The organism is Aeromonas sp. FL131 (genome assembly GCF_049860615.1).
In the GTDB taxonomy this organism is placed as follows: Bacteria; Pseudomonadota; Gammaproteobacteria; order Enterobacterales; family Aeromonadaceae; genus Aeromonas; species Aeromonas hydrophila.
This window is the reverse complement of the sequence record NZ_CP187595.1, coordinates 4,743,726-4,800,893: the sequence shown is the minus strand read 5'-3', so window position 1 is coordinate 4,800,893 and position 57,168 is coordinate 4,743,726. Positions and strand designations below refer to the sequence as shown.

General features: G+C 62.8%; 48 protein-coding genes and 1 tRNA gene (1 of these 49 cut by a window edge). 30 read left to right on the top strand and 19 right to left on the bottom strand.

Annotation, left to right across the window (positions count from 1 at the left end; genetic code table 11):
• Positions 1 to 1,425: the 5' portion of a Re/Si-specific NAD(P)(+) transhydrogenase subunit alpha gene (gene pntA / locus ACPW75_RS22340; RefSeq protein WP_011707743.1), read on the bottom strand. 102 nt of this gene lie to the left of the window's left edge; only the first 1,425 of its 1,527 coding nucleotides appear in the window; the start codon lies at positions 1,423 to 1,425; its stop codon lies off the left edge, out of view.
• Positions 1,426 to 1,932: 507 nt separating this feature from the next.
• Positions 1,933 to 3,096, bottom strand: a complete 1,164-nt coding sequence (yqhD, locus tag ACPW75_RS22335) for an alcohol dehydrogenase (protein ID WP_179101345.1) — start codon at positions 3,094 to 3,096, stop codon at positions 1,933 to 1,935.
• A gap of 146 nt (positions 3,097 to 3,242) precedes the next feature.
• Here yqhD and ACPW75_RS22330 point away from each other — a divergent pair, with 146 nt between their 5' ends.
• Together ACPW75_RS22330 and ACPW75_RS22325 are read left to right on the top strand one after the other, a co-directional pair.
• The gene (locus ACPW75_RS22330; protein WP_010635812.1) at positions 3,243 to 4,145 is read left to right on the top strand and encodes an AraC family transcriptional regulator; all 903 of its coding nucleotides are present in this window, start codon (positions 3,243 to 3,245) and stop codon (positions 4,143 to 4,145) included.
• A 17-nt stretch (positions 4,146 to 4,162) separates the two neighbouring features.
• Positions 4,163 to 4,675, top strand: a complete 513-nt coding sequence (locus tag ACPW75_RS22325; protein ID WP_077095699.1) for a lipocalin family protein — start codon at positions 4,163 to 4,165, stop codon at positions 4,673 to 4,675.
• Positions 4,676 to 4,740: 65 nt separating this feature from the next.
• Here ACPW75_RS22325 and ACPW75_RS22320 read toward each other — a convergent pair whose 3' ends face one another.
• From ACPW75_RS22320 to ACPW75_RS22310, 3 genes are all read right to left on the bottom strand, one after another.
• A complete protein-coding gene (locus ACPW75_RS22320) occupies positions 4,741 to 6,633 on the bottom strand; it encodes a methyl-accepting chemotaxis protein (protein WP_017409775.1) in 1,893 nt (630 codons plus the stop codon).
• 250 nt (positions 6,634 to 6,883) lie between these two features.
• Positions 6,884 to 8,254, bottom strand: coding sequence for a phosphatidylserine decarboxylase family protein (locus tag ACPW75_RS22315; protein ID WP_077095700.1), 1,371 nt, complete (start codon positions 8,252 to 8,254; stop codon positions 6,884 to 6,886).
• Positions 8,255 to 8,546: 292 nt separating this feature from the next.
• A tRNA-Trp gene (locus ACPW75_RS22310) sits at positions 8,547 to 8,623 on the bottom strand.
• A 208-nt stretch (positions 8,624 to 8,831) separates the two neighbouring features.
• On the opposite strand from ACPW75_RS22310, the gene ACPW75_RS22305 reads away from it, so the two are divergent.
• The 5 genes from ACPW75_RS22305 (at position 8,832) to ACPW75_RS22285 (ending at position 11,759) form a co-directional block, all read left to right on the top strand.
• Entirely contained in the window at positions 8,832 to 9,374 is a 543-nt protein-coding gene (locus tag ACPW75_RS22305) for a hypothetical protein (RefSeq protein ID WP_077095701.1), read from the top strand.
• 99 nt (positions 9,375 to 9,473) lie between these two features.
• The gene (locus tag ACPW75_RS22300; RefSeq protein WP_143238959.1) at positions 9,474 to 9,668 is read left to right on the top strand and encodes a hypothetical protein; all 195 of its coding nucleotides are present in this window, start codon (positions 9,474 to 9,476) and stop codon (positions 9,666 to 9,668) included.
• Positions 9,649 to 10,569 (top strand): aspartate carbamoyltransferase, encoded by a 921-nt coding sequence (pyrB, locus tag ACPW75_RS22295; RefSeq protein ID WP_016352301.1) that lies wholly within the window; start codon positions 9,649 to 9,651, stop codon positions 10,567 to 10,569. The genes ACPW75_RS22300 and pyrB overlap by 20 nt, the downstream gene beginning before the upstream one ends.
• A 16-nt stretch (positions 10,570 to 10,585) precedes the next feature.
• Complete coding sequence (pyrI, locus tag ACPW75_RS22290) at positions 10,586 to 11,050, top strand: aspartate carbamoyltransferase regulatory subunit (RefSeq protein WP_077095702.1); 465 nt, start codon at positions 10,586 to 10,588, stop codon at positions 11,048 to 11,050.
• A gap of 217 nt (positions 11,051 to 11,267) precedes the next feature.
• Positions 11,268 to 11,759 (top strand): arginine repressor, encoded by a 492-nt coding sequence (locus tag ACPW75_RS22285; RefSeq protein ID WP_016352302.1) that lies wholly within the window; start codon positions 11,268 to 11,270, stop codon positions 11,757 to 11,759.
• Positions 11,760 to 11,934: 175 nt separating this feature from the next.
• On the opposite strand, the gene ACPW75_RS22280 is transcribed toward ACPW75_RS22285, so the two are convergent.
• The 4 genes from ACPW75_RS22280 to arcA form a co-directional block, all read right to left on the bottom strand.
• A complete protein-coding gene (locus ACPW75_RS22280) occupies positions 11,935 to 13,338 on the bottom strand; it encodes a YfcC family protein (protein ID WP_011707752.1) in 1,404 nt (467 codons plus the stop codon).
• A gap of 123 nt (positions 13,339 to 13,461) precedes the next feature.
• Positions 13,462 to 14,466 carry an ornithine carbamoyltransferase gene (gene argF, locus ACPW75_RS22275; protein WP_017409770.1) on the bottom strand — a complete coding sequence of 335 codons (1,005 nt, stop codon included), beginning with the start codon at positions 14,464 to 14,466 and terminating at the stop codon, positions 13,462 to 13,464.
• Between the two features lie 101 nt (positions 14,467 to 14,567).
• The gene (arcC, locus tag ACPW75_RS22270) at positions 14,568 to 15,494 is read right to left on the bottom strand and encodes a carbamate kinase (RefSeq protein WP_073352119.1); all 927 of its coding nucleotides are present in this window, start codon (positions 15,492 to 15,494) and stop codon (positions 14,568 to 14,570) included.
• A 63-nt stretch (positions 15,495 to 15,557) separates the two neighbouring features.
• Positions 15,558 to 16,778, bottom strand: coding sequence for an arginine deiminase (gene arcA / locus ACPW75_RS22265; protein ID WP_011707755.1), 1,221 nt, complete (start codon positions 16,776 to 16,778; stop codon positions 15,558 to 15,560).
• Between the two features lie 745 nt (positions 16,779 to 17,523).
• Here arcA and ACPW75_RS22260 point away from each other — a divergent pair.
• From ACPW75_RS22260 to ACPW75_RS22250, 3 genes are all read left to right on the top strand, one after another.
• Positions 17,524 to 17,700: a hypothetical protein gene (locus ACPW75_RS22260; protein WP_175610347.1), complete on the top strand. Its 177-nt coding sequence runs from the start codon at positions 17,524 to 17,526 to the stop codon at positions 17,698 to 17,700.
• Positions 17,701 to 17,800: 100 nt separating this feature from the next.
• Entirely contained in the window at positions 17,801 to 18,448 is a 648-nt protein-coding gene (locus ACPW75_RS22255; protein WP_011707757.1) for an AAA family ATPase, read from the top strand.
• Between the two features lies 1 nt (position 18,449).
• Entirely contained in the window at positions 18,450 to 18,818 is a 369-nt protein-coding gene (locus ACPW75_RS22250; protein WP_011707758.1) for a CopG family transcriptional regulator, read from the top strand.
• A 601-nt stretch (positions 18,819 to 19,419) separates the two neighbouring features.
• On the opposite strand, the gene ACPW75_RS22245 is transcribed toward ACPW75_RS22250, so the two are convergent.
• The 6 genes from ACPW75_RS22245 to ACPW75_RS22220 form a co-directional block, all read right to left on the bottom strand.
• Positions 19,420 to 21,153 (bottom strand): methyl-accepting chemotaxis protein, encoded by a 1,734-nt coding sequence (locus ACPW75_RS22245; RefSeq protein ID WP_077095706.1) that lies wholly within the window; start codon positions 21,151 to 21,153, stop codon positions 19,420 to 19,422.
• Between the two features lie 51 nt (positions 21,154 to 21,204).
• The gene (gene mglC, locus ACPW75_RS22240) at positions 21,205 to 22,215 is read right to left on the bottom strand and encodes a galactose/methyl galactoside ABC transporter permease MglC (RefSeq protein ID WP_011707760.1); all 1,011 of its coding nucleotides are present in this window, start codon (positions 22,213 to 22,215) and stop codon (positions 21,205 to 21,207) included.
• Between the two features lie 16 nt (positions 22,216 to 22,231).
• The gene (gene mglA / locus ACPW75_RS22235; RefSeq protein WP_011707761.1) at positions 22,232 to 23,752 is read right to left on the bottom strand and encodes a galactose/methyl galactoside ABC transporter ATP-binding protein MglA; all 1,521 of its coding nucleotides are present in this window, start codon (positions 23,750 to 23,752) and stop codon (positions 22,232 to 22,234) included.
• A gap of 54 nt (positions 23,753 to 23,806) precedes the next feature.
• On the bottom strand, positions 23,807 to 24,793 hold the full coding sequence (mglB, locus tag ACPW75_RS22230) for a galactose/glucose ABC transporter substrate-binding protein MglB (RefSeq protein WP_011707762.1): 987 nt from the start codon (positions 24,791 to 24,793) through the stop codon (positions 23,807 to 23,809).
• A gap of 234 nt (positions 24,794 to 25,027) precedes the next feature.
• Positions 25,028 to 28,105, bottom strand: coding sequence for a beta-galactosidase (locus ACPW75_RS22225; RefSeq protein WP_077095707.1), 3,078 nt, complete (start codon positions 28,103 to 28,105; stop codon positions 25,028 to 25,030).
• 218 nt (positions 28,106 to 28,323) lie between these two features.
• Positions 28,324 to 29,328 carry a substrate-binding domain-containing protein gene (locus ACPW75_RS22220; protein WP_011707764.1) on the bottom strand — a complete coding sequence of 335 codons (1,005 nt, stop codon included), beginning with the start codon at positions 29,326 to 29,328 and terminating at the stop codon, positions 28,324 to 28,326.
• A gap of 204 nt (positions 29,329 to 29,532) precedes the next feature.
• Between ACPW75_RS22220 and galE the strand changes: the two genes are divergently transcribed.
• From galE to bacA, 6 genes are all read left to right on the top strand, one after another.
• The gene (gene galE, locus ACPW75_RS22215) at positions 29,533 to 30,546 is read left to right on the top strand and encodes a UDP-glucose 4-epimerase GalE (protein ID WP_077095708.1); all 1,014 of its coding nucleotides are present in this window, start codon (positions 29,533 to 29,535) and stop codon (positions 30,544 to 30,546) included.
• Between the two features lie 106 nt (positions 30,547 to 30,652).
• On the top strand, positions 30,653 to 31,711 hold the full coding sequence (locus ACPW75_RS22210; RefSeq protein WP_077095743.1) for a UDP-glucose--hexose-1-phosphate uridylyltransferase: 1,059 nt from the start codon (positions 30,653 to 30,655) through the stop codon (positions 31,709 to 31,711).
• Positions 31,708 to 32,856, top strand: coding sequence for a galactokinase (galK, locus tag ACPW75_RS22205; protein WP_011707767.1), 1,149 nt, complete (start codon positions 31,708 to 31,710; stop codon positions 32,854 to 32,856). Before ACPW75_RS22210 ends, galK begins: the two co-directional genes overlap by 4 nt.
• Before the next feature lie 64 nt (positions 32,857 to 32,920).
• The gene (galM, locus tag ACPW75_RS22200; RefSeq protein WP_179101346.1) at positions 32,921 to 33,913 is read left to right on the top strand and encodes a galactose-1-epimerase; all 993 of its coding nucleotides are present in this window, start codon (positions 32,921 to 32,923) and stop codon (positions 33,911 to 33,913) included.
• A gap of 185 nt (positions 33,914 to 34,098) precedes the next feature.
• The gene (locus ACPW75_RS22195; protein WP_077095710.1) at positions 34,099 to 35,109 is read left to right on the top strand and encodes an aldo/keto reductase; all 1,011 of its coding nucleotides are present in this window, start codon (positions 34,099 to 34,101) and stop codon (positions 35,107 to 35,109) included.
• A 192-nt stretch (positions 35,110 to 35,301) separates the two neighbouring features.
• Positions 35,302 to 36,117 (top strand): undecaprenyl-diphosphate phosphatase, encoded by an 816-nt coding sequence (gene bacA / locus ACPW75_RS22190; RefSeq protein ID WP_016352313.1) that lies wholly within the window; start codon positions 35,302 to 35,304, stop codon positions 36,115 to 36,117.
• A 62-nt stretch (positions 36,118 to 36,179) separates the two neighbouring features.
• Here the strand turns inward: bacA and ACPW75_RS22185 are convergent, their stop codons facing one another.
• From ACPW75_RS22185 to ACPW75_RS22175, 3 genes are all read right to left on the bottom strand, one after another.
• Positions 36,180 to 36,845: a ChrR family anti-sigma-E factor gene (locus ACPW75_RS22185; protein ID WP_077095711.1), complete on the bottom strand. Its 666-nt coding sequence runs from the start codon at positions 36,843 to 36,845 to the stop codon at positions 36,180 to 36,182.
• Positions 36,838 to 37,407 carry a sigma-70 family RNA polymerase sigma factor gene (locus tag ACPW75_RS22180; protein WP_179101347.1) on the bottom strand — a complete coding sequence of 190 codons (570 nt, stop codon included), beginning with the start codon at positions 37,405 to 37,407 and terminating at the stop codon, positions 36,838 to 36,840. The genes ACPW75_RS22185 and ACPW75_RS22180 overlap by 8 nt, the downstream gene beginning before the upstream one ends.
• 132 nt (positions 37,408 to 37,539) lie before the next feature.
• Complete coding sequence (locus ACPW75_RS22175) at positions 37,540 to 38,106, bottom strand: LON peptidase substrate-binding domain-containing protein (protein ID WP_179101348.1); 567 nt, start codon at positions 38,104 to 38,106, stop codon at positions 37,540 to 37,542.
• A 313-nt stretch (positions 38,107 to 38,419) separates the two neighbouring features.
• On the opposite strand from ACPW75_RS22175, the gene argS reads away from it, so the two are divergent.
• From argS to hslU, 4 genes are all read left to right on the top strand, one after another.
• Positions 38,420 to 40,165 (top strand): arginine--tRNA ligase, encoded by a 1,746-nt coding sequence (argS, locus tag ACPW75_RS22170; protein ID WP_029302311.1) that lies wholly within the window; start codon positions 38,420 to 38,422, stop codon positions 40,163 to 40,165.
• A gap of 3 nt (positions 40,166 to 40,168) precedes the next feature.
• Complete coding sequence (locus ACPW75_RS22165; RefSeq protein ID WP_077095714.1) at positions 40,169 to 41,008, top strand: SPOR domain-containing protein; 840 nt, start codon at positions 40,169 to 40,171, stop codon at positions 41,006 to 41,008.
• A 187-nt stretch (positions 41,009 to 41,195) separates the two neighbouring features.
• Positions 41,196 to 41,729 (top strand): ATP-dependent protease subunit HslV, encoded by a 534-nt coding sequence (gene hslV, locus ACPW75_RS22160; RefSeq protein ID WP_005306539.1) that lies wholly within the window; start codon positions 41,196 to 41,198, stop codon positions 41,727 to 41,729.
• Positions 41,730 to 41,821: 92 nt separating this feature from the next.
• A complete protein-coding gene (gene hslU / locus ACPW75_RS22155; RefSeq protein ID WP_425904369.1) occupies positions 41,822 to 43,150 on the top strand; it encodes an HslU--HslV peptidase ATPase subunit in 1,329 nt (442 codons plus the stop codon).
• Between the two features lie 92 nt (positions 43,151 to 43,242).
• Here hslU and ACPW75_RS22150 read toward each other — a convergent pair whose 3' ends face one another.
• Positions 43,243 to 44,667: an MFS transporter gene (locus ACPW75_RS22150; protein WP_425904368.1), complete on the bottom strand. Its 1,425-nt coding sequence runs from the start codon at positions 44,665 to 44,667 to the stop codon at positions 43,243 to 43,245.
• 168 nt (positions 44,668 to 44,835) lie between these two features.
• Between ACPW75_RS22150 and ACPW75_RS22145 the strand changes: the two genes are divergently transcribed.
• The 10 genes from ACPW75_RS22145 to cysG all read left to right on the top strand — a co-directional run bounded on the left by ACPW75_RS22145 (position 44,836) and on the right by cysG (position 57,057).
• Positions 44,836 to 45,759 carry a LysR family transcriptional regulator gene (locus ACPW75_RS22145; protein WP_425904367.1) on the top strand — a complete coding sequence of 308 codons (924 nt, stop codon included), beginning with the start codon at positions 44,836 to 44,838 and terminating at the stop codon, positions 45,757 to 45,759.
• Positions 45,760 to 46,031: 272 nt separating this feature from the next.
• Positions 46,032 to 46,673 carry a TetR/AcrR family transcriptional regulator gene (locus tag ACPW75_RS22140; protein WP_134997213.1) on the top strand — a complete coding sequence of 214 codons (642 nt, stop codon included), beginning with the start codon at positions 46,032 to 46,034 and terminating at the stop codon, positions 46,671 to 46,673.
• Positions 46,670 to 47,638: a secretion protein HlyD gene (hlyD, locus tag ACPW75_RS22135; RefSeq protein WP_182976241.1), complete on the top strand. Its 969-nt coding sequence runs from the start codon at positions 46,670 to 46,672 to the stop codon at positions 47,636 to 47,638. The genes ACPW75_RS22140 and hlyD overlap by 4 nt, the downstream gene beginning before the upstream one ends.
• Complete coding sequence (locus ACPW75_RS22130; RefSeq protein WP_182976240.1) at positions 47,635 to 49,404, top strand: ATP-binding cassette domain-containing protein; 1,770 nt, start codon at positions 47,635 to 47,637, stop codon at positions 49,402 to 49,404. Before hlyD ends, ACPW75_RS22130 begins: the two co-directional genes overlap by 4 nt.
• Positions 49,401 to 50,510 carry an ABC transporter permease gene (locus tag ACPW75_RS22125; protein ID WP_223924349.1) on the top strand — a complete coding sequence of 370 codons (1,110 nt, stop codon included), beginning with the start codon at positions 49,401 to 49,403 and terminating at the stop codon, positions 50,508 to 50,510. The genes ACPW75_RS22130 and ACPW75_RS22125 overlap by 4 nt, the downstream gene beginning before the upstream one ends.
• 3 nt (positions 50,511 to 50,513) lie before the next feature.
• On the top strand, positions 50,514 to 51,614 hold the full coding sequence (locus tag ACPW75_RS22120; protein WP_324031081.1) for an ABC transporter permease: 1,101 nt from the start codon (positions 50,514 to 50,516) through the stop codon (positions 51,612 to 51,614).
• Positions 51,615 to 51,910: 296 nt separating this feature from the next.
• Positions 51,911 to 54,457, top strand: a complete 2,547-nt coding sequence (nirB, locus tag ACPW75_RS22115; RefSeq protein WP_425904366.1) for a nitrite reductase large subunit NirB — start codon at positions 51,911 to 51,913, stop codon at positions 54,455 to 54,457.
• Positions 54,457 to 54,774: a nitrite reductase small subunit NirD gene (nirD, locus tag ACPW75_RS22110; protein WP_324012797.1), complete on the top strand. Its 318-nt coding sequence runs from the start codon at positions 54,457 to 54,459 to the stop codon at positions 54,772 to 54,774. The genes nirB and nirD overlap by 1 nt, the downstream gene beginning before the upstream one ends.
• Before the next feature lie 51 nt (positions 54,775 to 54,825).
• Entirely contained in the window at positions 54,826 to 55,638 is an 813-nt protein-coding gene (gene nirC / locus ACPW75_RS22105) for a nitrite transporter NirC (protein ID WP_425904365.1), read from the top strand.
• 12 nt (positions 55,639 to 55,650) lie between these two features.
• Complete coding sequence (cysG, locus tag ACPW75_RS22100) at positions 55,651 to 57,057, top strand: siroheme synthase CysG (RefSeq protein ID WP_323965817.1); 1,407 nt, start codon at positions 55,651 to 55,653, stop codon at positions 57,055 to 57,057.
• The last annotated feature ends 111 nt before the right edge of the window (positions 57,058 to 57,168 follow it).

Sequence of the window (57,168 nt, the reverse complement as noted above, 5' to 3'; positions counted from 1 at the left end):
CAGGGTCGACCCTTGCCCAATCTGCAGCAGGGCACCGACCACGATAATGCCGGAGATGGCATTGGTGACCGACATCAGCGGCGTGTGCAGGGCGTGAGAGACGTTCCACACCACGTAGTAACCGACCACGCAGGCCAGGATGAATACGGTGAAGTGGGAGAGGAACGCCGCAGGCGCCACGGCAGCAACCCAACCGAAGGCGGCGATGCCGAGGGCACCGAACACGAACTTCTTGTTGGAGGGCTTGGCCGCTTCCTTCTTGGCGGCCGGTTTGGCGGCAGCCGGTTTTTGCGGGGCGGCAGAGACCGAGATGGCGGGCGGCGGGAAGGTCACTTCACCGGCCTGGATCACCGTCATGTTGCGCTGCACCACGTCTTCGAAGTTGATGGCGACGTTGCCGTCCTTCTCCTTGCACATCAGCTTCATCAGGTTGACCAGGTTGGTACCGTAAAGCTGGGAGGATTGGGCAGGCAGGCGGCCCGGCAGATCGGTGTAACCGATCACCTTGACGCCGTTGCCGGTGACATGCAGTTCACCCGGCACAGTGTATTCACAGTTGCCGCCAGCCTGGGCAGCCATGTCCACGATCACCGAGCCTGGCTTCATGCTGTCCACCATCTCTTTGGTGATCAGCTTGGGTGCCGGCTTGCCCGGGATCAGGGCGGTAGTGATGATGATGTCCACTTCCTTGGCTTGCTGGGCAAACAGCGCCATCTCGGCCGCGATGAACTCTTCGCTCATCACCTTGGCGTAACCGTCGGAGGAGGAGCCATCCTCGCCACCGAAGTCCAGCTTGAGGAACTCGCCACCCATGGACTCGATCTGCTCGGCCACTTCCAGACGGGTATCGAACGCACGCACGATGGCACCAAGGGAACCGGCAGTACCGATGGCGGCCAGACCGGCTACGCCGGCACCGATCACCAGTACCTTGGCGGGCGGCACCTTGCCTGCTGCGGTGATTTGGCCGGTGAAGAAGCGACCGAACTGGTGCGCGGCTTCGACCACGGCGCGATAGCCACCGATGTTGGCCATGGAGGAGAGGGCATCGAGGGACTGGGCACGGGAAATCCGCGGCACCATGTCCATCGCCATCACATTGATGTTGCGCGCGGACAGCTTCTTGACCAGCTCAGGGTTCTGGGCAGGCCAGATGAAGCTCACCAGGGTGGCACCATCTTTAATTTGTGCGATCTCGGCATCGGTCGGCGCATTGACCTTGAAGATGAGGTCGGCTTGCCAGACGCTCGGCACCACGCTGGCACCGGCAGCCTCGAAGGCGGCATCATCGAAGCTGGCCAGCAGGCCGGCACCGGCCTCGATGGCGACCTCGAAGCCGAGCTTTTTCAGCTGCTCAACGGTGGCCGGGGTCGCTGCGACCCGGGTCTCACCGGCGAGACTCTCTCTCGGTATTCCAATCTGCATGACTATTCCCTGATGGTTAATAAACAATCGCTGCCCAGTGTCGCATTTCTGGCGAAACAAGACATGACCAAAGTGCAGGTCACGGGCCCTTTGTTATGAAAATCAGTAGGCTTTACCTCAACCTCCTGTCATGGCCAGGCCCCCGCTTTTCAGGCGCGAAGGTGATTAGTATCAAATTTTGGAGTTTTATTACAACCGCAGTCCCGGCGGGGCGCGTACAGAATTCAGCCCATCCCGGACTATGATTTAAAAAAACAAACCAAATTAGCGACTTATACCAGTAAAAAGCGCTGGAAAAAGTGATCCAACCAGTCAAAAAAAATGTTTTACCGGCCCTCTATCTTAGCGCTTTTTGTTCTTACGAAATCCGCACGGATCACAGATATCGGGCCGAAAACGAAAAAAGTAACTGTTTTGTAACAGACAAGGGGCCGGCTACCCGCCAAATGAGCGGATCCGGCCCCTGCTATTTAATCGTTTCGATGGTGACGGACCAGTGCGCCCCGCTTACCAGGCCGCCTCATAAATATGCCGGCTCTGCACCAGGTCGATATCGCCGTGCTCGCCGATGGCGGTCATGCCATGTTCCGCCAGCTTGCCGAGCAGGGTATCAATTCCTGCGTCCGCCACGCCGTAATCCCGCAGCCGGGTCTTGATCCCCATCCGCTCGAAGAAGTCGCGGGTAGCGGCGATGGCGCCATCGATGCGCTCCGCTTCACTGCCGCTGCGCAGATCCCACACCCGCTCGGCGTATTGCAGCAGCTTGGCGTGTTTCTGCTGGCGCTTGGCCTGCAGCAGGGCCGGCAGCACCACTGCCAGGGTCTGGGCGTGGTCGAGGCCGTGCAGGGCGGTGATCTCGTGGCCCAGCATGTGGGTCGCCCAGTCCTGCGGTACGCCAGCCCCGATCAGGCCGTTCAGCGCCAGGGTGGCGCTCCACATGATGTTGGCGCGCACCTCGTAGTTTTCCGGTTCCACCAGCGCCTTGGGGCCCTCTTCCAGCAGGGTCAACAGCAGACCTTCGGCGAAGCGATCCTGCACCTTGGCGTTGACCGGATAGGTGAGGTACTGCTCCAGGATGTGGATGAAGGCATCCACCACCCCGTTGGCCACCTGACGGGCCGGCAGGGTGTAGGTCAGCACAGGATCGAGCACGGCGAAGCGTGGCATCACGAACGGCGAGAAGAAGTGCACCTTGTCGCCGCTGCTGCGACGGGTCACCACGGCGCCCATGTTCATCTCGGAACCGGTGGCAGGCAGGGTCAGCACGGCGCCGAGCGGGATGGCGGAGCGCACTTCGTTGCCCACGGTCTCGAGGATGTGCCAGGGATCCCGGGCCGGATCATAGTGGGCGGCCGCGGCGATGAACTTGGTGCCGTCGAGCACGGAGCCGCCGCCGACTGCCAGCAGGAAGTCGACCCGCTCGGCGCGGGCCAGCTCGACCGCCCCCATCAGGGTTTCATAGGTGGGGTTGGGCTCGATGCCACCGAATTCAAACAGGGTCATGCCAGCCAGCTCGCTGCGGATCTGGGCCAGCAGGCCGCTGCGCACCACGCTGCCGCCACCGTAGGTGATGAGGATGCGGGCATCGCGCGGCAGCTGTTCACGCAGCTGGGCGACCTGGCCCTTGCCGAACAGGATCTTGGTCGGGGTATGCAGGGTAAAGTTGTTCATCGACATTGCCTTTGTGAGTATCTGGCGGCCAGGCCGCAAAAATGTGATTGCATTTTTCTCCAGACAACCAATACCATCAAGGCAACATCCTGCTTTATTTTTGCCTATTCCTACAAAGCAGCCAAAACAGAACCCAAGAGCATCCCATGCAGACCCGCTACACCGATCTCGCCGCCAAGCTGGCCCGCCACGTCACCGCCCCCGGCATCACCCCCTCGCCGGTGGATCAGGTGAGCCTCATCTACACCACCGAATACCACGGCCGCACCCCTGTGCTCTATCAGCCACGGATGATAGTGATCCTGCAGGGGCACAAGGTGGGCTATCTGGCGGACCAGGTGTTTCGCTACGACCCCAACCACTACCTGCTGATGACCCTGCCGCTACCCTGCGAGTGCGAGTGCTTCGCCTCCCCCGAGCAGCCTCTCATCGGCTTCTCCCTCGAGATCAACCTGGTGACCCTGCAGGAGTTGCTGCTGGAGCTGGGGGATGCCCTGCCCGCCCCTGCCCCGCAAAAGAGCGGCGTGCACTCGGTGCCGCTGTCGGAGGCCATGTTCTGCGCTGCCGAGCGGCTGATCGATCTGATGGACAAACCCCATCACGCCCGGGTGCTGGGGCCGCAGACGGTGCGGGAGATGCTGTTCTACGCCCTGCACGAGGGGGGCGGCCCGGCGCTGCAGGCACTCGCCAATCGCCACAACCATGTGGGCCAGATTGCCCGTGTGCTGCGTATGATAGAGTCACGTTACGCCGACAACCTGACCATGGAGGAGCTGGCGCGGGAGGTGAACATGAGCGTCTCCGCCTTCCACCACCACTTCAAGGCGGTCACTGCCACCTCGCCGCTGCAGTACATCAAGTCGTTTCGCCTCCACAAGGCGCGGATGATGATGCTGCACGACGGCATCAAGGCGGGCACCGCGGCGACCAGGGTCGGCTACGAGAGCAACTCTCAGTTCAGCCGGGAGTACAAGCGCTTCTTCGGCAGCACGCCGACGGATCAGGCCTCCCGCTTTCGGGAAGGCCAGCTGCGCATCATAGAGGGATAACCAGAGAGGAATTGTTCATGCGTGCACTGCTTTGCCTGCTCACCGCCTGTCTGCTGACGGCCTGTACCGGCCTCGCCGACGGCATCCGCCCCGTTACCGGCTTCCAGCTCGACCGCTACCTCGGCACCTGGTACGAGATTGCCCGCCTCGACCACGGTTTCGAGCGCGGACTGGAGCAGGTGAGCGCCACCTACAGCCTGCGCGACGACGGCGGGGTCAAGGTGCTCAACCGCGGCAAGCAGAGTGACGGCAGCTGGCGCGAAGCCGAGGGCAAGGCCTACTTCGTCGACAAACCGGACGAAGCACGGCTCAAGGTGAGCTTCTTCGGCCCCTTCTACGGCGGCTACAACGTCATCGAGCTGGATCCCGATTATCAGCTCTCGCTGGTGACCAGCTACAACCACGACTACCTCTGGATCCTCGCCCGCTCACCCAATCCGCCCAAGGAGAAGGTGGACGCGCTGATCGCCAAGGCGAAGTCGCTGGGTTTTGCCACCGATCAGCTGATCTGGGTCAAGCAGACCCATTGAGCCTGTCGCAAAACAAGAAAGGGCAGCCCGCGGGCTGCCCTTTTTCATGGACGTTCGCCTGATGTTCAGAGCCGGAAGCGGCCGATCTCCTGCTCCAGCCGCTCGGTCAGCCCCTTCAGCTCGGCCGCCTGCGCCGCCTCCTGATTGGCCTGCTCGGCCAGCTCCTGGGAGACGTGGCGGATGTTCTCGGTGTTGCGGCTGATCTCGCTGGTGACCGAGGTCTGCTCTTCGGCCGCCGCCGCAATCTGGGTCGCCATGTCGCTGATGGCACCGATCGCTTCGTTGATCTGCCCCAGGCTCAGGTTGGCGGACTCCGCATCCTCCACGCTGGTGCCCGCCAGCTGGCGGCTGGTCTCCATGCCGCTCACCGCCCGGCGGGTGGTCTGCTGCAGGGTCTCGATCATCTGCTGGATCTCGTCGGTGGAGTCGTGGGTGCGGCGCGACAGCACCCGCACCTCGTCCGCCACCACCGCAAAGCCGCGCCCCTGCTCACCGGCCCGGGCCGCCTCGATGGCGGCGTTGAGCGCCAGCAGGTTGGTCTGCTCGGCAATACCGCTGATGGTGGCCAGAATGCCGCTGATCTTCTGGGCGTGGGCATCCAGCTCCACAATGATCTGGCTGGCGTCGGCCACTTCGTCCGCCAGCCCCGTGATGCTGCGCTGGCTCTGGCCGACCTGCGACTGACCGGCGACCGCCAGCTTGACCGCATCGCCCGAGGTGGTGGCGGCAAACTCGGCATTGCCGGCGATCTCCTGAGTGGCGGAGGCCATCTCGGTCACCGCAGTCGCCACCATCACGATCTCGTCCTGCTGCTGGCGCACCCGCTGGCTGCGGGACTGGGCCCCGGCTGCCTGGGCGCGGGACTGGGCCGCCAGCTCGACGGTGACGTCGCGCAGCCGGCTGACGATGCCATGCAGCCGCGCCACGAACTGATTGAAGCTCTCCGCCAGCTGACCCACCTCATCCTTGCTGCGAGTGTTGATATGCACCGTGAGGTCCCCCTCGCCGTGAGCGATGTCGTGCAGCGCACCAGCGACCCGGCCCAGATCGGCAAACAGATACTTGAACATGGCGGTGAGCAGGGCGCTGAATACCAGCATCAGCACCAGGGTCAGCCCCACCAGCTGCCACAGCAGGGTAGCAAGCGGCGCCTCCAGCACGTCGCGATACATCACCATGGCCAGCAGCCAGTCGGTGCCCGCCACCGGCTGCACCGCCAGCAGCACGTCGCGCCCGTCCAGGGTGGCGGCGTGCAGCTCGTTGTTCTCGCGGCCCCACTGCTGGAAGGTGGCCGCCGACAGGTCGGGGGAGAGCTCCGCTATCTGCTTGAGCGCCAGCTCCTTGTTGGGGTGGCCGACGATGAGACCGCTGCTGTCGAGCAGCATGGCATACCCCTCGCCCTGCACCTGCATCGCCAGCACCTCGTCGATCAGCTTGTCGAGCGCCAGGTTGGCCCCCACGGCGCCGACCAGCTCACCCTGATGCAGCACCGGCTCGGAGAGAGTGACCACCAGCTTCTGCATGGTGACGCTGACATAGGGCGCGGTGACGATAAGCTGTCCCGCCTTCACCGCATCCTGATACCAGGGCCGCTCGCGCGGGTCATAGTTGCCGGTGTTGAGGGAGGGGTCCTGGCGGGTCATCACCCCCTGGGTCGAGCCAAAGTAGGTGAGCCCGAAGCCGCCCGAGGTATAGGCCTGCTTCAGGTGGGGCACCAACTCGGCCTGCGGGTTGTCGGCGATCAGGTTCACCAGCGCGTGCACCGTGTTCTTTCGATCCGCCATCCAGTCGCCGATGGCGACCGAGTAGGCGTGGCCATAGTTGACCGCCTCGCTCTGGATGGCACTCATGGTGCGGGATTTGAGGGTGTGAAAGGCAACGATGCCGAGCAGTGAGGCCATCAGCAGCACCACCCCCAGACTGGTGGCCAGCAGCTTGCCGCGCAACGAAAGTGTCATGACTACGGATCCTTGTTGTTGTGACGGGCCAGGGAGAGACCCTTATTTAATCAAGGCTATCGGCCACATGCTGAACAGACTTTAGTGAATCCCAGTATTTTTACATCTATCAACAACAGAACCCGCTACTCGTCATTGCTGGATCGCTATTCCATGCTGCTGACAATCTGCATGAAGGGGCCAAAAAGCAGCTCCCCATGACAACAACAAGGCCGCCCGCAGGCGGCCTCCCATACTCTGCCCGGCAGGGCTACTTGACCCGGGCGATGGCGGTATTGAGCCGCATATTGGTCGCATCCAGCCCCGGGGTCTGGCCATGGAAGTCGAACTCCAGCCTGACACCGGGGCGGAACAACAGGCAGTGGGTGGAGCCGCCGAAGTGGAACATGCCGAGCGGATCCCCCTTCTGCACCCGATCCCCCGCCTGCACCGTGATCTCGCAGCTCGACACCTCGGCCATCCCCACCGGCACCACGCACATCAGGCCGATTTTGGGGTTGTCGGCCTCGATGAAGATGAGTGCCCGGGTCGCCACCGAGGTGAGGAACGGCTGGGAATTGTTGGGGGCGCTGGGATCCGCCCCCTGCGGGTCGGCAAAGCCTTCGAACTGGTTTTCCAGATAGTAGGTGCCGTTGACGATGCGCACCTTGCGGATGGTGCCGCTCACCGGGCTGTGCCAGCGATGGTAGCTGAGCGCGCTGAGGAAGGCCTGGTAGACGGTGCCGCCTTCGAAACGGGGCGCCAGATCGTCAAAATCGAGCATGTTGTCCAGCGAATAGGGCTGCCCCTTGAGCCAGAACTGATCGCTGCGGCTCACCTCCTTGCGCACCTGCAGCGGCGCCGACTCGCAGGCGTTGACGATGACACTGTCATCCGTCGGCGCAGATACCGGCCGCACCCCGGCCCGAAAACGTCGGGTGAAGAAGTCGTCCCAGCAGCTGAACCCGTGGTATTCGGCCGCCGGCTCGCACTCGAAGATCTGCTCGAAGCTGCCCGGTGTGGGGTTGGGCCCCTCCCCGACCGCCTCGTTCGCCACCTTGACCATCTCGGCCTTGGCCACCTTGCCGAGCCAGGGCACCACCAGGGTCTCCTGATCCAGCCGGCTGACCGGTTCATTCAACACATAGCGGGAAGCCGGGCTTTGCAGGAACTGGGCCCAGTAGTCGAGGATCTTCTTGAACTGCTGGTTGATCAGGGCGTTGGCAAAGAAGTGATAGCCGGACTGGGTGGCCATGGGCCAGTCGAGCAGGGCATTGATGGGAAAGCCGATGAGACCGGATGGCTCGTGGCTGGGGATGTCCTGATACGCCTCGGGCGCCGTGGTCATGATGCCGTTGAGCAGCCCCAGGAACTCCTCGAACGAGCGTACCTCTGGCTGACCGAGCGGGGTCAGGTGCTTGTGGCGCCAGGCTTCCTTGAACATGGCGTCGGCCTGGGCATGCAGCGCAGGGTCGGCATGGACCAGACCCCGCAGCTCGGCGATGGGGGGCACCAGCGCCCGCGGCTGCTGGGTCACGTAGTGCTTGATCCGCCGGATCCAGCGCTCGATATGGGCGCCATCGCGGGGGATCCAGCCACCGGGACGGGACTTGTTCAATCGGGTTTCAACTGCCTTGTTCATGGTTCGCTCTCCTCAGCTGATGTTCACGCCCACAATCCACGGCTTGAGCATTGAGTGCCGGCCTGCCAACGGCATGCCAAGGCACCGACCCTGTTATGTAGCACAGGGAGCGCGGCGGGACGATTGCCAGAAACGACAGGGCAAACCGGCGCAACAACGACTAGCGGTCGGGATGAACGAGTACAACGGGAGAAAGCGCCCTGCAACGACAGGCGGGACAAGGGACGGCGGGAAAAAACGGAAGGCCCGGAAAAGCGAAAAGCCAGCTCAATGAGCTGGCTTCTCTGAAGAATGGCAGGGGCGGCAGGACTCGAACCCGCAACCATCGGTTTTGGAGACCGCTGTTCTACCAATTGGAACTACGCCCCTGCAACAAACGAGGCGAATTATACAAAGCCGGGATCAAAGGTAAAGGCTTTTTTCTCACTTTCGGTGCGATTGCACAAAGGACGAGCAGATCTGGTCACTTTTTACAGCCAAAGGGGGTAACTCGCTGTATTTACAGCCTTGTTTGGGTAGGAAAGCAGCGGCAATGGGGGTAGGGTGAAGAGGTGGCCAGGCAATGAGGAGGCTGCTCATGCTCAATTATCGGTTACTTCAACAACTTGCACCGCTCAACTTCCGGGATGAGAGCAAAACCGAGGCCCTGCCGGACTATCTGGCACGGGTCGCCCCGCTGGTGCCCTTCATTCCCGACAATGTGCTCTCCCAGTGGATTTACCGCCATTGGCGCGGTTTTGAATCCAACTGGAGCTTTATCGATCTCGCCCGCCACCAGTTCGAGTGTGAAAGCTGGCCCACCGCCAGGATCATCGAGCAGACCGGCTCCCGCCATATGGAGGTGGTCGAACGCTGGGGCGAGATGCTGAGGCACAACCGTTACGTCCGTCGATCCTGGCTCGGGGAGTACATGCTGAGCCAGGGTACCTGGTCCGAACCCATCATAGTGCTGGCATCGGCGGCGGGCAGCAGCTACCCGGACGGTCACCCGCTGCCACAACCCTATTGCCTGCTGGAGGGGCACCACAGACTCGCCTATCTGCGCAGCATGGCCGCAGATGCGCAGCCCTTGCAGGCCGAACACCAGGTGTGGGTTTGCCGGCCAGTTCACGAAAGTTAAACGTTTTTCCGAGCAAATCTTGCCTTTGAAATAAATTTTTGACAATTCAAAATGCGACTCTATAATCTGTCCGGTTTGAAAAAAGGTCAGGACAGGACGATGCAGTTTTTGCTGAAAAAGACAGCCTTGCACACGGGTGGAGCGCACCAGAGCGGCCCCGTTGTTTCCGGTTCCCGACCCACAGATCCCCAATTGTTTTTAAAAAAAGCCCCTGTTTCAGGGGCTTTTTTTTGTGCCCGAAAAACCTTCATTGATGTCAAAGGGAATGCAGACGATGACCAATCCACTCTATAAGAAACATGTCATCTCCATTTCGGACCTGACCCGGCCCGACATGGAACTGGTGGTCGCAACCGCACAGCGGTTGAAGGCCGAGCCCGACACCCGCTTGCTGAAAGACAAGCTGGTTGCCAGCTGCTTCTTCGAAGCCTCCACCCGTACCCGCCTGTCGTTCGAGACCGCGGTCCAGCGCCTGGGTGGCAACATCATCGGCTTCGCCGACGGTGGCAACACCAGCGCCAAGAAGGGCGAGACCCTGGCCGACTCCATCAAGATCATCGGCTCCTACACCGATGCGGTGGTGATGCGTCACCCGAAAGAGGGGGCTGCCCGCCTCGCCTCCGAGTTCTCCCGCGTGCCGGTCATCAACGGCGGCGACGGCTCCAACCAGCATCCGACCCAGACCCTGCTCGACCTCTTCTCCATCCACGAGACGCAAGGCAAGCTGGACGGCCTCAACGTCGCCTTTGTCGGTGACCTCAAGTACGGCCGCACCGTGCACTCGCTGGCCCAGGCCCTCAGCCTGTTCAACTGCCGCTTCTTCTTCATCTCGCCGGAAGCGCTGGCGATGCCGGACTACATCTGCGAGGAGCTGGAAGAGAAAGGCATCCAGTTCAGCGTGCACGAGACCATGGAAGAGGTAATGCCGGAGCTGGACATCCTCTACATGACCCGGGTCCAGAAAGAGCGCTTCGACGAGACCGAATACAAGCACATGGCCGCCAAGTTCGTGCTGGAAGTGGCCACCCTGGAAGGCGCCAAGCCTACCATGAAGATCCTGCACCCCCTGCCCCGCGTCGACGAGATCGACGTCGCGGTCGACAAGACTCCCCACGCCTACTACTTCCAGCAGGCGGAGAACGGGGTTTATGCACGCCAGGCGCTGCTGGCTCTGGTACTGAACGAAACCGTCTAAGGGAAAGGGGTATATCATGTCCGAGAAGAACCAACTGCAAGTCGAAGCCATCCGTCACGGCTCCGTCATCGACCACGTCCCCGCCGGCCAGGGCATCAAGATCCTCAAGCTGTTCCAGCTGATCGAGACCCAGGAGCGCATCACCGTCGGTTTCAACCTGAAATCCGGCGCGCTGGGCAAGAAGGATCTCATCAAGATCGAGAACACTCGCCTGACCGAGCAGCAGGCCAACCAGCTGGCACTGTTCGCCCCCAAGGCGACCGTCAACATCATCGAAGACTTCGCCGTGGTGAAGAAACACCAGCTGGAGCTGCCGGAGTTCATCGCCGGGGTGTTCCACTGCCCCAACTCCAACTGCATCTCCCACAACGAGCCGGCGGACAGTTACTTCCGGGTGCGCGAGGTGAAAGGCGTGGTGCGGATGAAGTGCAAATACTGCGAGAAGTCCTTCACCCAGGACATCGTCAGCGAACGCTACTGATAGCTAGACTCAAAAGATATCCAGGTGGGCCCCAAGGGGCCCATTTTTGACCCCTGTCACATCACCAAATAACCAGTTGGTTATAATTTGCCATCCAAACAGAGCTATTCCCGCTCATTTCCTGCCAGTGCATTGATTGCCAGTATTTTTTGCTGATATTCAGCGAATGTGGCAGATATCGAGCGTTTACCGTCGGTCATCATCAAAGGAACTCGCCGTGGTCAAAACCCTCAGTCGTCCCGTGGAACAAGAGCCCGATCTGGCCCAGCTGGATGCCTGTCGCCAGATCATCGGCCAGCACTGCTACAGCACCCAGGAGGAGATCCGGCGCGAGCTGTCGGAGCGCGGTTTCGCCGACATCAGCCAGTCCACCATCTCCCGTCTGCTGCGCCGCCTCGGCGTGGCCAAGGCCCAGAATGCCAACGGCAAGAAGGTCTACACCCTGGTGGACGAGCAGCTGGAGCCCGCCGGCAGTACCCGCTCCATCCACGACATGGTGCGCGAAGTGGTGCACAACCAGCAGATGGTGTTGATCCACACCACCCCTGGCGCCGCCACCGTGGTGGCCCGCCTGCTGGATCGCAACGCCAATCCCGAGATCATGGGCGCCGTCGCCGGCAACGACGTGGTGCTGGTCGCCCCGCGCCACATCAGCCGCACCCGTCAGGCCCACGCTGCCGTGGTGCGCACCCTGGCCCAAGCCCGCTAACCCCTCCCACAAATAGCTCGAGGCGACCAGAAGGTCGCCTTTTTGTTGCCGCTGATCTTCGCCAAAACGGTTCATCCTCATCCGTTCTCCCCTCCCCACGACTTGAGTCGTCATGAGTCAGCCATAAAAAACGGGAGCCAGTGGCTCCCGTTTTCAGCTTTCTCTTCGTGGTGGATCAGAGCACTGCACCCAGGCTCAGGCAGACCACGATCAGCACGGTCAGCAGGCCGAGCAGCGGCGCCACCCATTTCAGCCAACGTACGTAGGGCACCTTGGCAATCGCCAGGCCACCCATGACCACGGCGGAGGTCGGGGTCACCAGGTTCACCAGGCCGGAGGCGGACTGATAGGCGGTGACCACCAGCTCGCGACCCACGTTGGCGAAGTCGGCCAGCGGCGCCATGATCGGCATGGTCAGCACGGCCAGACCGGAGGAGGACGGCACCAGGAAGGAGAGCACCACTTCCAGCACGAACATCACGTTGATGAACACCACGGTGGAGAGGCCGGTCACGATCCCTTCTGCGCTGTGCAGTATGGTGTGGGTGATCATGCCGTTGTCCATCACCACCACGATACCGCGGGCGATACCTATGATGAGGGCAACGCCGAGCAGGTCACGGGCACCGTCGATGAAGTTGGAGGTCAGCTCCTCTTCACTCATGCGAGAGATGACACCGACGATGATGGCGGCGGCCAGGAACACGCCGGAGATCTGCGCCATCCACCAGCCCAGCACGGCCACCCCGTAGATCATCACGGCGAAGGCGGCGACGAAGATACCCAGCACGATTTTACGGGTCAGGGTGAACTCCAGCATCTGGTCGCTCTTGTTGCCGAGGAAGTGGGCACGGTTCTCTTCCCACTTGTCAGCCACCAGGGATTTGCTCGGATCGTTGCGCACCATCTTGGCGTAACGCATCACATAGGCCACGCACAGCAGCCAGCCGGCGACCAGCATGGCGACGCGCAACCAGATGCCATCGGTGAAGGAGATACCGGCCGCATTGGCGGCAATCACGGTGGCGAACGGGTTGATGGTGGAACCCAGGGTACCGATACCAGCCCCCAGCAATACGGTTGCGGCAGCCACGACCGGGTCGAAACGGGCGGCCATCATCACCGGTACCAGCAGGGTGTAGAACGGCAGCGACTCTTCGGCCATGCCGTAGATGGTGCCGCCCGCAGCGAACAGCGCCATCAGGATCGGGATCATCCACTCTTCCCGGCCGCGCAAACGGTCGGTTACACGCTCGATACCGGCATCGATGGCACCTGTCTTGGTCACAATGCCAAGAAAACCACCGATGATCAGGATGAACAGGGAGACGTCGATGGCGCCTGCCTGATAGGTGTCATGGTTATAAAGACCGTCGATAGGTGCCAGCAGCACGTCGACGATCCCCTGGGGATTACCCTCCACCAGTTTGTAGGTACCAGCCACCGGCACTTCCTTGCCGAGGGCTTCGTTCATGGTCATTTCATATTTGCCGGCCGGCACTATCCAGCTCAGGGCGGCCACCAGGGCGATCAGCACGAACAGTATCGTGTAGGCTGACGGGAACTTGAATTTGGTCATGGTCCAGCTTCCTTCTGTGGGTGTGGTATCCATGCAGGCTGCGGGTCGTAGGGTTAGAGGTATTATGCCGCTGTCACATGGTCGAAAAGCCGGGGGTCACCCCCCGGCACCACTACTGCGACCTTAGTCGCCCAGCGTAGCAACCATCACTGCCTTGATGGTGTGCATCCGGTTTTCGGCCTCGTCGAACACGATGCTGTGCTCGGATTCGAACACGTCCTCGGTCACTTCCAGGCCTTTCATGCCATATTTGTCAGCCACTTCCTTGCCCATGGTGGTCTCATCGTTGTGGAACGCCGGCAGGCAGTGCATGAACTTCACATCCGGGTTCTTGGTGGCGTTGATGACATCCATGTTGACCTGATACGGGGTCATCAGTTTGACGCGTTGATCCCAGGCTTCTTTCGCTTCACCCATGGAAACCCAGACGTCGGTGTAGAGGAAGTCGGTACCCAGCACACCCTCTTTGACGTCTTCGGTCAGGGTGATGCGTGCGCCGGTCTCTTCGGCGATCAGGCGGCACTTGGCAACCAGCTCTTCTTCCGGCCAGAAGGCTTTCGGCGCAACCAGGCGGATGTCCATGCCCATCTTGGCGGCACCGACCATCAGGGAGTTGCCCATGTTGTTGCGGGCATCGCCCAGGTAGGCGAACTTGATTTGATCCAGACGCTTGCCCTTGCCGTGCTCCAGCATGGTCATGAAGTCGGCCAGGATCTGGGTCGGGTGGAATTCGTTGGTCAGGCCGTTCCAGACCGGTACACCGGCGTAGGCACCCAGCTCTTCCACGATCTCCTGACCGTAGCCACGGTATTCGATACCGTCATACATGCGACCCAATACCCGGGCGGTATCCTTCATGGACTCCTTGTGACCAATCTGGGAACCGCTTGGACCGAGGTAGGAGACTTGCGCGCCCTGGTCGAAGGCCGCCACTTCAAACGCACAACGGGTACGGGTGGAGGTCTTCTCGAAAATCAGGGCAATGTTTTTGCCGGTCAGGTGTTTACGCTCATAGCCACCGTATTTGGCTTTCTTCAGGTCGATGGCCAGATCGATCATGTATTGGATTTCGCGCGGGGTGAAGTCCAGCAGTTTCAGGAAGTTACGGTTACGCAGATTAAAAGCCATGATGAGTTCTCTCTATATTTGTTCAGACCAATTTAGGCAGTAGTGTTGACTACGCATTCTTCAGTACAGATTTGTGCAGACCCCAGAGGGCCGAGTTTCAATTACGCATTCACGGTACGGGTGGCGACGATATTGGTACCGGCTTCGCCCTTGAGGATGGCGAGGCCATCTTCCAGCGAACCGATGCCGACCATGCCGCCGGTCGCTTTGACAAATTCACAGGAGGCTTCGACTTTCGGCCCCATGGAGCCGGCATCGAACTTGACCCCGGCCAGCTCGTCCGGGCTGGTGATCCGCAGCGGACGCTGAGTCGGTTTGCCCCAGTCCAGATAGACGGCATCGGCATCGGTCAGGATCAGCAGGGCGTCGGCCTTGATCTGCTTGGCCAGGTAGGCGGCAGACATGTCCTTGTCGATGACGGCTTCGATGCCGGTCAGGCTCTGGCCATCCCAGGTCACCGGGATGCCACCACCACCGGTACAGATGATGAGGTGACCCTGGGCGATCAGGGTTTCGATGGCGTCGCCTTCGACGATGCGCTGGGGCAGCGGGGACGGTACTACGCGGCGGAAGAACTTGCCGTCAGCCTTGACCACCCAGTGCTTCTCGGTCGCCAAGGTGCGTGCCTCAGCCTCTTCGTAGACGGGGCCGATAAATTTGGTCGGATTGGCAAACGCCGGATCCTTGGGATCGACCTGCACCTGGGTCAGCAGCGCGGTAACGTTGCGGCTCGGCATCAGGTTCTTCAGTTCCTGGATCAGCATGTAGCCGATCATGCCCTGGGACTCGGCACCCAGCACATCCAGCGGATAGGGGGATACCTTGGTGTAGGCACTGTTTTGCAGGGCCAGCAGACCGACTTGTGGGCCGTTGCCATGCACCAGCACCACGTTGTACTCCTGAGCGATCAGGGCGATGGTCTTGGCCGCGGTGGCGATGTTTTTGCGCTGGATGTCAGCTTCGAGCGGCTCGCCACGACGGAGCAGAGCATTGCCACCCAGGGCGACGACGACAGTTGGTTTTTTCATGAGTGTTACTCTCGAGTCTTGGTATCTGTGGCGCCGGCCTCTTGCCGGCGCCACGCCGTCTTGTTAGATGCCGTCGCGTTCCATCGGGCAGCTCATGCAGCGGGCGCCGCCGCGACCACGTCCCAGCTCTTCACCCGGGATGGGCAGCACTGTGATGCCTGCCTTGTCGTACTTCTCGTTGGTGTAGGTATTGCGCTCGTAACCCACCACCACGCCGGGACGCACGGTCAGCACGTTGTTGGCATCGTTCCACTGCTCGCGCTCGGCCTCGAAGGTGTCACCACCTGTGGTGATGAGCTTGAGCTGATCGACACCCAGTGCCTTCTCGATGGCGGTGACGAAGTAACCCTCTTCCTTGATGTTCATGCCGGTGGCGCCGCCCGGAGTCAGGCTCCAGCAGTTCACATCCTTGCGGATGACTTCCGGATAAACGGAGAAGGTGTCTATGTCCATGTGGGTCATGACGGTATCGAGGTGCATGCAGCTGCGGTGTTTCGGCAGTTGCATGGCGATGACCTGCTTGGCCTGGCCGTGTTTGAACAGGCCGCGCGCCAGGTGTTCGACCCCTTGCGGTGTGGTGCGCTCGGACATGCCGATGAGCACGGAACCGCGGCCGATGACCAGCACGTCACCCCCCTCGATGGTGGAGTTGTCGTAGTCGCGATCTTCATCACCGAAGTATTTGATGAAGTCCTGACCGGCGAACTGCGGGTGCCAGCGGTAGATGGCCTTCACATGGTTGGTCTCGCGACGACGGGCGGCCTTGGCCATGGGGTTGATGGAAACGCCACCATAGACCCAGCAGGAGGTGTCACGGGTAAAAAGGTGGTTGGGCAGCGGCTCGATGATGAAGTCGGTCGGGGCGTGCATGCCGACTACCATGTTGACGCCGCTGTAGGGCATCTCGGAGTAGGTCAGGCCGCCGGAAAGAATGCGGGCCAGTTCACGGTGCGGCATGTCTGCCAGGAAGCAGCGCACGTCGTTGGCAAAGGAGGTGCCGAGGCGATAGTCGGAGACCTGATGTTGCAGCAGCCAGGTTTTGGCTTCCGGCACGTCCAGGGTTTCGGCCAGCAGATTGGTCAGCAGGAAAACTTCGACATTCTGATCGCGCAGTACCTGAGCGAATTTGTCGTGCTCCTGACCGGCACGTTCAACTGACAGGACGTCATCAAACAGCAGATCCTGGCAGTTGGAAGGAGTCAGACGCTTCAGACTGAGGTTGGGGCGGTGCAACATGACACGGCGCAATTGGCCAACTTCAGAACCTACATAAAATTTGCTCATGATTATATTCCGTCTAGCAGTGGTCCCTGCGAGTGATTGAATAGATTCCTTCTATTCATGCTCGTGGCTAAGGCGGGATATTCTTTATGTAGGGTAATCGGCTTGTGTTCTATCCTGCCCTTGCCTTTCGAGACCGAGGTTAGACCTGCGAATCACACCAAACTTAGACATTGATCACATTCACTTATAACTGAATAAAATCACGGTTTATTCTTTGATAGGGATAACAGAACTGACAATCTCCCATTCATCACCCTCGTTTAAATACGCACTTTTCATCGTGAATTTTTCATATTTCTTCTTGTTTCATTCATCCACTATATCTACTAAGGGATATATATAAAAATAAAAAACCTTCAATTTCATAGAGATAAAAACAAAATCAACATTCATTGAATTTAATATGCAAAAAATTGAATTTTATGAGATTTCAAAGCGGTGATGCGGGGAAATAAATAGTCATTGCCTGCCTGCTCACTGAATAATCTGTTTGTTGTCCCAGATCATGGCATCTCGTCCAACCCGCTCGCGCAGGCCCGCTGCGGCGCACCTGCCGGCTCATCATTTATATGGATATGCACCCAGTCCGCATCTTGGCCGCTCATTTTTCAGGACGCCTGCCATCAGCTCTTTTCAAACTTTTTTCATTAGTTGAATTTATTTCAGCACCTTGCGTCACCAACCACCTCGGCTTAACTCAGAAAGTGATCAGGATCACACTCGTTTTATCACCAAGGAGATAACCATGAAGATCAAGTCACTGCTGTTGTTTGCCACCCTGCTGCTGCCCATGACCCCTGCACTGGTCAGTGCAGAAGGAGCGCCGGCCATGCCGCTGGTGGTATGCCAGGTCGATAAGGCTCCCCAGATGCTGGTGCCGGCCTATGTCTGTCAGTGGTATGGCGGCAGCCAGCACTATTGAGAGTGAGAGCCCAAGAGGAGGCCACCTCCTCTTGGCTTGTCATGGCCCAACCCCCTCCTATACTCAATGCAGCTGTTTTTCATAGGGATAGGGGACGGTCATGATCCTGCTGGTCGGTGGCGAAAAAGGGGGGAGCGGCAAGAGTTGCCTGGCCCAGAATCTGGCGGTTTACCTCAGGACCCAATTTCATGGCGAGGTGTTGCTGGTCGATTGCGATCCACAGCGCACCACCTCGGACTGGATCCAGGAGCGCAATGACAATCCGGACCTGCCCCAGATAAATTGTGTTCAGCTCTACGGCAACATCCGCAACGACCTGCTCAGCCTGAAGAACCGCTATGACTATCTCATCGTCGATTGCGGCGGCCAGGACAACCGGGCTCTGCGTTCCACCATGGCAGTTGCCACCCACGCCCTGATCCCGCTGCGCCCCAAACGCCGCGATCTCAAGACCTTGCCGCACATGGAAGACCTCATCACCACCTGCAAGATGGTCAACCCCAGCCTGCGGGCGGCCGTGGTGCTGACTCAGTGCCCTGCCCTCCCCAACCAGGTGAAGCGGATCCTGGAGGCCAAGGAGGTGTGCTCTTCCTTCGGTGTCGACGTACTCAACTCCATTACCTATGGCCGCAATGTCTACGATGACAGCGAGGAGAAGGGGTTGTCGGTGATGGAAATAGAACCGGATGGCAAATCTGCCGAAGAGATCCGGGCCATCGCCAAGGAGTTTCTGGAGCTGGGGGTGTGAGATGGGCCTTGCCGACCTGAAGAAGAAACACAACCTGCATCATCAGAAGAAGTTCACCATTGACGAGTTCATCGAAGATGCTGACTTCTACGCCAAGGGCAAACCCAAGGTTGTCAGCCTGGAGCTGAATCTTCATCGGGAGGAAGCCCTCACTGCACTCGCCTTCATCGAGAATGGTGAACACCTGAAACCCAGCTACAAAAAAGCGACCTTTTCCCTGAGTACCACCGCCATCGATGAGCTTGGCAGCCTGACCCAGCAGGATGGCATGAACAAATCCCTGTTGCTGCGTCTGTTTACCCATTACTTCTCCTCCTTGAGCCCGGAAGAACGCCAAACCATCTATGAACGGCTACAGGAACACAACTGACACGACAGTCGTGTCACTGATTATCACCCCCAGCTCCCCGCGCTCTGCTCCCCTTATCCCTTTCTGAACCCTGGTTAAACGGCGTGTGAGACATTCGCCATTCACCTCGTGAGCAAAGCGCCGAAAAAGCTCTCGCGATAGTCGGAAGATAGGATCAAAAAACCTGAACACAAACAAAATAAAGCATTGATTTAAAATGAAATATATCGAAACAGGTTTCCTTCGTAACGAGATGCGTAAAAACGTTTTTCAATCTGCCGTTGTCGTGCCCCGTGAAATCCTTATAGTTACTCCTGCACGGACGCAATGAAGTCGGTCAGGAAGACTGGCTGCCAGGGTTGGGCAAATGGACTCACCACAGGATGTGGTAAAGGACACCTCCCAGGACGGAGAAAGTGCGACGGGAACGGATGACTCGTCAGGCCATGATGGCTAAAGGACACCACAAAGGATTGGGAAGGGGAAACCTAAAGGAAGAGGTATAGTCAGGGATTGCAGGGAGCAACTTCGTTCAAGGACATGAGCGATAAGACTATCGGGGGCGACGCAAGTCGCCCCCATCTTTTTTGGCCATTTTTCTTCGGCGCCCAGCCTCCGGCATCTACTCGAGCCGGAAGTGGCCCACGATCTCCCGCAGCCTGTCGTAGGTCTGCTGCATCGCAGCGGAGCTGGCTACCGTCTCCTCCCCGTTGTGAGTCAGCTGGCGGATCACCTCGGCAATCGCACTCATGTTGCGATTGATCTCTTCAGCTACCGCACTCTGCTGTTCCGCCGCCGTGGCGATGTGGCTGATAAGATCGTTGATCTCCACCACCTCTCCCGCCATCAGATCCAGCGACTCATTGACCCTGGTAGTGTTCTCGGCCGCCCCCTGGCAACTCTGTTTGGTGTTGCTCATGGCATCCACCACCGTCTGGGTACCCCGCTGCAGACTGGCCAGCATGGCCTGAATCTCCGCCGTGCTCTGCTGGGTGCGAGCGGCGAGGGAACGCACCTCGTCGGCCACCACCGCAAAACCGCGCCCCTGCTCGCCAGCACGGGCCGCCTCGATGGCGGCGTTGAGGGCCAGCAGGTTGGTCTGCTCGGCTATGCTGCCAATCACGCCCAGTACTGAACCAATCTGCTGCACATCTTGCTGCATCGCCTCGATGGAGCGGGCAGTGGCCTCCACCTCGTCCACCAGCGCCATCACGCTGGCCATGGCCTGATCCACCACCTGGCGGGACTGGCTCGCCAGCTGCTGGCTCTGGCCGGTCAACTGGGCCGTGCTGGCCGCACTCTCCGAGACGGAGACGGCGGTGCGGCTCATCTCATTGATGGCGGTCACCACCTGTTCGGTTTCCCGCACATGATCCGCCAGCAGGGACTGGGCGGCGCCGGTCTGGCTGGCCAGCCCCTCGATACCGCTGTTGAGCTGGCCGCTGGCCTGTCGTACCTCGTTCATCATCTCCTGCAGCCGCTCGATAAAGCGGTTGATGCCGGCCGAAATCTGGCCCAGATCATCGGTACTGGTTACCGCCAGCCGGCGAGTCAGATCGCCGCTGCCACGGGAGAGCTCCAGCACCAGGTCCCGCAGCGAAAGGATGGGACGATAAGCGAGATTGAGCGCCAGTACGGCGAGCACCATCACCACCACCGCCACCCCGAGCAACGCCATGATGATCTGGCCGTTGAGCGCCTGGGTCATGGTGCGGATGTAGTCGAGATCGATGTAGCCGGTCAGCGTCCAGCTGCTGCCACGGATATCCAGCGGATTGGGACGAGCCTCGTTCTCCCCCTGCGGCTTGCTGCTGTAGAGCACATTGCCCTGGCCATCGGCCAGCGAGAAGTAACGCCCCTCGCCGCTCACCTTCTCCAGCAGGTTCTTGAACTCGCTCATGTCGAGGTAATAAAGGTAGGCTGAGTCAGCCCCTCGCGGCACCAGAATGGAGATGACGGGTTTGCCATCCACCTGCTGCAGCGGGCTGACGGTGATCTGGTTGTTGGCGGCGGGGATCAGCTTGCGCAGCGCATCAACCTTGGCCGTATCGTTGATGACCCCGCTCACGTCGAACGCCATGTCGCCAATAACCTTGACGATATTGTGAAAGCCGGTCTCTTCCAGCGTCTTCTTGACGTTGGTCACCCCGAAGTTGAGGTTGGCCGCCAGCAGGATTTTCTGATTGATGTCGCTGGCCAGCTTCTCTTTGACCAAGGTGATCTGCTCGTTGATGTTCTGAGTGGCCTGGGTGCGGATGTAGGCGCTGATGAAGTGATTGACGCTGAACCAGGCAGTGCCGATGGTGACCAGAATGGCCAGCAGCAACAGGACGTAAATCTTGACCTTGAATGGCATGGGATCCCTCCAGAAGAGAGGGCTGGCACTGCCAACCCTCTCTGCCAATCGTTATTTCTTCTTGGCGTACTTCATGGAGTCCAGCGCCACCGCCAGAATGATGATGCCGCCCTTGATGATGAACTGCCAGTAAGGGCTGACCCCGATATAGGTCAAACCATAGTTGATCAATGTAAAGATGAGTACCCCGGTGATCACCCCGGCGACCGTGCCCACCCCGCCGGCAAACGACACCCCGCCCACCACGCAGGCGGCGATGGCATCGAGTTCATACATGAAGCCAAGGTTGTTGGTAGCACTGCCGATGCGGCCCGCTTCCAGCATGCCGCCGAAGGCGTAGAACACCCCTGCCAGCGCATAGATCATCACCAGGTTGACTGCCACGTTGACGCCCGAAACCTTGGCGGCTTCCGGGTTGCCGCCGATGGCGAAGATGTTCTTGCCAAAGCGGGTCTTGTTCCACAGCACCCAGACGAACACGCTGGCGATAGCGGCGTAGAAGGTCAGATAGGATAGCTTGAAGCCGCCCAGCTTGATGAACCCCTGCGCGAAGCTGGAGAAACGAGGATCGAAACCGGCTACCGGCGAGGCGCCCACCGAGTCAAAGTAGAGGGAGTTGATACCGTAGACGATGATCATGGTCCCCAGGGTGGTAATGAACGGGGTGACGTTCAGATAAGCCACGATAAGGCCGTTGACCAGACCGATCAGGGCCCCCACCACGCACACCAGCAGGATCACCGCCGGAATAGGCACTTCGCCCAGGCTGGGAAACACCTTGTTGACGTTGGTCAGCGCCTGCAGCATGGTCGCCGCGATGAGCGCTGCCAGGCCGACCTGACGACCGGCCGACAGATCCGTACCCTGGGTGATGATGATGCCAGCCACCCCCAGCGCAATGATGACCCGTACCGAAGACTGGGTCAGGATGTTGCTGAAGTTGGTGAGACTCAGGAAGGAGGGTTCCTTGATCACGATGATCATGAGCAGCACCAGCAGCACCACGTAGATGCCGTTCTCCTTGAGCGCCCGCATCAGATTGAAATTTTTAGCCGACTCCATAAATGTCTTCCTGTCTCTAGAGGTACAGAGATGCCAGGCGCAGTATCTCGCTCTGGTCAGTTTCTTTGGTATTGACGATCCCGGCGACCCGGCCATTGCTCATGACCATGATGCGATCCGTGATGCCGAGCAGTTCGGGCATTTCCGACGAGATGATGATGATGCCCTTGTCCTTCTTCGCCAGCTCCAAGATGAGCTGGTAAATCTCGAACTTGGCCCCCACGTCGATGCCGCGAGTCGGTTCATCCAGCATCAGGATCTCCGGCTGGGTCAGCAGCCAGCGGCCGATGATCACCTTCTGCTGGTTGCCCCCAGAGAGGGAACCGATCTGGGTCTGCTGGGTCGGTGTCTTGACCCGCATGGAGTCGATGACCCACTGGGTATCGCTCTTCATCTTGTTGTCGCTGAGCAGCCCCATGGAACCCTTGTAGTTGTCCATGTTGGCGATCAAGGAGTTGAAGGCGATATCGAGACGCGAATAGATGCCGGTGGAGCGCCGCTCCTCGGTCACCAGTGCAAAGCCGTTGCGGATTGCCTCGTGGGCATTGTGGTTCGCCACCGGCTGACCGTGCAGCTTGATGATCCCTTCACTGCGATCACGGATGCCGAACAGGGTCTCGACGATGTCGGTACGCTTGGCCCCCACCAGTCCGGCGATGCCGAGGATCTCCCCCTTGTGCAGGTTGAAGGTGATGTCCTGAATGGAGGGTTGGTTCTTCGCCGTCAGGTGCTCGACTTCGAGGATCACCTCTTTCGGCTGGTTGGTCTTCTCCGGGAAGCGCTGGGTCAACTCACGACCGACCATCATGCCGATGATCTGATCCATGGTCATGCCCTTGAGCGGCTGGGTCGCCACCCACTGGCCATCCCGCAATATGGTGATCTCGTCACACAGCTGGAAGATCTCTTCCATCTTGTGGGAGATGTAGACGATGCCGCAGCCCTTCTCCTTGAGCTTGTTGATGATCTTGAAGAGGTGGCTCACCTCTTTCTCGGTCAGCGAGGAGGTGGGCTCGTCCATGATGACGATCTTGGCGTCATAGGAGAACGCCTTGGCGATCTCGATCATCTGCATCTGGGAGACGGAGAGGGTACCGACCTTGACCCGCGGGTCAATGTCGATGTCCAGCTCGTCGAAGATATGCTTGGTGTCCTGATACATCTTGCCGTGGTCGACGAACAGCCCCTTGGTGGGATAGCGACCGAGCCACATGTTGTCCATCACCGAGCGTTGCAGCACCAGGTTCAACTCCTGATGCACCATGGAGACGCCATTCTCCAGCGCCTCTTTGGAGGAGGTGAAGTTGATCTCCTGCCCCTTGAAGAAGATCTTGCCCTGATCCTTCTCGTAAATGCCGAACAGGCACTTGAGCAACGTGGATTTTCCTGCCCCGTTCTCGCCCATCAACGCATGCACAGAATGAGGACGGACCCGTAAATTGACATTATCGAGTGCCTTGACGCCGGGAAAGCTTTTACTGACGTCAATCATCTCCAACAGCCATTCTGATTGTTGCTGTGTTGTCATATCAGCCATCACATCTGGTTGAAACTGAGGGCAAGGGGAGACCCCTTGCCCGGGAGGAGGGAATTATTCGAATTTGGACAGGTTGTCAGCATCGACACCAACGTAGGGAACGCGCACAACCTTGTTGACGATGTTCCACTTGGTACCTTCACCGGCCGCTTTGCCTTCTGCCAGGTTCTTGGTCAGCTCGTAAGTCGCCTTGGCCTGGTTGGCGGCATCGTTCAGCACGGTACCGGCCATGGCACCGCTCTTGACCAGTGCCAGCGCTTCCGGCAGAGCATCAACCCCGAATACCGGGATGGCGGTCTTGCCCTGAGCCTTCAGCGACTCGACGGCACCCATCGCCATGCCATCGTTGTTGGCGATGACCACTTCGATCTTGTTGGCGTTGGGGCCGGAGATCCAGGCGTCCATCTTGTCCTTGGCCATGGCGGTATCCCACATACCGGTATCCATGTGCAGTTGCTCGGTCTTGATGCCGCCGTCGTTCAGGGTCTTGATGACGTAGGTGGTACGGGCTTCGGCATCGGGGTGACCCGGCTCCCCTTTCAGCAGCACGAACTGGATGACGCCATCCTTGTTCAGATCCCAGGCCGGGTTGGCTTTCCAGTGCTTGGCGATCAATTGACCCTGGATGATGCCTGACTCCTTGGAGTCGGTACCCACGTAGTAAGCCTTGTCATAGCTGGCGAGATCGGCAGCGCTCGGCTCCTTGTTGTAGAACACCACGGGCACGTCCTCGCCACGGGCCTTCTCGATCACGACCGGGGCCGCCGCCGGGTCAACCAGGTTGATGGCCAGCGCCTTCACGCCTTTGGCCAGCAGTACGTCGACCTGATCGTTCTGCTTGGACTGGTCATTCTGGGAGTCATTCATCAGCAGCTCCACCCCCGGGTTGGCCGCCGCTTCCTTCTCGATTGCCTTGCGCACTACCGCCATGAAGTTGTCGTCGTATTTGTAGACGGTCACCCCGATGCGGGTTTCGGCATGAGCGGTGGCCCCAGCCATCAGGCTCATCAGTACGGCGGCAATGGTCGTGATCTTTTTCATTGTTATGCTCCGATCTCTCTATCTGTTTTTGTAGGGAATGCTGTACACCAAGTGAACTGGCGCCAGCCTAATGTAATCAGTTTGTTGTATGACAATCTGTGATCATGACAACAAAATGAAAACGTTTACACTCTGTTACATAGCAACAAATCAATTAAAAATCATGCAGTTACATTTGATTGCCGACGCGAGAGCCCTGAACGAGGCTCTCTCTTGTTAAGCAATCACTCAGATTCAGCGTAGAACACAGTTCCAATAGTAGCCGCCCGGCTGTAACCAATATTCCGGCCGCACGCTCTGGCTCCAGGAGTCATCGCCCCCAATCCCCATATGAAAGCCATCGAGACAGAGGTGCAGCCCTCCCTCGGCCACCAGATCGGTCTGATGGCGGGCCTGTGCCAGCTGCTGCTGACTGAAGCGGCTCAAGCTGAAATGGAACAGCCCCTCGACCTCGACACTACCCAGCTGCAGCTGGCGGGTGTCACAGCGCAGTCCGTTGTCGGTCGGGAACACATACGCGGTGTGCAGCGCATCGAGCGACGACTGCCAGCGACCGAGGTCGGCAGCCAGCAGGCGATCCGGATAATTCTCATGCGGACCGCGCCCCAGCCAGCTCACCTCCTCCCCTGTCACCAGCACCTCGTCGGTCAGCCAGAGCCGGGCGCCGATACGTGGCAGAGATGGCATCTCGGCCGCCACTTCCACTTCGATGGCAAGGCGCATGGCGCCATCCTGATCGAATTCGTGGCGCCAGCGGGTCAGCAGCTTGAGCGTATCGCCGACGAAGTAGCCGTGGCGTACCGTCACAACCCCTTGGTCAGGGCTCACTACCAGATCGAGGCAGCGGTGCTGCAACTCATTGAGCCCGGCTTCCTGCCAGCGAGCGATCCAGGCGTTGGGATCGGCGTGGTCCGCCTCGCTGGTACCGATGTCGTTGTCGAGCGGTGCCCGATAGAAATGATCGGCTATGGCCTCTTTCAGTTGCTCGCGCCCCAGCTTGCACCAGCTTTGGACGCGGCCGCTGGCCTTGTCCAGCCGCCACTCGCTGGCGGCCGCCCGGATCTGCCAGCCATCCGCCAGCTCGATAAAGGTGGCCGGCGTGCGGGTGGCGGGCAGTGCCAGCGGCGCAGGCAGCATGCATTGCTGGCGCGCCACCTCGTGACCAGCCGCTGACCAGGGCGTGGCGGCGGGCTGCACGATGGCGAGATCCAGCCAGGCGAGCGCCCCCGGCGCAAAGGCCGGCAGCCGCTCCAGCAGAGTCAGCGTCATGCTTCCCTGCGGTGCCAGGGTGAGTGGGCATTCACCCTGGCTCACCACTACGCCGTCTTCGCACAGCCGCCACTGCAGCCGCTCGTTGTCCGTCTCGCGAAACAGGTATTCGCTGCGGATCTCGACCGTCAGCGGCTGGCGCTCGAGCAGCCTCAACCCGAACGGCTGCTGGGCCCGCTTGGCCTCAAACAGGGCGGGATGAGGGGTGCGGTCAGGGAAAACCAAACCGTTGCAGCAGAACTGGCGATCATTCGGGGTATCGCCGAAATCACCGCCATAGGCCCAGAAATGGCGGCCATCATCGGTCAGCTTGTCCAGTCCCTGATCGACCCAATCCCAGACGAAACCACCCTGCAACCGCGGATGATCGCGAAATGCCTGCCAGTAGTGGGCATAGCCCCCCAGGCTGTTGCCCATGGCGTGGGCGTATTCACACAGGAGCAGCGGGCGGGTCTCCCCCGGCAGGCCGATCCACTTGGCCAGCGCCCACTTGGGCACCGCCGGGAAAGGCTGATCCTGGTGGGTGCGGGCATACATGGGGCAGATGATGTCGGTGGCCGGCGTATCGGCCCCACCCCCTTCGTATTGCACCGGACGGCTCGGATCCGACTGCTTGACCCAGCCATACATGGCATCGTGGGCCGAGCCGTAGCCTGACTCGTTGCCAAGGGACCAGATGATGATGCTGGGGTGATTGAAGTCGCGAGCCACCATGCGGGTCACCCGCTCCAGGAAGGCGTTGCTCCAGGCGGGATCTCGTGCCAGCCGCCCCATGGGGGTCATGCCGTGGGTCTCCAGGTTTGCCTCGTCCACCACGTAGAGGCCGAGCCGGTCGCACAGCCGATAAAGCTCGGGGTGATTGGGGTAATGAGAGCAGCGCACCGCGTTGAAGTTGTGCCGCTTCATCAACAGCAGATCCTGCTCGATAGCGGCGGGGGTCACCACATGGCCGCTGGCCGCATCGTGTTCGTGGCGGTTGGCGCCGCGAATGAGCAGCGGCTGGCCGTTGACCCGCAGCAGTCCGCCACGGATCTCCACCGCCCGAAAGCCCACGTCATAGGCTTCGCTCTCGATGGGTTCCCCCTGCTCGTCCAGCAGAGTCAGGGTGAGGCGATAGAGGTGGGGGGTCTCGGCGCTCCACTTGCGCGGGGCCGCCACCTCGAGCCAGCACTCGGCGCGATCGTCATACGCCCCTTTCTCGTCAATGGCTTGCGTGCCGATCGGCTGGCGCAGGGTCGCCACCCGCTCGCCGCCGTCATAGAGATTGGCCGCCACCGACAGACCGACCCCATTGGCCGCCTGCAACGCGATCTTGAGGCGGCCATCGCGATAGCAGGCGTCCAGCTCTGGGGTGACCCGGATGTCCATCAGATGGCGGACCGGTTTGTGCAGCAGGCTGACGGAGCGGAAGATACCGCTCATGCGCCACATGTCCTGATCTTCCAGGTAGGAGCCGTCAGACCAGCGCAGCACCAGCACTGCCAGCCGGTTGTCACCGCCGCAGAGGAAAGAGGTCAGGTCAAATTCGGCAGGCAGCCGGCTGTCCTGGGAGTAACCGACCCAGCGACCGTTGCAGAAGAGGTGAAAGGCACTGTCCACCCCGTCGAAGATGATCCGGGTCTGACCGCTGGCGAGCCAGTCGGCCGGCACGCAGAACTCGCGGGAGTAGCAGCCGGTGGGATTCTCGGCCGGCACCCGCGGTGGATCGCACGGGAACGGATATTTGATGTTGGTGTAGATGGGCACATCCGTCGCAGGCCGCAACCCTGGGTAGGCCGCATCCAGCTGCCAGTTGCCCGGCACCTTGATGGGACAGGCATCCGGCAGATCCTCGACCAGCCACTGCTCCGGCACCAGCTCGGGCGCCGCGAAGAAGGAGAAACGCCACTCCCCATCCAGCAGGGTACGCGATGGCGAGGCGAGATCATCCCGCGCCGCAGCTTCGCTGCGCCAACTGAACAAGGGGGTATGGGCAGGCAACCGATTCACTGCGGTAATCGCCTGGGTCTGCCAGTCCTGACGGGCCACTATCTCCCTGAGCATTCTTCTCTCTCCCTGCATGAACGCCGAAAACGTATGCAGTGTAGGGGAGTTTTGCCCGGTGATCGGCGATCTCGCTCACACAGATGTAAACGATTACACTGAATTTGTTAAGTAAAACAGGGTAAAAATGCGCTAAATGCAGGTAAAAGGCGAAGGCTCCGGATCAGGCGCCGCAAAAACGGCGATCCGGAGCGATAAACGGAGGTAAATGAAAGGGATCAGCTTCGAACGGGCGCCACCGAGTGGCGGTTGATCAGGGTCGGGGTGTAAATGCGGCTCTGCACCGCCTCGCTTTCGCCCGCCGCCAGCTGCAGTGCCAGCTTGGCCGCCTGGGCAGCCATCAGTTCAACCGGGTAGCGCATGGTGGAGAGCTTGGGGCGCAGGTATCTGGCATAGATGATGTCATCGAAGCCCACCACCGACACCTCCTCCGGCACCTTGAGGCCGTTGTCCGCCAGCACCGAAATGGCCCCCGCCGCCATGGCATCGTTGTAGGCCACCACGGCCGTGATGGGCAGCCCCTTGGCCAGCAGGTTGAGCATGGCGCGCTCGCCGCCCTCCTCGTTGGGCATGCCGCTCTCCACCAGCTCGGGATCGGCGCGCAGCCCCGCCTCGGCCAGCGCATCCTGATAGCCCTGCAGCCGCAGGATGGCATCTTCGATGGCGTGATCCGAACTGAGGAAGGCGATGTGGCGGTGGCCCAGCTCCAGCAGATGGCGGGTCGCCGTGGCCGCCCCCTGCCGGTTGTTGAGGGCGATGCAGCGCCCCTTGAGTGCCGGGATGTCGCGGTTGATCAGCACCATGCCGGGCACCCGCAGCGCGTAGTCGATCAGCTCCTCGTCGCTCAGCGCCTTGCTGTGCACCACCAGCGCCTCGCAGCGCTTGCCGATCAGCAGTTCGATGGATTCGCGCTCCTGCCGTGCCTTGTGAAAACCATTACCCATCAACAGGTGCAGGCCCTGTTCCACCGCCACCGCGGCCACCCCCTTGACCAGGGCGCCGAAGAAGGGATCCGCCACGTCGCCCACCAGCACCCCCATGGTGTCACAGGTCTGGCTGACCAGTGCCCGCGCGTTGGCATTGGGGGTGTAGCCCAGTTCGGCCATGGCCTTCTGTACCACCTCGCGGGAAGCGGCACTGGCCTTGGGTGAGTTGTTCATCACCCGTGAAACCGTTGCCACCGATACGTTGGCCAAACGGGCGACATCCTTGATGGTACTCATGCTGTTTTCACTTATTTCACGGCTCGGGATGGCGCCATTATACCGAGCAATGTCACTGATAACAGGGGGGAAAACCATATTGCTGAAATGATGACCATCAAAACAAGTGTAATCGTTTACACATATTTGTTAGCCAGTTCACAGTTTGCCCGCCGGCCCCTCGGCTAGACTCCTTCACAGGCTTTTTTCAGCGTGGAGATGAGGATGAAAGTACTGGTCACCGGCGGCTGCGGCTACATCGGCAGCCACACCTGCCTGGCACTGCAAGCGGCTGGCATGGAGCCCGTGGTGGTGGACAACCTCTGCAACAGCAAGGCGGGCGTACTGGCTCGCATCGCCGCCATCAGCGGGCGCGAGCCCCGCTTCTATCAGGGGGACATCCGTGACCCGGCCCTGCTGGATCGCATCTTCAGCGAGCAACGGATCGACGCAGTGATCCACTTCGCCGCCCTCAAGGCGGTCGGCGAGTCCACCCGCCTCCCCCTCGCATACTACGAGAACAACCTGAGCGGCACCCTGGTATTGCTGCAGGCGATGCAGCGGGCCGGCGTCCATAACCTGGTGTTCAGCTCGTCGGCCACCGTCTACGGCGACCCGGCCAGCACCCCCATCCGGGAAGATTTCCCGCGCAGCGCCACCAACCCCTACGGCCGCTCCAAGCTGATCATCGAAGAGATCCTCGAGGATCTGCAGCGGGCCGAGCCGCACTGGAGCATGACCCTGCTGCGCTACTTCAACCCGGTCGGCGCCCACGAGTCGGGCACCATGGGGGAAGATCCCCAGGGGATCCCCAACAACCTCATGCCGTTTTTGACCCAGGTCGCCATCGGCCGGCGCGACTGCCTTTCCGTCTTTGGTAACGATTACCCTACTGTCGACGGCACCGGCGTGCGCGACTACATCCACGTGATGGATCTCGCCGAAGGGCACGTCAAAGCGTTGCAGCACTGCGCCAACAAAGGTGGCGTACACGTCTACAACCTGGGCACGGGCCAGGGCCAGAGCGTGCTGCAGATGGTCACGGCGTTCGAGACGGCCAGCGGCCGCCCCTTGCCCTATCGCATCGAACCAAGACGTCCCGGCGACATCGCCGAATGCTGGGCCGATCCCGCCAAGGCCGAGCGCGAGCTGGGCTGGCGAGCCCGAAGAGATCTGGCCGCCATGTGCGCCGACAGCTGGCGCTGGCAATCCGCCAACCCCCAGGGGTACGAGGCGTGATGTCCTTTTGCTCCCTTCTTCCGTCGCGGGAGAGGGGTCACAGATGAGCGGCGCACCCGCCCTCATCACTGCCCGCAATTCCTTTTATTGAGCTTGAGGAGTGATGATGTTCAACCCGGTTGATCACCCCCACCGTCGTTTCAACCCGCTGACCGGCCAATACGTGCTGGTCTCCCCTCACAGAGCCAAGCGTCCCTGGCAGGGCCAGGTCGAGAAGGTGAGCCAGGCGCCGAGCCAGGCCCATGACCCCGACTGTTTCCTCTGTGCCGGCAACAAGCGCGTCACCGGTGACCAGAACCCCGACTATCGGGACACCTTCGTCTTTACCAACGACTTCGCCGCCCTGATGCAGGACACCCCGGCCGCCAGTGGCGAGCAGGATCCCCTGCTCAAGCTGGAAGCCGCCCGTGGCACCAGCCGGGTCATCTGCTTCTCGCCGGATCACGGCAAGACCCTGCCCGAACTGCCCCTGCCTGCCATCGAGCAGGTGATCACCACCTGGATGGAGCAGGTGGCCGAGCTGTCGGCCCAGTGGGAGTGGGTGCAGGTGTTTGAAAACAAGGGCGCCGTCATGGGTTGCTCCAACCCGCACCCCCACGGTCAGCTGTGGGGCAGCGACTTCCTGCCCAATGAAATTGCCCGCGAAGAGCAGCACCAGCGCGACTGGCTGGCGGAGCACGGCCGCCCGCTGCTGGTCGACTACGTGGAGCGGGAGCTCAAAGACAGATCCCGTATCGTGGTGGAGACCGCCCACTGGCTGGCGGTAGTGCCCTTCTGGGCGGCCTGGCCGTTCGAGACCCTGCTGCTGCCCAAGCGCCACGTTCCCTCTCTGCTCGACCTCACCCCCGAGCTGCAGCAAGATCTGGCCATCGCGCTCAAGGAGCTCACCAGCCGCTACGACAACCTGTTCGAGTGCAGCTTCCCCTACTCCATGGGCTGGCACTTTGCTCCGCCCCGCTCCGACTGCCCAGAGGCGTGGCAACTGCATGCCCACTTCTATCCGCCGCTGCTGCGCTCCGCCACGGTGCGCAAATTCATGGTGGGCTTCGAGATGCTGGCCGAGACCCAGCGTGACCTTACCCCGGAACAAGCCGCGGAACGGCTGCGGGTGCTTTCCCCCATTCACTACAACCAGACCAATCAGGCCAACGAGGAGGCCCCATGACCCCGAGCCAGCGCGTCAGCGCCGTGTTTGCCGAGCAGTTTGAGCAACAACCCGACCTGCTGGTGCGGGCCCCCGGCCGCGTCAACCTCATCGGCGAGCACACCGACTACAACGACGGCTTCGTGTTGCCCTGCGCCATCGACTACGAGACCTGCGTCGCCATCGGCCTGCGCGATGACAGCCTGGTGCACGTGATCGCCGCCGACTACGGCAACCAGCGCGACCTGTTCGATCTCGACCAGCCCATCGGCCACCATGCCGACCAGCGCTGGAGCGACTACATCCGCGGGGTAGTGAAGTACCTGCAGGAACGAGGCTATCCGCTGCGCGGCCTCAATCTGGTGGTCTCCGGCAACGTGCCGCAGGGGGCCGGCCTCTCCTCTTCCGCCTCGCTGGAGGTGGCTATCGGCCAGGCTTTCAAGGAGGCACTTGGGCTCGCCATCACGCAGGCCGAGATTGCCCTCAACGGCCAGCAGGCGGAGAACCAGTTCGTCGGCTGCAACTGCGGCATCATGGACCAGATGATCTCCGCCAGCGGCAAACAGGATCATGCCCTGCTGCTCGACTGTCGCTCGCTGGAAACCCGCCTCATCCCCATGCCCACCGATCTGGCGGTGCTGATCGTCAACTCCAACGTGCGCCGCGGCCTGGTGGACAGTGAATACAACACCCGCCGCCAGCAGTGCGAAGCCGCCGCCCGTCACTACGGGGTCAAGGCGCTGCGCGATCTGGATCTGGCGGCGCTGGAAGCGGGCAAGGCCGGGCTGGATGAGGTCTGCTACCGCCGTGCCCGTCACGTGGTGGGCGACAACAGCCGCACCCTGGCCGCCGCCGACGCGCTGGCGCAAGGGGATCTGGTGCGCCTCGGCGAGCTGATGGCCGACTCCCACGCCGCCATGCGCGATGACTTCGAAATTACCGTGCCCGCCATCGATGGTCTGGTGGAGATCATCAAGGCCAGGATCGGCACCGAAGGCGGTGTGCGGATGACCGGTGGCGGCTTCGGTGGCTGCGTGGTCGCCCTGCTGCACCCCGACAAGGTGGCCGAGGTGATCGCCGCGGTCGATGCCGAGTACCCGGCCCGCTTCGGCCTCAAGGCCGACAGCTACGTCTGCCGCGCCAGCGCGGGGGCGGGAAAACTATGAGCCCATTGATGATGCAGACCGACGGCGACGTCTGCCGGATCGGCAACACAGGTGCAGGCAGACTATGAGCGATGCCATGATCCCGTTCGAGCTGGAAAACGAGGAGGGGCTGCGCCTGCGCGGCCTCGATTTCGGCGCCACCCTCACCTCCCTCACCCTGCCGGTGGCGGGCGGGCGCCGTGAAGTGCTGCTGGGCTGTGCCGATGAGGCCTACCCCGCCCAGCAGGTGTGGCTGGGGGCGGTGGCGGGGCGCTTTGCCAACCGCATCGGCGGCGCCGAACTGCTGCGCGACGGCCAGCGCTGGCCGCTGGATGCCAACCAGCCGCCCCACTGCCTGCACGGCGGACGGGCGGGGTTTCATCGCCAGCACTGGCAGATCAAGGAGCGGGAGGCGGACCGGGTCAGACTGACCCTGCTCTCCCGTAGCGGGGAGCAGGGCTTTCCCGGCAACCTGCGGGTCACGCTGGAGTACCGGCTGGAGCAGTGCGATCTGGTGGTGGATTTCGTCGCCAGCACGGATGCCGTGACCCCGGTCAGCCTCACCAGCCACACCTACTTCAATCTCGATGGACAAGCCGCCGACGGCGATGTTCGCGGCCACCTCATCCGCCTCAATGCCGACCGTTTCCTGCCGACCGACCCGAGCGGACTGCCGCTCGCGCTCGCACCGGTGGAGGGGCCGTTCGATCTGCGCCACGAACGCCTTATCGGACAAGATTGGCTGAGCCACCCCCAGCAGCAACAGGCCAAGGGGTATGACCACGCCTTTGTGCTCAACGGGCCGACCGCCGAGTGGGCGGCGCGGGTGGTCTCGGGGGATCGGCAGCTGGCGATGGAGGTCTATACCAACCAGCCCTCGCTGCAGTTCTACACCGGCAACTGGCTGGCCAATACGCCGGCACGCGATGGCCAACTCCATCAGGATCACGCCGGCTTCTGTCTGGAGGCTCAGCAGTTGCCGGACAGCCCCAACCGGCCCGAGCTGGGGGATCCCTGGCTGTTGCCGGGGCAGACCTATCGCCACCAGACCCGTTATCGCTTTATCGCCGCCGGCTGACCCCGGCGCCCTCCGCCAAGCCTGCGCTGACCACCCCAGGCGAGGCCGGGGCGGCGTCACCATTTCGCGGCACTCTGACTACACGCTGGCCCCGCGCGATCTTCCCCACGCCGATATGGCGGATGAAGAGGGCGCGGGGTCACCCGTCACATCCGCTCGCACACAAGTCCACGCAAGGAGTCGTTATGGATGATCACTACCTCGCCGCCCCCGACCGCTATCAGCGCCAGCCCTATCGACCCGCCGGTCGCCACGGCCTGCGCCTGCCCGGCATAGCTCTCGGCCTCTGGCACAACTTCGGCGCCGAGTGCGATCCCGCCACCGCGAAAGCCATGGTGCACCAGGCGTTCGATCTGGGTATCACCCACTTCGATCTGGCCAACAACTACGGGCCGCCGCCGGGGTCGGCCGAGATCACCTTCGGCAAGCTGCTCAAGGGGAGCCTGGCTCCCTATCGGGACGAGCTCATCATCGCCAGCAAGGCGGGATACATCATGTGGGATGGCCCCTACGGCGACGGCGGCAGTGCCAAATACCTGTTTGCCAGCCTGCACCAGAGCCTGCGCCGGCTCGGTCTGGACTACGTGGACATCTTCTATCACCACAGACCGGATCCGCGCACCCCGCTGGAGGAGACCTGTCAGGCGCTGGCCCTGATGGTACGTCAGGGCAAGGCGCTCTACGTCGGCCTCTCCAACTACCCGGCCCCGCTCGCCGCACAGGCCGCCGCCCGGCTGGCGGAGCTGGGCACCCCCTGTCTCGTCAATCAGCTCAAATACTCCCTGTTCCAGCGCGATATTGAGCCCGAAACCCTGCCGGTCTGCCGCGAACACGGCATGGGGGTGGTCGCCTTCTCCCCGCTGGCCGGCGGGCTGCTGAGCGATCGCTACCTGGCCGGCATTCCAGCAGATTCGCGCGCCGCCAGTGCCAGCCCCTTCCTCAAGCCCGAGCAGATCACCGCCGGGAAGCTGGCCACCATCCGTGCCCTGCACGCGCTGGCGCAGCAGCGGGGCCAGCCGCTGTCGCAACTGGCGCTGCAGTGGGTGCTGCGCGACTCTGTGGTGAGCTGTGCCCTGATCGGTGCCAGCAGCCCGCAGCAGATTGTCAGCGCGGTGGAAGCCCAGGCCCAGCCCCCGCTGGATGCGGCGCTGCTGCAGCAAATCGAGGGGATCCTGGCCAGTCAGGGCACCGCCTGATCGGGGCCAAGGCCGACGGCGAACAAATCTGACCCGAACGAAAACCCATGGCCCCTCCGTCGATCCCGCCGGCGGGGCCTGCCACCGACACAATATTCACTGGTTGCCCGCCCGATTTTCCTCCATCATTGGTCGCCCCTGGCTCGGCTCGGGGCCGACTTCATCCGGACCAATAATCAAGAGATCTGAAACATGACAGAGTCTTACGCCCTGTTTGTCGCCTTCGTGCTGGGCATAGTGGAGGGCCTGACCGAGTTCCTCCCCGTCTCCTCCACCGGCCACATGATCATCGTCGGCCACCTGCTTGGCTTCGACGGCCCCAAGGCTGCCACCTTCGAAGTGGTGATCCAGATGGGCTCCATCCTGGCGGTGGTTGCCGTGTTCTGGCGCCGCCTGTTTGGCCTGATCGGCATCCACTTCGGCCAGAAACCGGCGCAGGGACACGCCACCCTCTCGCTGGTGCACATCATCCTCGGCATGCTGCCTGCCGTGATCATCGGCCTCGCCATCCACAGCTGGATCAAGGCTAATCTGTTCGGCCCACAGACCGTGATGTACGCCCTGGTGGCCGGCGGCATCCTGCTGATCATCGCCGAGAAGTTCCGCCCGGCAGTGCGCTCCGAAACCCTGGACGACATCAGCTACAAGCAGGCGCTCGGTATCGGTCTGTTCCAGTGTCTGGCGCTCTGGCCCGGTTTCTCCCGCTCCGGTGCCACCATCAGCGGCGGCATGCTGATGGGGATCAGCCGCCAGGCGGCGGCCGAGTTCTCCTTCATCCTGGCGGTACCCATGATGGTGGCGGCCAGCGGGCTGGATCTCTACAAGAGCCGGGATCTGCTCTCCATGGCCGACTTCCCCATGTTCGCGGTGGGCTTCATCACCGCCTTCGTGGTGGCCATGATCGCCATCAAGACCTTCCTGGCGCTGATCCGTCGCCTCGACTTCATCCCGTTCGCCATCTACCGCTTCGTGGTGGCCTTCGCCGTCTATCTGGTGTTCGTCGCCTGATCCGGCCGCGACACCATGCAAAAAGGGACCTCGAGGGTCCCTTTTTTTATTGCCGCCATGGCTCAGTAGAGGCGATGGCTGATGCCGTTGAGCAGCCGCGACAATCCCTTGGTGAACTGGACCGGCGCATCCTGCACCGTGTAGCAGAGGCAGCCGTCCGGGGTGTGCGGGCTGTGGGCGTGGCTGGCATCGCGCCAGATGAAGTCCCCGGCCTGATAGCGGATGTCGCCATCTTCGATGGTGCCAGCCAGCAGCAGGGTCAGCTCGTAGCCCTTGTGAGTGTGCTCCGGGATGCGGCCACCCGCCTCTATGTGCAGCAGGCTGGCGCGGGCCCCCTGCTCGTCGAGCGGCAGGCTCACCTGCCGGATGGCACCGATGTGGCGCCAGCTGGAGGCGTGATGTCGGGCCAGCACCCGCGGCAACCGGTACGACTGGCCCGCCACCTGCAGCTCGGGCTGGACCGCCGCCGACTGACTCAACGCGGCCGCACTGGCCACCGGCTGCTGCAGGATGCCGGCCAGCATGGCATCGAACGCCGCCGGCAAGGGCTCGCACTCTTCGGCCGGCGCCAGGTATTGCCGGGCCAGCTCCTCTTCGCAGGCCCGCAGCCGGGCCGCGCAATCGGGGCAGAGCTCGCAGTGGGCGGAAACGCCGACGGCCAGCGGCAGGGGCAGTTCGTCGGCGGCAAAGGCGCGCAACATGGCCTGAACGGGATGGGCTTTAATCATGGCCTTGCTCCACTTGTTCCTTCAATTTTTGTAATGCCAGTCTGAGGCGGGATTTGATGGTGCCGAGCGGCACGCCGAGCCGGTCTGCCAGCTCCTGCTGGGAGAGCTCCTGCAGGTAGATGCCGCGCACCACCTGCTGCTGCGATTCCGGCAGGGTACCGACGTAATGGGCCATCTGGCGGGTCAGCACGGCGTCTTCGCCGCCGCTCAGGTGCTCCTCTTCCGCCCTGAACTCCAGCATGGGCCACAGCTCCTCGGCACAGAGTTCTTCTTTGCTGGCGCGGCGTCGGCGCAGCATGTCGAAGCCCTGATTGCGCATCACTGTGTAGATCCAGGTGGTGGCACCCCCCTTGTCGGGGTGATAGAGCCGGGCCTTCTGCCACACCAGCAACATGGTCTCCTGCACCAGTTCCATGGCGTTGGCCTCGCTGCCGAGGTGGCGCAGCCCGTAGCTGCGGATGCGCGGGGCAAAGTGCTGGAACAGGGTGGCGAAGGCGGCCTTGTCGCCATGCTCGGCCACCCGCACCAGCAGGGATTTCAGATCGCCGGCGGGGTCATCCATGGGGGGCGATATCCTGTGCGGAGTCGATTGTGATTGGCCAGTATATGCCATGGCGCCGTACCTTGAAGAGGGTGATGAGTGCCAATACGTGCGCCGCGGCAAAAGGATCACCGGCGCCGTATCAAAGAGGGCTCAATGGCTGGCGACCAGCAACCCGCTCAGCAGGGAGAGCGCCGGCTGGTTGTCTTCCGCCGCCACCAGCCACTGCTTCTGCTCCACCGGGATCGGCAGCACCTCCAGCCAGCGCTGGGCCACCCAGCTGGCATCGCCCCAGTCGGGGTTGCGATAGAGGGCCGCGTATTCCGGGTAGTCCTCGAACACCTCCTGCAGCGCCCTGGCCAGCGAGTGCTGGTCGGCATTGAGCCGGCCGGTACGCCAGGGGGGCAACTGCTCCACCTCCCCAATCCGCAAGCCGTCTGCCTCCTGCCACAGATCGGTGATCCTGACCCGCTCCATGCCAAGCACCGTGATGCCGAGCAGGCCGTCCGGCAGTTGATCGAAGTCGACGATCCGCACCCGGGTGGCGATGGGGTACATGTTGCGCAGCGTATCGGGCTGGCGGGGATCCAGCATGCAGAGGGCGAAGCCCTGATCTCCCGCCTGGGCGATCATGCGCTGGTATCTGGGCTCGAAGATGCGCAGCGGCATGATGCCGCCGGGCAGCAGATGGGCCGAGAGGGGAAACAGCGCCAGTTTCATCGACAGATTCCTCGGTAAAAGGTCCCTGTTGATACGACCGTGCCGACGGGGCAGATCATTCAGAACGAGTTGGAATAAAAAACCCCTTAACAATCAGGGGAAAATAGCCTGGACAAGCCGCTTCGATATGCAGTAGAAATGGATAAGCACCACAATTTCCGTCCAATATTCTGGATTACGGTGCCAAATGCAGTGAAATATCCGCCCGTCCAACTCCGGCGGGCCGTCCCTATAGTTTTCTCGGGCCGATGCGGGTAAAATTCACGCCCTTATATATCAGTCATTTTTCGACGCGCAACCTTGGTGGTCAGTTATGAAAGAGCATATTCATCATCTACTTGAACAAACGGTAGCCAATCTGAAGTCAGCGGGCGTCCTGCCGGCGGACCTGGAAGCCCGCGTGCAAGTAGACCGATGCAAGGAGAAGGCTCACGGCGACCTGGCCACCAACCTGGCCATGCTGCTGGCCAAACCGGCCCGCAAGAATCCCCGTGAGCTGGCCGCTGCCATCATCGAGCACCTGCCCGCCTCCGATCTGATCGCCAAGGTCGAGATCGCCGGCCCCGGCTTCATCAACTTCTTCTTTGACCCGAGCTGGCTGGCCGGTCAGGTGGAGGCCATGGTCGCCTCTGCCAACGCCAACGTGAAGCTGCCGGCGCCGCAGACCGTGGTGGTGGACTACTCCGCCCCCAACGTGGCCAAGGAGATGGCGGTGCACCACATCCGCTCCACCGTCCTCGGTGACGTGGCCGCCCGTGCGCTGGAGTTCCTCGGCCACAAGGTGGTGCGTGCCAACCACATCGGTGACTGGGGTACCCAGTTCGGCATGCTGATCGCCTATCTGGAGAAGATGGCCAACGAGCACGCCTCCGACATGGAGCTGCGCGATCTGGAAGCCTTCTACACCCAGGCCAAGCGTCACTACGACGAAGACGAAGCCTTCGCCGAGCGCGCGCGCAACTACGTGGTCAAGCTGCAGGGCGGTGATGAGTACTGCCGCACCATGTGGAAGAAGCTGGTCGACATGACCATGGAGCAGAACCAGCGCAACTACGACCGCCTGAATGTCTCCCTGACCAACAAGGACATCATGGGCGAGTCCATGTACAACGACATGCTGCCGGAGATCGTCGCCGATCTGAAAGCGCGCGGTCTGGCGGTCGAGAGCGAAGGCGCCACCGTCGTCTTCCTGGACGAGTACAAGAACAAGGATGGCGAGCCCATGGGCGTCATCATCCAGAAGAGCGATGGCGGCTTCCTCTACACCACCACCGACATCGCCTGTGCCAAATACCGTTACGAAACCCTGGGCGCCGACCGGGTGATGTACTTCATCGACTCCCGTCAGCACCAGCACCTGATGCAGGCCTGGACCATCACCCGCAAGGCGGGCTATGTGCCGGAATCCGTACCGCTCGAGCACCACGCCTTCGGCATGATGCTGGGCAAGGACGGCCGTCCCTACAAGACCCGTTCCGGCGGTACCGTCAAGCTGGTCGAACTGCTGAACGAAGCCGAAGAGCGCGCCAGCGCCCTGCTGGAGAGCCGCAACAGCGACCTCTCTGCCGAAGAGAAGGCCCAGGTGGTGCACGCCATCGCCATGGGCGCGGTCAAGTATGCGGATCTCTCCAAGAACCGTACCACCGACTACATCTTCGACTGGGACCTGATGCTCTCCTTTGAAGGCAACACGGCGCCGTACCTGCAGTACGCCTACACCCGCATCCAGTCCATCTTCCGCAAGGCCGGCGTCGATGCCGACACCCTGAGCGGTCATGTGGTGCTGAACGAGGAAGCGGAAGAGGTGCTGGCCCAGAAGCTGATCCAGTTCTCCGACGCGGTCAACGGCGTGGCGGACAAGGGCATGCCGCACCTGCTCTGTACCTATCTGTACGAGCTGTCCGGCAACTTCATGACCTTCTACGAAGCCTGCCCGATCAACAAGGATGGCGTCGACGAAGCGACCCGTCAGAGCCGTCTGCTGCTGTGCGCCGCCACCGCCAAGGTCCTCAAGCTGGGTCTGGGCGTACTGGGCATCCACACCCTGGAGCGCATGTAATAGATGGCGACCCGGGATTATGTCGGCAGCCGCCCGCGACGTCGGGCGGGTGGTCGCAACACCAAGAAAGCGGCACCTCGCCGCTTTCCTGTTATCCCGGCCCTGCTGGCCGGGGCGCTGCTGGCAGGGTTCGGCGGCTTCCTCTACACCATCAGTGGCAAGGGTCATGATGCCCCGACCATCGAAGAGCAGGTGAAAGCCAACAAGCCCAAGACACAGAACAACGGTCTGCCGCAGGAGAAGTGGAGCTATATCGAACGGCTGGAGAACAAGCAGGTCGATATCACCGAGCCGCCGCCCCAGCCGGGCGTGCTGCCGCCACCGCCGGCGGAAACCATGACCCTGCAGCCGGAGAAGCTGCCGCAACCGGTGCCGACCGACATTCCCCAGCCGGGTACCCCCATCGGTCAGGTGCAGCCCTACAAGCCGCAACCGGTACAACCGGCCAAGCCGGCGACCGGCGCACCGGTGGCCAGTGCCCAGGAGCAGGTGATCGACCGCAAGGCCGAACGGGACCGGATGGAACGGGAGCTGCGGGCCGAACTGGAGCGGGAACGGGCCGAGGCCGCCAAGGCCAAGGCGGCGACCCCGCCTGCAACGGCCGACAACGAACGCTACATGATGCAGTGCGCCGCCCTGCGCTCGCAGGATTCCGCCGAATCGCTCAAGGCGCGCATCGCCTTCACCGCCGGGCTCTCTTCCAGCCTGCAGGTGGTCAACGGGGCCGGTGGCGCCGTCTACAAGGTGATGGTCGGCCCCTTCAGCGGCAAGGCGGCGGCCGATGCGGCCAACCGCAAGCTGCAGGGCTCCGGCATCAGCGGCTGCATCCCCAAGAAGGGCTGATCGCCGCGTTCATACCACAGGGCCGGGTGGCAACACCCGGCCCTGTTTCTTTTGGTGCCACTTGCCACCGCTCCTCTCCCGCCCCGTTGATCTCGCCAAACCGCAGGCTTGAAAAGCCGGTTTGCCATCCCCATCTTTCTTGCCATGCACAGTCAGGCCGTCATTCGGCTCAAGCGAGGTAAGTAAAGTGACTACCATAGTTTCAGTTCGCCGCAACGGTCAGGTCGTCATCGGTGGCGATGGCCAGGTTTCCCTTGGCAACACCGTCATGAAGGGCAACGCCCGCAAGGTTCATCGCCTCTACAACGGCAAGGTACTGGCTGGTTTCGCCGGCGGCACCGCCGACGCCTTCACCCTGCTCGAGCGCTTCGAAGCCAAACTGCAGGCCCATCAGGGCAACCTGGAGCGCGCCGCCGTGGCGCTGGCCAAGGACTGGCGCACCGATCGCGCCCTGCGCCGCCTCGAGGCCCTGCTGGCCGTCGCCGACGAGCACAAATCCTTCATCATCACCGGCAACGGTGACGTGGTGCAGCCTGAGCACGATCTCATCGCCATCGGCAGCGGCGGCAACTTTGCCCAGTCCGCCGCCATCGCCCTGCTGGAGAACACCGAACTCGACGCCAAGAGCATCGTCGAGAAGTCCCTCAAGATTGCAGGCGACATCTGTGTGTTCACCAACGGCAACCACACCATCGAAGTGCTGGATTATTCAGCTAAATAAGTCGGCGAAATAGGGCCGCCACATAGGGCCGCCAGCCAAACCCCATTTTCCAAGGGGTGGGTCCTGCCCGCCCCGGATACAGGAACGCCATCATGTCCGAGATGACCCCGAGAGAAATCGTCCACGAGCTGGATCGTCACATCATCGGCCAGGCCGACGCCAAGCGCGCGGTCGCCGTCGCCCTGCGCAACCGCTGGCGCCGGATGCAACTCGATGAAGAGATGCGCCATGAAGTGACCCCGAAAAACATCCTGATGATAGGCCCGACCGGCGTCGGCAAGACCGAGATCGCCCGTCGTCTGGCCAAGCTGGCCAACGCCCCCTTCATCAAGGTGGAAGCGACCAAGTTCACCGAAGTGGGCTATGTCGGCAAGGAAGTAGACAGCATCATCCGCGATCTGACCGATGCCGCCATCAAGCTGGTGCGCGAAACCGAGATGGAGAAGATGAAATACCGCGCCGAGGAAGCCGCCGAAGAGCGCATCCTCGACGCCCTGCTGCCCAACCCGCGCAACAGCTGGGGCGAGGAGGAGAAAGCCGACAACTCCAACACCCGCCAGATCTTCCGCAAGAAACTGCGGGAAGGTCAGCTGGATGACAAAGAGATCGAGCTGGAGCTTTCCGCCTCCCCGATGGGCGTCGAAATCATGACCCCGCCGGGCATGGAAGAGATGGCCAACCAGTTGCAGGGGCTGTTCCAGAACCTGGGCCAGAACCAGAAGAAGAAGCGCAAGATCAAGGTCAAAGAGGCCATGAAGGCGCTGATCGAAGAGGAAGCGGCCCGTCTGGTCAATCCGGAAGAGCTGAAGCAGAAGGCCATTGCCGCGGTCGAGAACAACGGCATCGTCTTCCTCGACGAGATCGACAAGATCTGCAAGCGTGGCGAGAGCTCGGGCCCCGATGCCTCCCGTGAAGGGGTGCAGCGCGACCTGCTGCCGCTGGTCGAGGGCTGCACCGTCAACACCAAGCACGGCATGGTCAAGACCGACCACATCCTGTTCGTTGCCTCCGGCGCCTTCCAGATCGCCAAGCCGTCGGACCTCATCCCCGAGCTGCAGGGCCGCCTGCCGATCCGGGTCGAGCTGACCGCACTGACCACCGATGACTTCGAGCGGATCCTGACCGAACCGAACGCCTCGCTGACCGATCAGTACCAGGCACTGATGGCCACCGAAGGGGTCAAGATCGAGTTCACCAAGGATGGCATCCGCCGTCTGGCCGAAGCGGCCTGGCAGGTCAACGAGCGCACCGAAAACATCGGTGCCCGCCGCCTGCACACCGTGATGGAGCGCCTGATGGAAGATATCTCCTACGACGCCTCCGAGAAATCCGGCGAGACCTTCGTCATCGACACCGACTACGTCAACGCCCACCTCGGCAAGCTGATTGAAGACGAGGATCTGAGCCGCTTTATCCTGTAAATCGAGAACGAGGAGCTGAGCGCTTTAATATCCTGTAAGCGAACCGCTCAATCTCATCACAAGACGCCTCCCCTGTGGAGGCGTCTTCGTTTTCAACACCCTCCCGACTCGCAGCCTGCCCGGGTCGCTTCGGCCGGCGCACAGCACTGGTCTCTTCCCGCCAGCCAGAGCGCGGCCAGCAGCAACACGCCGCTCAGGGCGAAGCAGGCCTGCATGGCGAAGTGCAGCTCGCTGGCACTGGCGACGGCCGGATCGCCCCCTCCCACCAGACCGGCAAACAGGGCGCCGAGCCCGGCCGCCCCCGTCAGCTGACCCAGGTTGCGCGCCAGGGTCAGCAACCCGGCCACTGCTCCGCGCGCCTGTCCACCGCTGCCACCGATCACGGCGCTGTTGTTGGCGGTCTGAAACAGGGCGTAGCCGGCGGTCAGCAACAGGATCGGCAGCAGATAGCCGAGCGGGCCAAGGGCTGGGCTGAGCACCGCCAGCAAGGCCGCGGCGGCGCTCATCAGCAGCAATCCCAGCCGCACCACTGTGATGGCACCGACCCTGTCCACCAGCCAGCCGGCGGGCAGCCCGGTCAGCGCCGCCAGCAGGGGCCCGCCCGAGATGAGCAACCCGCTGGTCAGCGGATCGAGCCCGAATGCCCCCTGCAGATAGAAGGGGCCGATCAGCAGGGTCAACACCATGATGCCGGCCACCAGCGCACTGGCCGCCAGACCACCGCGCAGCCGACGGGTACCCAGCAGCGCCAGCGGTAACAGGGGGGCGGCAGCACCCAGCTCGTTGCGCACCAGCCAGGCGGTGGCCAGCAGCGCCCCACCCCCCAGCCAGAGGGCCAGCGTCCCCGTCGAGGTAAGGGCCAGCCCGTAGCAGAGCAGCGCCAGCAGCAAGAGTGACAGACTCGCCAGATTGAGCCTCTCTCCCTCTGTGCACGCCTCATCCCGAGGCAAACCGAACAGGCCGCAGACCAGCGCCAGCAGGCCGATCGGCAGCAGTGCGAGAAAGGCCGGCTGCCAGCCGGCAATATCCAGCAGCAGACCGCCAAACGAGGGGCCGAGGGCCGTGCCACAGGCCGAGAGGGTACCGAGCAGCCCCATGCCCCGGCCGCGCCGCGCCGGCGACACCAGCTGGCCCATCATGGCCAGCGACAGCACCAGCATGCAGGCCGCTCCCGCCCCCTGCAGCACCCGGGCGACGACCAGCCAGCCGATGGTCGGTGCCAGCGCGCAGAGCAGGCTGGACAGCACAAACAGCCCCATGCCCCACAGCAGCAGGTGGCGCCGGCCGAACCTGTCCCCCAGCCGGCCCGCCACCACCGTCAGGCAGGTGAGCCCAAGCAGATAGGCCACCAGCACCCACTGCAGACTGGCGAAGGGAACGGCAAAGTCCGCACCCAGTGCCGGCAGCAGCATGCTGGCCATGCTCCCCGCCAGCATGGGCAACAGGGTGGCGAGGCCAAGCGCCAGCAGACCGAGGCGGCGCGCAGCGGGAGGTAAAACACGGGTGAAGGGTGACATGATCCGGGCTCCACAAAGGGGTGATGACGACAAGGCTAGTGGGGCCGATGAACAGGCGGAAGACGCACCCGTTGCAACTTATCAATGCACTGGACGCCATATGAGGGGGCCCGTTCTCGGGTATGATGAAGCTGGCCCCTTTGTTCCCACCTCGATGAAGGCATGCACATGAGCACTCCCGACCTCAACCTGCTGATCACCCTGGATGCCCTGCTGGACGAAGGCAGCGTGGCGGGCGCGGCCAGACGACTGGGCCTGAGCCCCTCCGCCATGAGCCGGGCCCTGGCCAGGCTGCGGGAGACCACCGGCGACCCGCTGCTGGTGCGGGCTGGTCGCGGCCTGGTGCCCACTCCCAGGGCGTTGCTGCTGCGCGAGCAGGTCGGCCGGCTGGTGCAGGAGGCCGAGGAGGTGCTGCGCCCCCGGCTGGAGGTCGACCCGGCGCGGCTGGAGCGTACCTTCACCCTGCGCGCCAGCGAGGGGCTGGTGGAACTGTTCGGCGCCGCCCTGCTGAGCCGGCTCGCCGCCGAAGCGCCGGGGGTGCGGCTCCACTTTCTGGCCAAACCCGACAAGGAGAGCGGCCCCCTGCGCAGCGGCGAGCTGGATTTCGAGACCGGGGTGATCAGCGCCACCACGGCGCCCGAGCTGCGTACCCAGGCGCTGTTTCAGGACCACTTCGTCGCGGTGGTGCGGCCGGGCCATCCGCTGTGCGAGGGGCTACTGACCCCCACCCGCTACGCCGCCGCCCGTCACATCATGGTGTCTCGGCGTGCGCAGGAGCACGGCCCCATCGACGAGGCGCTCGCCGCCCTCAAGCTGGAGCGCACCATCACCACGCTGGTGCCGGGTTTTGCCACGGCGCTGGCGCTGGTACGGGGCAGCGACCTGGTGGCGACCGTGCCCCGCCTGCACTGTGCCGCTCTGCACGCCGAGCTGACGACCCTGCCCCTGCCCTTCACGCTGCCCGGGATCCGGGTCGCCCTGCTCTGGCACCCCCGGCTGGATGCGGATCCGGGCCACCGCTGGCTGCGCGCCCTGATACGGGACACCTGTGCCCGGCCCCCCTATCACACCGGGGCCACCGACACCCCCTGATCCAGGTCAGGCAGCTCCCGGCTCCATCACAGGCCTCTTGTGGCCCGGGCACCCGCACCCGGGACCAGAAGCGCCTTTCACCACCCCGTCACACCGACATGCCCGTGGCTTGGGCACAAGCGGTGGATCCTTCCCCCTGCCGGACGGGGATCACGTACCCTCAGAGCGGGGCGGATCACATTGCGGGCAAAAAGATCCTGCCGCCCGCTTCCGCATTTTTTATGCGGTCGTATAATTGCGTATAAAATGCATACACCAGGAGCACCAGCCAGATGCACCCCACCCGTCAGAAACTGCTCGATACCGGCCTCGCCATCGCCACCGACAAGGGGCTGCGCGGCCTGACGGTGCGCGAGCTGGCGGCGGCGGCCGAGGTGAACCTCGGCTCCTTCGTCTACCACTTCGGCAACCGCGACGCCTTTATCGACGAGCTGGTGGAGCTCTGGTACGCCCCCCTCTATGACGAGCTCAAGGCGGTGGCAGCCAAGGGCTCCTACCCCTCTGCCATCGCCATGTTCGAGGCCACCATGGAGGCGCTGATCGGGCTGGTGGCGCGCCAGCGCGGCTTCATCAACCACCTGTTTGGCGATGCGCTGGCGGGGGAAGGGGCGGCCCAGCGCTTTCTGCTCAGCCTGCCGCGCCGTCACCCCCTGCTGCTGATCGAACAGGTACGGATGGCACAGGCGGAAGGGTCGCTGGTCGCGGGTCACCCGCTCCAGCTGATGATCTTCATCATGGGGTCGGTCGGCCTGCCGCTGGTGATCGCCGGCAGCGGTCGTCAGCTCGGCTGGCTGCCCGAAGAGGCCGCCCCCTTTCTCAGCCAGATAGACAACCCAGAGGCCGCCAGACAACGGCTGGTATGGGCCCTGCGCGGCCTGCGCCCCACCGATATGAAAGAAGGAGAAGCGGCATGAAACAACGCATTGCAATCCTGGCCCTGCTGCTAACCGTTATCGGTGGCTACCTCTGGTGGCAGGGGCGCCCGGCCGACGGCTCCATCCTCTACGGCAACGTCGACATTCGCGACGTCAATCTGGCCTTTCGGGTCGGCGGCCGCGTCGTTCAGGTGCTGGTGGACGAGGGGGATAGGGTAAAAGCCGGTCAACTGCTGGCCCGCCTCGATCCGGCCCCCCTCACCCACAGCCGCGACAGCGCCTTGGCCAATCTGGCTGCGCTCACTGCCGCCAACGCCTTGATCCACAAGGGCTATCGCAGCGAAGAGACCGACCGGGCCCGGGCCGCACTGGCCGCCGCCGAAGCCGCCGCGCTGGAGGCCGACCAACAGTGGCGCCGCCAGAGCGCATTGGCAGCCACCGGCGCCATCTCCCGTGGTCAGCTCGATACCGCCCGCTCCCAGCGGGATCAGACCCAGGCGCAGGTACGCTCGGCACGCGAACAGCTCGCCCAGCTCGAAACCGGCTACCGCCCGGAGGAAATCGCCCAGTCCGATGCCCAGCTGGAAGGGGCCAAAGCGGCGCTCGCCAGTGCCGAACTGGCGCTGGCGGATGCCAACCTGACCGCCCCCAGCGATGGCATCATCATCAGCCGCGCCGTCGAGAATGGCAGCATGGTGCAGAGCGGAGCGACCGCCTTCAACCTCTCCCTGACCGCACCGGTCTGGGTGCGCGCCTATGTGGAGGAGCCCTGGCTCGGCCACTTCCCGAGCGGCGCCAAGGTGACCCTCACCACCGACTCGCGGCCGGACAAGCCCTATCACGGGGTGGTGGGCTTTGTCTCGCCCACCGCCGAGTTCACCCCGAAATCGGTGGAGACGCCGGATCTTCGCACCCACCTCGTCTACCGGCTGCGCATCGTGGTGCAGGACCCCGACCCGGCCCTGCGCCAGGGGATGCCGGTCACCGTCAGGCTGGCGCCATGAACAGCGCTATCTCCCTTGAGGGGCTCACCAAACGCTTTGGCGAGCGGGTCGCCCTCAACGCCATCTCGGCCACCATTCCGGCTGGCGGCATCACCGGGCTGGTCGGCCCCGACGGCGCGGGCAAGAGCACCCTGCTGCGCCTGCTGGCCGGTCTGCTGATCCCCGAAGCGGGCACCATCCGGGTGCTGGGGCTGGATCCGGTGAGCGAGGGAGACCTGCTGCGTCAGCGCCTCGGCTACATGCCCCAGCAGTTCGGCCTCTACGAGGATCTCAGCGTGCTGGAGAACCTCACCCTCTACGCTGACTTGCGCGGCGTACAGGAGCCCGAACGCACGCCCACCTTTGCGCGGCTGCTCGCCTTCACCGATCTTGCCCGCTTCACCGCACGACCGGCGGGCAAGCTCTCTGGCGGGATGAAACAGAAGCTCGGGCTGGCCTGCGCCCTGCTCGGCACCCCGGATGTGCTGCTGCTCGACGAACCGGGGGTCGGGGTTGATCCCATCTCCCGCCGCGCCCTTTGGCAGATGGTGCGCGAGCTGGCCAAGGGGGGGATGACGGTGCTCTGGAGTACCGCCTATCTCGATGAGGCGGAGCTGTGCGACCACGTGCTGCTGATGGCGGATGGCGAGGTGCGCACCAGCGGCACGCCAGCCGATCTGATGGGGGCCATGGCCAGCCGCTGCTGGCTGCTGGAGGCGGGGCAACTGGATGGCCGCGAGCGGCGCGCCCTGCTGCGCCGGGCACTGGCTCACCCGGCGGTGATGGATGGCGCGGTGGCGGGGGAGCGGGTTCGCCTGCTGCTGCACCCGGGCATGACGCCCCCACCGCTCCCGGAGCTGCATCTCGCCAATGGCGCCTTTCAACCGGCCCAGCCCCGGCTGGAGGATGCCTTTATCGACCTGCTCGGCGGCGGCCCCGGCGGGGAGTCGAGTCTGGCAGCCGGGATGCGGGAAGCCGAACTGCCGCAGGGGGTCTCCCCCGATGCGGTGATCGAGGCGCGCCACCTCACCAAGCGCTTCGGCGATTTTGCCGCCACCGATGATGTCAGCTTTGCGGTGCGCCGCGGCGAGATCTTCGGCCTGCTCGGCCCCAACGGGGCGGGCAAGTCCACCACCTTCAAGATGGAGTGCGGCCTGCTGCGCCCGAGCGAGGGACAGGCGCTGGTGACCGGCATCGATCTGGCCCACAGCCCCTCGGCGGCACGTCAGCGCCTCGGTTACATGGCGCAGAAGTTCTCCCTCTACAAGCAGCTCACCGTGGCCCAGAACCTCGCCTTTTTCGCCGGTATCTACGGTTTGTTCGGCCGCCACCAGCAGACGCGGATCGACGCCATGGTGACCGCTTTTGCCCTCACCCCCTGGCTCGATCAGAAGGCGGAATCCCTGCCGCTCGGCCTGCGCCAGCGCTTATCGCTGGCCTGCGCCCTGCTGCACGAGCCGCCGCTGCTGTTCCTCGACGAGCCCACCTCCGGGGTCGATCCGGTGACCCGGCGCGAGTTCTGGTCGCACATCAACGCGCTGGCCGACCACGGCGTCACCGTGCTGGTCACCACCCACTTTATGGATGAGGCGGAGTATTGCGACCGCATTGCCCTCATCTATCGCGGCAAGCTGCTGGCGCTCGGCACTCCGGACGATCTCAAGGGGCTGGCCGCCAAAGAGGCGGCGACCTCTTTGCCAACCGGCTTCTTGCCGACCTGTTCTTTGCCAACAATGGAAGAGGCCTTTATCACCCTGGTCGAGCGGGCCAGCGAGGAGGACGCATGAGCATCAACCGTCGGCGACTGCTGGCCCTCTGTCGCAAGGAGACGCTGCAAATCGTCCGCGATCCGAGCAGCATCCTCATCGCCTTCATCATGCCGGTGGTGCTGCTGGTAGTAATGGGCTACGCCATCAATCTGGATGTGGACCATCTGCGCCTCGGCATCTGGCGCACCGACAGCGGCGCCCCGGCGGTGCGGCTGGAGCAGGCCCTGCGCGGCTCTACCGCGCTGGAGATCCACAGCGGCCCGAGCAAGGAGTCCCTGCTCGCCAGTCTGGCCCGTGGCGAGATCCGCGGCCTGCTGGTGATCGACGACGGTTTCTCCCGCGCGCTGGCCGGTCAGGGCAACGGCACGCCGCAGGCGCTGCTGCTCACCGATGGCTCCGAGCCCAACACCGCCAACTTCGTCACCAACTATGTGCAGGGGATCTGGCAGGGGTGGCTCGCCGGCGAAGGGGTCGCCATGCCGGTGTCGATAGAGAGTCGCGCCTGGTTCAACCCGGCGCTGGTGAGCCGCAACTTTCTGGTGCCGGGCTCCATTGCGGTGGTGATGACCATCATCGGTGCCCTGCTCACCTCGCTGGTAGTGGCGCGGGAGTGGGAGCGCGGCACCATGGAGGCGCTGCTCGCCACCCCGGTCACCAAGGGGGAGCTGCTGCTCTCCAAGCTGTTGCCCTACTACGGCCTTGGCATCATCGCCATGCTGCTCTGCCTGCTCTTCTCGGTGGCGGTGATGGGCGTGCCGTGGCGCGGCTCCCTGCTGCTGCTCTTTCTGGTCACCAGCGCCTTTCTCGGCAGTGCCCTCGGGCTCGGGCTGTTCCTCTCCACCGTGATGCGCAGCCAGTTCAACGCCGCACAGGCGGCGCTGATCGCTGCGTTTCTGCCCGCGGTGATGCTGTCGGGCTTCGTGTTCGAGATCGCCAGCATGCCACCGCTGCTGCGGGCCATCACTCACCTCATTCCGGCCCGCTACTTCGCCAGCTCCCTGCAGACCCTCTATCAGGCGGGCAGCGTCTTCTCGATCCTGCTGGTCAACGGTTTCTGTCTGCTGCTGCTGGCCGGTTTCTGGCTGGCCCTGACCGCCCGCAAGACGCGGCGCACTCTGGAGTAACCCATGCTGATCCGACTCTGGTGGCTGATCCGAAAAGAGCTGCAGGCCCTGATGGGCAATACCCAGGGGCGCTTTCTGCTCATCATGCCGGTGCTGCTGCAAACCGCCCTCTTCCCGTTCGCCGCCACTCTGGAGGTGACCGGCAACACGCTGGCCATCTACAACCAGGATGGCGGTGCCCAGAGCCGTGAGCTGCTGGAGCGCCTCACCCATATGCCCGCCTTCACCACCATCATCCCGGTGCAAGGCGAGGCGGGCATGACCGAGGCCATCACCGGGCAGCAGGCACTGCTCGGGCTGATTATTCCGGGGGATTTTTCGCGCCGGCTGGCGCGGGGCGAACCGGCCAAGGTGCAGCTGATCATCGACGGCCGCCGCTCCAACGGCGGTCAGGTGGCGGCGGGCTACATCAGTCAGGTGATCGCCCGCTGGCAGAATGAAGAAGGGAACGCAGGCAAGGCGCCGCCGACCCTCGCGGTGCGCAACCTCTACAACCCCAATATCGAGTTCCACTGGCATATCCTGCCGGCCCTGGTGGCCATCATCACCACCACCGGCTGTCTGATTGTCACCGCCCTCTCGGTCGCGCGGGAGCGGGAAGAGGGCACCTTCGATCAGCTGCTGGTCTCCCCCCTCACCGCAGGCTGGATCATGGCGGGCAAGGCGGTGCCCGGCATCCTGGTGGCGGTGGGACAAGGGTGCATAGTCGCGCTGGCCGCCCGCTTCGTCTTTCACCTCCCCTTCGCGGGGAGCCTCAGTCTGCTGCTGGCGGGCATGGTCTGCTACGGGCTGGCACTGGCCGGGATCGGGCTCTTCATCTCGTCGTTCTGCTCGACCCAGCAGCAGGCCTTTCTCGGGGTCTTCTCCTTCACCGTCCCGGCGGTGATCCTCTCGGGCTACATCTCGCCGGTGGAGAACATGCCCCAGGAGTTCCAGTGGCTGGCGGCCATCGACCCCCTCACCCACTTCATCGTGCTGCTCAAGGGGGTCTTCCTCAAGGGGTTCGACTGGTCGGCCGCCTGGCCCCTGCTCTGGCCGCTGCTCGCCATCGCCGGCGTCACCCTGTCGCTGGCGCTCGCCATGTTCCGCCGCCATATTGCCTGACGCGCCACCTTGTTCAGCTGATGCCGGTCTCGCCCAGTGCGAGACCGGCCTTTTTCCGACATAAGTTTTCACTCCCCGGCAGTTGGTAAACCGGGCTTACCCTCCACCATCCCTCACCCCGAGCTAACGCAGAAATCATTAACTGGTATACCTATTTTTGTATAGTGCTGAATTTTCTCGAATTACCCCTGAGGAGATATATAAATAGACACTTGATTTGCATCAATCGTCTGCCCCTGCCGACTGGGTAGCCTAGCCTCAGAATGATGTTTTATTACTCCAAACTTGAGGCAACTATGAGCAAAGTCAGACTGGTCGTTGTGGGCAACGGCATGGTGGGGCACCGCTTCATCGAAGAGCTGATCGAGCGGGCCGATCCGGGCCGCTACGAGATCACCGTCTTCGGTGCAGAACCCCGTCCCGCCTACGATCGCGTCCATCTCTCCTCCTACTTCTCCCATCACACCAGCGAAGATCTCTCCCTCGTCAAACCCGGCTTCTACGACAAGCACGGCATTCGGTTGCTGCTCGGCGAAGCGGTGAAAAAAATCGACAGGACCAACCGCGAAGTGCACTCCAACAAGGGCACTGTGGTCGGGTACGACAAGCTGGTGCTGGCCACCGGCTCCTACCCCTGGGTGCCGCCCATTGCGGGCAGCCAGCACCACGAGTGCTTCGTCTATCGCACCATCGAGGATCTCAAAGCCATCCGCAGCGCGGCCAAGAGCGGCAAGAGCGGGGTGGTGATCGGGGGCGGCCTGCTTGGCCTAGAGGCGGCCGGCGCCCTCAAGGCGCTGGGTCTCGAGACCCACGTGGTGGAGTTTGCTCCGGTGCTGATGGCCGAGCAGCTCGACGGTCAGGGTGGCCAGCTGCTGCGCCGCAAAATTGAATCCATGGGCGTGCAGGTGCACACCAGCAAGAGCACCAGCGAGATCCTGATGCACGGCGGCCGCGACGCCCAGCACCGCCTCGCCTTCGCCGACGGCAGCCAGCTGGAAGTAGACGTGGTGGTCTTCTCCACCGGCATCCGCCCGCAGGATACCCTGGGCCGTTACTGTGAACTGGCCATTGCCGACCGTGGCGGCGTAGCTGTCGACGATCACTGCCTCACCTCCGACCCCGACATCTATGCCATCGGTGAGTGCGCCGCCTGGCAGGGCCGCTTCTTCGGGCTGGTGGCGCCGGGTTACAAGATGGCCCAGATCACCGTCGACCATCTGCTCGGCGGAGACAGCCGCTTCGAAGGGGCGGACATGAGCGCCAAGCTCAAGCTGCTCGGTGTCTCCGTCGGCTCCATCGGTGATGCCCACGGCCGCACCCCGGGCAGCCACAGCTATGTGTTCCAGGACGACCAGGCCGGCGTCTACAAGAAGATCGTGGTGAGCGAAGACAACAGCCGCCTGCTCGGCGCCGTGCTGGTGGGTGACGTGGATGACTACGGCAACCTGCTGCAGATGATGCTCAACGCCCTGCCGCTGCCGAGCCACCCGGACACCCTGATCCTGCCAGCCTACGCCGGTGCCAAACCGACCCTGGGGGTGGATGCCCTGCCTGAGAGCGCCCAGATCTGCTCCTGCTTCGACGTCTCCAAGGGCGACATCGCCAAGGCGGTGGCCGAGGGTCACACCACGCTGGCCGCCATCAAGCAGCACACCAAGGCCGGTACCGGCTGTGGCGGCTGCGTGCCGCTCATCAGCCAGGTGCTCAACGCCGAGCTGGTGAAGCAGGGCATCGAGGTCAACAACCACCTCTGCGGCCACTTCCCCTACTCCCGTCAGGAGCTGTTCCACCTGGTCAAGGTGGAGGGGATCAAGAGCTTCGACGAGCTGCTGGCCAAGCACGGTCACGGCCATGGCTGCGAGGTGTGCAAACCGACCGTCGGCTCCATCCTCGCCTCCTGCTGGAACGACTATGTGCTGAGCCCGCTCAATACTCAGTTGCAGGACACCAACGACATCTTCCTCGGCAACATGCAAAAGGACGGCAGCTACTCCGTCATCCCGCGCATGGCCGGCGGCGAAGTGACCCCGGAAGGGCTGCTGGCGGTGGCCGAAGTGGCCCGCGACTACAAGCTCTACACCAAGATCACCGGCGCCCAGCGCATCGGCCTGTTCGGGGCCCAGAAGGATGATCTGCCCGCCATCTGGCGCAAACTGCTGGCGGCAGGCTTCGAGACCGGTCAGGCCTACGCCAAGGCGCTGCGCATGGCCAAGACCTGCGTCGGCAGCACCTGGTGCCGCTTCGGCGTGCAGGACAGCGTCGGCCTCGGGGTCTTCCTCGAGAACCGCTACAAGGGCATTCGCACCCCCCACAAGATGAAGTTCGGTGTCTCCGGCTGTACCCGTGAATGTGCGGAAGCCCAGGGCAAGGACGTCGGCATCATCGCCACCGATGCGGGCTGGAACCTCTATGTGGGCGGCAACGGCGGCATGAAACCGCGCCACGCCGACCTGCTGGCGTCTGACCTCGACCGCGAGACCCTGATCAAGCTGATCGACCGTTTCATGATGTTCTACGTCACCAGCGCCGACAAACTGCAGCGCACCTCGGTCTGGCTCGGCAACCTGGAAGGGGGCGTCGACTACCTGCGCGAGGTGATCGTCGACGACAAGCTGGGGCTGGCCGACACCCTGGAGCGCGATATCCAGACCCTCATCGACAGCTACGAATGCGAATGGTCGCGCACCCTCAATGAAGAGCAAGCGTTGCAGCGCTTCAGCCACTTCATCAACAGCGACAAGCGCGATCCGGACGTCCAGTTCGTCAGCGAGCGCGACCAGCACCGACCGGCCACCCCGGCCGAGCGCATCCCTGTCTACCAGATCGAGGTGGAAACCAAATGATGAAATTAGCCTGCCAACTCAACGACATACTCCCTGGCACCGGCGTCTGTGCTCTGCTCGAGGGGCGTCAAGTCGCCCTGTTCCGCCCGAGCGCGGCGGCCGAGGTGTTCGCCATCGACAACCGGGATCCCTTCTTCGCCGCCAACGTGCTGTCGCGCGGCATCGTAGGTGAACACGAGGGTGAGCTCTGGGTCGCCAGCCCGCTCAAGAAGCAGCACTTCCGTCTGCGCGACGGCCACTGCCTCGAGAACGCCGCCATGTCGGTGCAAAGCTATCCCGTTGAAGTACGCGACCAGCAGGTCTGGGTTGCCGTCTAACACCATGCATATCAGGGCTGCCCGCGGGCGGCCCTCTTGAAGGAAACAAAGATGTATACCGAAACCATCAACAAGTGCGCCGCCAACGCGGCCCGCATCAACCGCTTCGAGCGCAGCGACAAGCTCGGCTTCTGGCTCAGCTCCGCCATGGCGGGGGCCTATGTGGGCCTTGGCATCATCCTCATCTTCACCCTGGGCAACCTGGTAGATCCGAGCATCCGTCCGCTGGTGATGGGGGCCACCTTCGGCATCGCCCTGACCCTGGTCATCATCGCCGGCTCCGAGCTGTTCACCGGCCACACCATGTTCCTCACCTTCGGGGTGAAGACCGGCAAGATCGCCATGGCCGACCTGCTGCGCATCCTGCCGCAGACCTGGGCTGGCAACCTGCTCGGCTCCATCGCGGTGGCGCTGATCTACTCCTACGGCGGCAGCCTGCTGCCGGACGCGGGCAGCTTGGCGCACAAGGTGGCGCTGGCCAAGACCCAGGCACCGGCGCTGACCCTGTTCATGAAGGGGATCCTCTGCAACTGGCTGGTCTGCCTCGCCATCTGGATGGCGCTGCGCACCGAGGGTGCCGCCAAGTTCATCGCCATCTGGTGGTGCCTGCTGGCCTTCATCGCCTCCGGCTACGAGCACTCGGTCGCCAACATGACCCTGTTCGCCCTCTCCTGGTTCGGTGCCCACTCCGAGGCCTACACCCTGGGCGGCATCGGCCACAACCTGCTGTGGGTGACCCTGGGCAACACCGTCTCCGGCGCCCTCTTCATGGGCCTCGGCTACTGGTATGCCACCCCCAAGGCTGAGCGCCCGGTCGCGGTGAACGAGACCACCACCACTGCCAGCCAGACCCAAACCGCCTGATCAGGAGGCCCCATGGACTACTTGCCCATCTTTTGCCGACTCGACAACAAACCCGTGCTGCTGGTCGGTGGCGGCGAGGTAGCGGAGCGCAAGGCGCGCCTGCTGCTGGATGCCGGTGCCCAGCTCACCGTGGTCGCGCCCGAGCTCGACCCCGAGCTGGCAGAACTGGCTGCCAACGGCAGCATCGAGTGGCTGGCCGGTGAATTCGCGCCGCAGCAACTGACGGGCAAGTGGCTGGTGGTGGCCGCCACCGATCGGCGCGAGGTGAACGCCCTGGTCTACCAGAGCGCCAATCAGGCGCGGATCTTTGCCAACGTGGTGGATGACCCGAAACGCTCCAGCTTCATCATGCCGTCGATCATCGACCGCTCGCCGCTGATGGTGGCCATCTCCTCCGGCGGCAAGGCCCCGGTGCTGGCCCGCTTGCTGCGGGAAAAACTCGAAGCCCTGCTGCCCCAGCATCTGGGCGCCGTCGCGGCCTTCGCCGGCAGCCTGCGGGAGCGGGTCAAGGCCCGCTTCGCCAGCATGGGCGAGCGGCGCCGCTTCTGGGAGCGGCTGCTCGGGGCGGACCGACTCGGGCAGGCACTGGCACGGGGCGATAGCGCCTCTGCCAATCAGCTGGCCGACAACCTGTTTGCCGACGAAAGCCAGACCGCTGGCGAGGTGGTGCTGGTGGGGGCTGGCCCCGGCGATCCGGGTCTCCTCACCCTGCACGCCCTGCGCCAGATGCAGCAGGCGGACGTGGTGGTCTATGACCGGCTGGTCTCGGACGAGGTGATGGCATTGGTGCGCCGAGATGCCAGGCGCATCTTCGTCGGCAAGCAGGCGGGCAACCACTGCGTGCCCCAAGAGGGGATCAACCAGCTGTTGCTGGAGGAGGCAAAGAAGGGGCAGCGGGTGGTGCGGCTGAAGGGGGGCGACCCCTTCATCTTCGGTCGTGGCGGCGAGGAGCTGGAGACGCTGGTCGGCAGCGGCATCGGCTTTCAGGTGGTGCCGGGGATCACGGCGGCCAGCGGCTGCGCCGCCTACGCCGGCATTCCGCTGACCCACCGCGATCACGCCCAGAGCGTGCGCTTCGTCACCGCCCACGGCAAGGGCGGCACCCAGGATCTCGACTGGCCGCTGCTGGCCAAAGACAAACAGACCCTGGTGTTCTACATGGGGCTCTCCTCCTGCGCCACCATCCGCGAGCAGCTGCTGACCCACGGCAAGGCGGGCGACACCCCGGTGGCGCTGATCGAGCGCGGCACCCAGCCAAGCCAGCGGGTGATTCGCGGTACCCTCGCTCAGCTGCCCGAACTGGCGGTGGGGGTCGAGAGCCCGGCCCTCATCATGGTGGGATCTGTGGTGACCCTGACGGACCAGCTTGCCTGGTTCGGGCAAGGATGCGCCGCAGACGCGGCCCTGGCCTCGGCCTGATCGCTGCATCTATGTCAACGCCACCTTCGGGTGGCGTTTCTTTTTCTGCATTTACTGTCATAACCTCTTGTTTTGAGTCTGGTATCCTATGGGGTGTGTCAGCCGGACCAC

What these genes read in the sequence shown, in the direction of transcription:
- cysG (WP_323965817.1), top strand. Translation starts at nt 55,651, where the DNA reads ATGGACTACTTGCCCATCTTTTGCCGACTCGACAACAAACCCGTGCTG.
- ACPW75_RS22165 (WP_077095714.1), top strand. Translation starts at nt 40,169, where the DNA reads ATGGCGACCCGGGATTATGTCGGCAGCCGCCCGCGACGTCGGGCGGGT.
- mglC (WP_011707760.1), bottom strand. Translation starts at nt 22,215, where the DNA reads ATGGAGTCGGCTAAAAATTTCAATCTGATGCGGGCGCTCAAGGAGAAC.
- galE (WP_077095708.1), top strand. Translation starts at nt 29,533, where the DNA reads ATGAAAGTACTGGTCACCGGCGGCTGCGGCTACATCGGCAGCCACACC.
- bacA (WP_016352313.1), top strand. Translation starts at nt 35,302, where the DNA reads ATGACAGAGTCTTACGCCCTGTTTGTCGCCTTCGTGCTGGGCATAGTG.
- galM (WP_179101346.1), top strand. Translation starts at nt 32,921, where the DNA reads ATGAGCGATGCCATGATCCCGTTCGAGCTGGAAAACGAGGAGGGGCTG.
- ACPW75_RS22320 (WP_017409775.1), bottom strand. Translation starts at nt 6,633, where the DNA reads ATGACACTTTCGTTGCGCGGCAAGCTGCTGGCCACCAGTCTGGGGGTG.
- ACPW75_RS22140 (WP_134997213.1), top strand. Translation starts at nt 46,032, where the DNA reads ATGCACCCCACCCGTCAGAAACTGCTCGATACCGGCCTCGCCATCGCC.
- argS (WP_029302311.1), top strand. Translation starts at nt 38,420, where the DNA reads ATGAAAGAGCATATTCATCATCTACTTGAACAAACGGTAGCCAATCTG.
- ACPW75_RS22280 (WP_011707752.1), bottom strand. Translation starts at nt 13,338, where the DNA reads ATGACCAAATTCAAGTTCCCGTCAGCCTACACGATACTGTTCGTGCTG.
- ACPW75_RS22150 (WP_425904368.1), bottom strand. Translation starts at nt 44,667, where the DNA reads ATGTCACCCTTCACCCGTGTTTTACCTCCCGCTGCGCGCCGCCTCGGT.
- pyrB (WP_016352301.1), top strand. Translation starts at nt 9,649, where the DNA reads ATGACCAATCCACTCTATAAGAAACATGTCATCTCCATTTCGGACCTG.
- ACPW75_RS22225 (WP_077095707.1), bottom strand. Translation starts at nt 28,105, where the DNA reads ATGCTCAGGGAGATAGTGGCCCGTCAGGACTGGCAGACCCAGGCGATT.
- ACPW75_RS22315 (WP_077095700.1), bottom strand. Translation starts at nt 8,254, where the DNA reads ATGAACAAGGCAGTTGAAACCCGATTGAACAAGTCCCGTCCCGGTGGC.
- ACPW75_RS22325 (WP_077095699.1), top strand. Translation starts at nt 4,163, where the DNA reads ATGCGTGCACTGCTTTGCCTGCTCACCGCCTGTCTGCTGACGGCCTGT.
- nirB (WP_425904366.1), top strand. Translation starts at nt 51,911, where the DNA reads ATGAGCAAAGTCAGACTGGTCGTTGTGGGCAACGGCATGGTGGGGCAC.
- arcC (WP_073352119.1), bottom strand. Translation starts at nt 15,494, where the DNA reads ATGAAAAAACCAACTGTCGTCGTCGCCCTGGGTGGCAATGCTCTGCTC.
- ACPW75_RS22185 (WP_077095711.1), bottom strand. Translation starts at nt 36,845, where the DNA reads ATGATTAAAGCCCATCCCGTTCAGGCCATGTTGCGCGCCTTTGCCGCC.
- hslU (WP_425904369.1), top strand. Translation starts at nt 41,822, where the DNA reads ATGTCCGAGATGACCCCGAGAGAAATCGTCCACGAGCTGGATCGTCAC.
- ACPW75_RS22120 (WP_324031081.1), top strand. Translation starts at nt 50,514, where the DNA reads ATGCTGATCCGACTCTGGTGGCTGATCCGAAAAGAGCTGCAGGCCCTG.
- ACPW75_RS22210 (WP_077095743.1), top strand. Translation starts at nt 30,653, where the DNA reads ATGTTCAACCCGGTTGATCACCCCCACCGTCGTTTCAACCCGCTGACC.
- ACPW75_RS22130 (WP_182976240.1), top strand. Translation starts at nt 47,635, where the DNA reads ATGAACAGCGCTATCTCCCTTGAGGGGCTCACCAAACGCTTTGGCGAG.
- mglA (WP_011707761.1), bottom strand. Translation starts at nt 23,752, where the DNA reads ATGGCTGATATGACAACACAGCAACAATCAGAATGGCTGTTGGAGATG.
- ACPW75_RS22145 (WP_425904367.1), top strand. Translation starts at nt 44,836, where the DNA reads ATGAGCACTCCCGACCTCAACCTGCTGATCACCCTGGATGCCCTGCTG.
- nirC (WP_425904365.1), top strand. Translation starts at nt 54,826, where the DNA reads ATGTATACCGAAACCATCAACAAGTGCGCCGCCAACGCGGCCCGCATC.
- ACPW75_RS22180 (WP_179101347.1), bottom strand. Translation starts at nt 37,407, where the DNA reads ATGGATGACCCCGCCGGCGATCTGAAATCCCTGCTGGTGCGGGTGGCC.
- ACPW75_RS22125 (WP_223924349.1), top strand. Translation starts at nt 49,401, where the DNA reads ATGAGCATCAACCGTCGGCGACTGCTGGCCCTCTGTCGCAAGGAGACG.
- ACPW75_RS22245 (WP_077095706.1), bottom strand. Translation starts at nt 21,153, where the DNA reads ATGCCATTCAAGGTCAAGATTTACGTCCTGTTGCTGCTGGCCATTCTG.
- ACPW75_RS22330 (WP_010635812.1), top strand. Translation starts at nt 3,243, where the DNA reads ATGCAGACCCGCTACACCGATCTCGCCGCCAAGCTGGCCCGCCACGTC.
- hlyD (WP_182976241.1), top strand. Translation starts at nt 46,670, where the DNA reads ATGAAACAACGCATTGCAATCCTGGCCCTGCTGCTAACCGTTATCGGT.
- ACPW75_RS22250 (WP_011707758.1), top strand. Translation starts at nt 18,450, where the DNA reads ATGGGCCTTGCCGACCTGAAGAAGAAACACAACCTGCATCATCAGAAG.
- ACPW75_RS22260 (WP_175610347.1), top strand. Translation starts at nt 17,524, where the DNA reads ATGAAGATCAAGTCACTGCTGTTGTTTGCCACCCTGCTGCTGCCCATG.
- ACPW75_RS22175 (WP_179101348.1), bottom strand. Translation starts at nt 38,106, where the DNA reads ATGAAACTGGCGCTGTTTCCCCTCTCGGCCCATCTGCTGCCCGGCGGC.
- argF (WP_017409770.1), bottom strand. Translation starts at nt 14,466, where the DNA reads ATGGCTTTTAATCTGCGTAACCGTAACTTCCTGAAACTGCTGGACTTC.
- arcA (WP_011707755.1), bottom strand. Translation starts at nt 16,778, where the DNA reads ATGAGCAAATTTTATGTAGGTTCTGAAGTTGGCCAATTGCGCCGTGTC.
- ACPW75_RS22300 (WP_143238959.1), top strand. Translation starts at nt 9,474, where the DNA reads ATGCAGTTTTTGCTGAAAAAGACAGCCTTGCACACGGGTGGAGCGCAC.
- yqhD (WP_179101345.1), bottom strand. Translation starts at nt 3,096, where the DNA reads ATGAACAACTTTACCCTGCATACCCCGACCAAGATCCTGTTCGGCAAG.
- galK (WP_011707767.1), top strand. Translation starts at nt 31,708, where the DNA reads ATGACCCCGAGCCAGCGCGTCAGCGCCGTGTTTGCCGAGCAGTTTGAG.
- ACPW75_RS22220 (WP_011707764.1), bottom strand. Translation starts at nt 29,328, where the DNA reads ATGAGTACCATCAAGGATGTCGCCCGTTTGGCCAACGTATCGGTGGCA.
- ACPW75_RS22305 (WP_077095701.1), top strand. Translation starts at nt 8,832, where the DNA reads ATGCTCAATTATCGGTTACTTCAACAACTTGCACCGCTCAACTTCCGG.
- nirD (WP_324012797.1), top strand. Translation starts at nt 54,457, where the DNA reads ATGAAATTAGCCTGCCAACTCAACGACATACTCCCTGGCACCGGCGTC.
- pyrI (WP_077095702.1), top strand. Translation starts at nt 10,586, where the DNA reads ATGTCCGAGAAGAACCAACTGCAAGTCGAAGCCATCCGTCACGGCTCC.
- mglB (WP_011707762.1), bottom strand. Translation starts at nt 24,793, where the DNA reads ATGAAAAAGATCACGACCATTGCCGCCGTACTGATGAGCCTGATGGCT.
- ACPW75_RS22195 (WP_077095710.1), top strand. Translation starts at nt 34,099, where the DNA reads ATGGATGATCACTACCTCGCCGCCCCCGACCGCTATCAGCGCCAGCCC.
- ACPW75_RS22255 (WP_011707757.1), top strand. Translation starts at nt 17,801, where the DNA reads ATGATCCTGCTGGTCGGTGGCGAAAAAGGGGGGAGCGGCAAGAGTTGC.